58 protein-coding genes and 2 tRNA genes (1 of these 60 cut by a window edge) are annotated in these 52806 nt (G+C 22.0%); 54 read left to right on the top strand and 6 right to left on the bottom strand.

Going from position 1 to position 52806, the window contains the following annotated elements; genetic code table 11:
- Nucleotides 1-847: hypothetical protein (locus DH96_RS01620; RefSeq protein ID WP_146735085.1), on the bottom strand; the 847-nt coding region annotated here is incomplete at its 3' end.
- A 597-nt stretch (nt 848-1444) separates the two neighbouring features.
- Here DH96_RS01620 and DH96_RS01615 point away from each other — a divergent pair.
- The 6 genes from DH96_RS01615 to truB all read left to right on the top strand — a co-directional run bounded on the left by DH96_RS01615 (nt 1445) and on the right by truB (nt 6404).
- The gene (locus DH96_RS01615) at nt 1445-2047 is read left to right on the top strand and encodes a nitroreductase family protein (protein WP_066540606.1); all 603 of its coding nucleotides are present in this window, start codon (nt 1445-1447) and stop codon (nt 2045-2047) included.
- Nucleotides 2048-2229: 182 nt separating this feature from the next.
- Complete coding sequence (locus DH96_RS01610) at nt 2230-3102, top strand: DegV family protein (protein ID WP_235590207.1); 873 nt, start codon at nt 2230-2232, stop codon at nt 3100-3102.
- 23 nt (nt 3103-3125) lie between these two features.
- Nucleotides 3126-3878 carry a tRNA nucleotidyltransferase/poly(A) polymerase-related protein gene (locus DH96_RS01605; RefSeq protein ID WP_066540607.1) on the top strand — a complete coding sequence of 251 codons (753 nt, stop codon included), beginning with the start codon at nt 3126-3128 and terminating at the stop codon, nt 3876-3878.
- 76 nt (nt 3879-3954) lie between these two features.
- Nucleotides 3955-4902: an HD domain-containing protein gene (locus DH96_RS01600; protein WP_066540608.1), complete on the top strand. Its 948-nt coding sequence runs from the start codon at nt 3955-3957 to the stop codon at nt 4900-4902.
- A 280-nt stretch (nt 4903-5182) separates the two neighbouring features.
- Nucleotides 5183-5479, top strand: a complete 297-nt coding sequence (gene trxA, locus DH96_RS01595; protein ID WP_066540610.1) for a thioredoxin — start codon at nt 5183-5185, stop codon at nt 5477-5479.
- Nucleotides 5480-5543: 64 nt separating this feature from the next.
- Nucleotides 5544-6404 carry a tRNA pseudouridine(55) synthase TruB gene (gene truB / locus DH96_RS01590; RefSeq protein ID WP_066540613.1) on the top strand — a complete coding sequence of 287 codons (861 nt, stop codon included), beginning with the start codon at nt 5544-5546 and terminating at the stop codon, nt 6402-6404.
- Nucleotides 6405-6449: 45 nt separating this feature from the next.
- On the opposite strand, the gene DH96_RS01585 is transcribed toward truB, so the two are convergent.
- The 4 genes from DH96_RS01585 to DH96_RS01570 all read right to left on the bottom strand — a co-directional run bounded on the left by DH96_RS01585 (nt 6450) and on the right by DH96_RS01570 (nt 9964).
- Entirely contained in the window at nt 6450-7334 is an 885-nt protein-coding gene (locus DH96_RS01585) for a deoxyribonuclease IV (protein ID WP_066540616.1), read from the bottom strand.
- A gap of 4 nt (nt 7335-7338) precedes the next feature.
- A complete protein-coding gene (locus DH96_RS01580) occupies nt 7339-8532 on the bottom strand; it encodes a DEAD/DEAH box helicase (RefSeq protein WP_066540619.1) in 1194 nt (397 codons plus the stop codon).
- A 247-nt stretch (nt 8533-8779) separates the two neighbouring features.
- Nucleotides 8780-9205 (bottom strand): transcription antitermination factor NusB, encoded by a 426-nt coding sequence (locus DH96_RS01575; protein WP_066540624.1) that lies wholly within the window; start codon nt 9203-9205, stop codon nt 8780-8782.
- Between the two features lie 138 nt (nt 9206-9343).
- Entirely contained in the window at nt 9344-9964 is a 621-nt protein-coding gene (locus DH96_RS01570) for a superoxide dismutase (protein ID WP_066540633.1), read from the bottom strand.
- Between the two features lie 513 nt (nt 9965-10477).
- Between DH96_RS01570 and DH96_RS01565 the strand changes: the two genes are divergently transcribed.
- The 22 genes from DH96_RS01565 to tuf all read left to right on the top strand — a co-directional run bounded on the left by DH96_RS01565 (nt 10478) and on the right by tuf (nt 36106).
- Nucleotides 10478-10553, top strand: a tRNA-Glu gene (locus tag DH96_RS01565).
- Between the two features lie 962 nt (nt 10554-11515).
- Nucleotides 11516-11656 (top strand): hypothetical protein, encoded by a 141-nt coding sequence (locus DH96_RS02170; RefSeq protein WP_181451612.1) that lies wholly within the window; start codon nt 11516-11518, stop codon nt 11654-11656.
- A 2-nt stretch (nt 11657-11658) separates the two neighbouring features.
- Nucleotides 11659-11733, top strand: a tRNA-Gly gene (locus DH96_RS01560).
- A 494-nt stretch (nt 11734-12227) separates the two neighbouring features.
- Nucleotides 12228-12701, top strand: coding sequence for a 50S ribosomal protein L13 (gene rplM, locus DH96_RS01555; protein ID WP_111961332.1), 474 nt, complete (start codon nt 12228-12230; stop codon nt 12699-12701).
- A gap of 3 nt (nt 12702-12704) precedes the next feature.
- On the top strand, nt 12705-13097 hold the full coding sequence (gene rpsI, locus DH96_RS01550) for a 30S ribosomal protein S9 (RefSeq protein ID WP_111961331.1): 393 nt from the start codon (nt 12705-12707) through the stop codon (nt 13095-13097).
- A 134-nt stretch (nt 13098-13231) separates the two neighbouring features.
- Nucleotides 13232-14560, top strand: a complete 1329-nt coding sequence (gene gltX, locus DH96_RS01545; RefSeq protein ID WP_420885379.1) for a glutamate--tRNA ligase — start codon at nt 13232-13234, stop codon at nt 14558-14560.
- 62 nt (nt 14561-14622) lie between these two features.
- Nucleotides 14623-15942, top strand: a complete 1320-nt coding sequence (gene cysS, locus DH96_RS01540; protein ID WP_066540748.1) for a cysteine--tRNA ligase — start codon at nt 14623-14625, stop codon at nt 15940-15942.
- Nucleotides 15943-15992: 50 nt separating this feature from the next.
- Nucleotides 15993-18449 (top strand): HAD-IC family P-type ATPase, encoded by a 2457-nt coding sequence (locus tag DH96_RS01535; RefSeq protein WP_083515920.1) that lies wholly within the window; start codon nt 15993-15995, stop codon nt 18447-18449.
- A gap of 6 nt (nt 18450-18455) precedes the next feature.
- Nucleotides 18456-19154: a 23S rRNA (guanosine(2251)-2'-O)-methyltransferase RlmB gene (rlmB, locus tag DH96_RS01530; protein ID WP_066540745.1), complete on the top strand. Its 699-nt coding sequence runs from the start codon at nt 18456-18458 to the stop codon at nt 19152-19154.
- A gap of 114 nt (nt 19155-19268) precedes the next feature.
- Nucleotides 19269-19412, top strand: a complete 144-nt coding sequence (gene rpmG, locus DH96_RS01525; protein WP_066540742.1) for a 50S ribosomal protein L33 — start codon at nt 19269-19271, stop codon at nt 19410-19412.
- 24 nt (nt 19413-19436) lie between these two features.
- Nucleotides 19437-19817, top strand: a complete 381-nt coding sequence (gene secE, locus DH96_RS01520; RefSeq protein WP_066540739.1) for a preprotein translocase subunit SecE — start codon at nt 19437-19439, stop codon at nt 19815-19817.
- 106 nt (nt 19818-19923) lie between these two features.
- Nucleotides 19924-20553 (top strand): transcription termination/antitermination protein NusG, encoded by a 630-nt coding sequence (gene nusG / locus DH96_RS01515; RefSeq protein WP_066540736.1) that lies wholly within the window; start codon nt 19924-19926, stop codon nt 20551-20553.
- Between the two features lie 33 nt (nt 20554-20586).
- Complete coding sequence (gene rplK, locus DH96_RS01510) at nt 20587-21012, top strand: 50S ribosomal protein L11 (protein WP_066540733.1); 426 nt, start codon at nt 20587-20589, stop codon at nt 21010-21012.
- 93 nt (nt 21013-21105) lie between these two features.
- Complete coding sequence (gene rplA / locus DH96_RS01505; RefSeq protein ID WP_111961330.1) at nt 21106-21810, top strand: 50S ribosomal protein L1; 705 nt, start codon at nt 21106-21108, stop codon at nt 21808-21810.
- 107 nt (nt 21811-21917) lie between these two features.
- Complete coding sequence (rplJ, locus tag DH96_RS01500) at nt 21918-22430, top strand: 50S ribosomal protein L10 (RefSeq protein ID WP_111961329.1); 513 nt, start codon at nt 21918-21920, stop codon at nt 22428-22430.
- A gap of 84 nt (nt 22431-22514) precedes the next feature.
- Nucleotides 22515-22907 (top strand): 50S ribosomal protein L7/L12, encoded by a 393-nt coding sequence (gene rplL, locus DH96_RS01495; RefSeq protein ID WP_111961328.1) that lies wholly within the window; start codon nt 22515-22517, stop codon nt 22905-22907.
- A 175-nt stretch (nt 22908-23082) separates the two neighbouring features.
- The gene (gene rpoB / locus DH96_RS01490) at nt 23083-26817 is read left to right on the top strand and encodes a DNA-directed RNA polymerase subunit beta (RefSeq protein WP_111961327.1); all 3735 of its coding nucleotides are present in this window, start codon (nt 23083-23085) and stop codon (nt 26815-26817) included.
- 708 nt (nt 26818-27525) lie between these two features.
- Complete coding sequence (gene rpoC / locus DH96_RS01485) at nt 27526-31632, top strand: DNA-directed RNA polymerase subunit beta' (RefSeq protein ID WP_181451611.1); 4107 nt, start codon at nt 27526-27528, stop codon at nt 31630-31632.
- A gap of 113 nt (nt 31633-31745) precedes the next feature.
- Nucleotides 31746-32171, top strand: a complete 426-nt coding sequence (gene rpsL, locus DH96_RS01480) for a 30S ribosomal protein S12 (protein ID WP_111961339.1) — start codon at nt 31746-31748, stop codon at nt 32169-32171.
- Between the two features lie 58 nt (nt 32172-32229).
- Entirely contained in the window at nt 32230-32700 is a 471-nt protein-coding gene (rpsG, locus tag DH96_RS01475; protein WP_111961325.1) for a 30S ribosomal protein S7, read from the top strand.
- Between the two features lie 44 nt (nt 32701-32744).
- The gene (fusA, locus tag DH96_RS01470; protein ID WP_111961324.1) at nt 32745-34844 is read left to right on the top strand and encodes an elongation factor G; all 2100 of its coding nucleotides are present in this window, start codon (nt 32745-32747) and stop codon (nt 34842-34844) included.
- Nucleotides 34845-34897: 53 nt separating this feature from the next.
- Nucleotides 34898-36106, top strand: coding sequence for an elongation factor Tu (gene tuf, locus DH96_RS01465; RefSeq protein WP_111961323.1), 1209 nt, complete (start codon nt 34898-34900; stop codon nt 36104-36106).
- A 91-nt stretch (nt 36107-36197) separates the two neighbouring features.
- Here the strand turns inward: tuf and DH96_RS01460 are convergent, their stop codons facing one another.
- Entirely contained in the window at nt 36198-37007 is an 810-nt protein-coding gene (locus DH96_RS01460; protein ID WP_111961322.1) for a Bax inhibitor-1/YccA family membrane protein, read from the bottom strand.
- A gap of 628 nt (nt 37008-37635) precedes the next feature.
- Between DH96_RS01460 and leuS the strand changes: the two genes are divergently transcribed.
- The 26 genes from leuS to secY form a co-directional block, all read left to right on the top strand.
- Nucleotides 37636-40188 carry a leucine--tRNA ligase gene (gene leuS / locus DH96_RS01455; protein WP_111961321.1) on the top strand — a complete coding sequence of 851 codons (2553 nt, stop codon included), beginning with the start codon at nt 37636-37638 and terminating at the stop codon, nt 40186-40188.
- Between the two features lie 5 nt (nt 40189-40193).
- Nucleotides 40194-40826: a guanylate kinase gene (gmk, locus tag DH96_RS01450; protein ID WP_111961320.1), complete on the top strand. Its 633-nt coding sequence runs from the start codon at nt 40194-40196 to the stop codon at nt 40824-40826.
- Nucleotides 40827-40841: 15 nt separating this feature from the next.
- Nucleotides 40842-41060 (top strand): DNA-directed RNA polymerase subunit omega, encoded by a 219-nt coding sequence (rpoZ, locus tag DH96_RS01445; protein ID WP_111961319.1) that lies wholly within the window; start codon nt 40842-40844, stop codon nt 41058-41060.
- A gap of 38 nt (nt 41061-41098) precedes the next feature.
- On the top strand, nt 41099-42028 hold the full coding sequence (rsmH, locus tag DH96_RS01440) for a 16S rRNA (cytosine(1402)-N(4))-methyltransferase RsmH (protein ID WP_111961318.1): 930 nt from the start codon (nt 41099-41101) through the stop codon (nt 42026-42028).
- A 590-nt stretch (nt 42029-42618) separates the two neighbouring features.
- Complete coding sequence (gene rpsJ, locus DH96_RS01435) at nt 42619-42933, top strand: 30S ribosomal protein S10 (protein ID WP_111961338.1); 315 nt, start codon at nt 42619-42621, stop codon at nt 42931-42933.
- Between the two features lie 79 nt (nt 42934-43012).
- Entirely contained in the window at nt 43013-43672 is a 660-nt protein-coding gene (gene rplC / locus DH96_RS01430; protein ID WP_111961317.1) for a 50S ribosomal protein L3, read from the top strand.
- Nucleotides 43665-44294: a 50S ribosomal protein L4 gene (gene rplD, locus DH96_RS01425; protein ID WP_111961316.1), complete on the top strand. Its 630-nt coding sequence runs from the start codon at nt 43665-43667 to the stop codon at nt 44292-44294. Before rplC ends, rplD begins: the two co-directional genes overlap by 8 nt.
- Nucleotides 44294-44581: a 50S ribosomal protein L23 gene (gene rplW, locus DH96_RS01420; RefSeq protein ID WP_111961315.1), complete on the top strand. Its 288-nt coding sequence runs from the start codon at nt 44294-44296 to the stop codon at nt 44579-44581. Before rplD ends, rplW begins: the two co-directional genes overlap by 1 nt.
- 147 nt (nt 44582-44728) lie before the next feature.
- Nucleotides 44729-45559, top strand: a complete 831-nt coding sequence (gene rplB, locus DH96_RS01415; RefSeq protein ID WP_111961314.1) for a 50S ribosomal protein L2 — start codon at nt 44729-44731, stop codon at nt 45557-45559.
- 30 nt (nt 45560-45589) lie between these two features.
- Nucleotides 45590-45871, top strand: a complete 282-nt coding sequence (rpsS, locus tag DH96_RS01410; RefSeq protein WP_111961313.1) for a 30S ribosomal protein S19 — start codon at nt 45590-45592, stop codon at nt 45869-45871.
- 26 nt (nt 45872-45897) lie between these two features.
- Nucleotides 45898-46278 carry a 50S ribosomal protein L22 gene (gene rplV / locus DH96_RS01405; RefSeq protein ID WP_111961312.1) on the top strand — a complete coding sequence of 127 codons (381 nt, stop codon included), beginning with the start codon at nt 45898-45900 and terminating at the stop codon, nt 46276-46278.
- Complete coding sequence (gene rpsC, locus DH96_RS01400) at nt 46262-46969, top strand: 30S ribosomal protein S3 (protein ID WP_111961311.1); 708 nt, start codon at nt 46262-46264, stop codon at nt 46967-46969. The genes rplV and rpsC overlap by 17 nt, the downstream gene beginning before the upstream one ends.
- 39 nt (nt 46970-47008) lie before the next feature.
- Complete coding sequence (rplP, locus tag DH96_RS01395) at nt 47009-47431, top strand: 50S ribosomal protein L16 (protein WP_111961310.1); 423 nt, start codon at nt 47009-47011, stop codon at nt 47429-47431.
- Nucleotides 47428-47640 (top strand): 50S ribosomal protein L29, encoded by a 213-nt coding sequence (gene rpmC / locus DH96_RS01390; protein ID WP_220084268.1) that lies wholly within the window; start codon nt 47428-47430, stop codon nt 47638-47640. Before rplP ends, rpmC begins: the two co-directional genes overlap by 4 nt.
- A gap of 31 nt (nt 47641-47671) precedes the next feature.
- On the top strand, nt 47672-47959 hold the full coding sequence (gene rpsQ / locus DH96_RS01385; protein WP_111961309.1) for a 30S ribosomal protein S17: 288 nt from the start codon (nt 47672-47674) through the stop codon (nt 47957-47959).
- Nucleotides 47943-48323, top strand: a complete 381-nt coding sequence (gene rplN / locus DH96_RS01380) for a 50S ribosomal protein L14 (RefSeq protein ID WP_111961308.1) — start codon at nt 47943-47945, stop codon at nt 48321-48323. Before rpsQ ends, rplN begins: the two co-directional genes overlap by 17 nt.
- A gap of 23 nt (nt 48324-48346) precedes the next feature.
- The gene (gene rplX, locus DH96_RS01375; protein WP_111961307.1) at nt 48347-48694 is read left to right on the top strand and encodes a 50S ribosomal protein L24; all 348 of its coding nucleotides are present in this window, start codon (nt 48347-48349) and stop codon (nt 48692-48694) included.
- Nucleotides 48695-48710: 16 nt separating this feature from the next.
- Nucleotides 48711-49250 carry a 50S ribosomal protein L5 gene (gene rplE, locus DH96_RS01370; RefSeq protein ID WP_111961306.1) on the top strand — a complete coding sequence of 180 codons (540 nt, stop codon included), beginning with the start codon at nt 48711-48713 and terminating at the stop codon, nt 49248-49250.
- 29 nt (nt 49251-49279) lie between these two features.
- Nucleotides 49280-49549 (top strand): 30S ribosomal protein S14, encoded by a 270-nt coding sequence (gene rpsN, locus DH96_RS01365; RefSeq protein WP_111961305.1) that lies wholly within the window; start codon nt 49280-49282, stop codon nt 49547-49549.
- Between the two features lie 30 nt (nt 49550-49579).
- Nucleotides 49580-49954 carry a 30S ribosomal protein S8 gene (gene rpsH / locus DH96_RS01360; RefSeq protein ID WP_111961304.1) on the top strand — a complete coding sequence of 125 codons (375 nt, stop codon included), beginning with the start codon at nt 49580-49582 and terminating at the stop codon, nt 49952-49954.
- Between the two features lie 21 nt (nt 49955-49975).
- The gene (rplF, locus tag DH96_RS01355; RefSeq protein ID WP_111961303.1) at nt 49976-50518 is read left to right on the top strand and encodes a 50S ribosomal protein L6; all 543 of its coding nucleotides are present in this window, start codon (nt 49976-49978) and stop codon (nt 50516-50518) included.
- Nucleotides 50519-50543: 25 nt separating this feature from the next.
- Nucleotides 50544-50897, top strand: a complete 354-nt coding sequence (gene rplR, locus DH96_RS01350; protein WP_111961302.1) for a 50S ribosomal protein L18 — start codon at nt 50544-50546, stop codon at nt 50895-50897.
- Nucleotides 50894-51445: a 30S ribosomal protein S5 gene (gene rpsE / locus DH96_RS01345; RefSeq protein WP_420885378.1), complete on the top strand. Its 552-nt coding sequence runs from the start codon at nt 50894-50896 to the stop codon at nt 51443-51445. The genes rplR and rpsE overlap by 4 nt, the downstream gene beginning before the upstream one ends.
- Nucleotides 51442-51639 carry a 50S ribosomal protein L30 gene (gene rpmD, locus DH96_RS01340; protein ID WP_111961301.1) on the top strand — a complete coding sequence of 66 codons (198 nt, stop codon included), beginning with the start codon at nt 51442-51444 and terminating at the stop codon, nt 51637-51639. Before rpsE ends, rpmD begins: the two co-directional genes overlap by 4 nt.
- 9 nt (nt 51640-51648) lie before the next feature.
- Nucleotides 51649-52095 carry a 50S ribosomal protein L15 gene (gene rplO, locus DH96_RS01335; RefSeq protein ID WP_111961300.1) on the top strand — a complete coding sequence of 149 codons (447 nt, stop codon included), beginning with the start codon at nt 51649-51651 and terminating at the stop codon, nt 52093-52095.
- 8 nt (nt 52096-52103) lie between these two features.
- Nucleotides 52104-52806: the 5' portion of a preprotein translocase subunit SecY gene (gene secY / locus DH96_RS01330; RefSeq protein WP_111961299.1), read on the top strand. 560 nt of this gene lie beyond the right edge of the window; the window shows 703 of its 1263 coding nt (coding positions 1-703); the start codon lies at nt 52104-52106; its stop codon lies off the right edge, out of view.

Here is a 52806-nt window from a genome sequence, read left to right as displayed (position 1 = left end):
TTTGTGCAATTTGTTTTTCATAATCTTTTTTTGTTTCAGTTAATTTATTAATTTGAGCTTGTATGTTTTCTATTTGTTTTTTTCTTGATATTTCTAAAATATCCTCTTTGGTTGTATCTTCATTAAAAAAAATAAAAAAATAAAAAGCACTTTCTATTAAACTATTATAAACAAATTCAATTTCTTCTAATTGAAAATCATTTTTTGCTACCCAAGGATTTATTTCTAAATATTCTTCAGGAGAAATATTTTCTTTTATTTTATAAGTTGTTTCATAATAATTATTTGCATTCAATAAATCTAATTGTCTTAAAAAATGATAAAAATTCTTTTTTTGCTTAAAAAAAGCTGCTAAAGGTCTTTTTGTTAGTGATTCCTTTGGCAATTTTATCATATAAGCAAAATTTAAAATATTAAATTCATCCCAAAAATTTATCATATATTCCAAATCATTTATTTTGCTCATATCAAAATTATAAAAATTATATTTTGTAAATATTTTTAGAGATAAATAGTATAGACAATTTTTGATTATATTTTTTTTTTTCAACATTTTTTCATCAATATTATGCATTTGGAAAAAAAGTGATTGTTTTAAATGAATTATTATTTTTTTTATAATGCTTTTTTTAAGCAAATGTTCTTCTAAAAAAGGACTTTTATCTGATTCTTGGATATATTTTATTATGTTTTCTTCATTTAAAACTTTTTTTTTTAATAATTGAGAATATGAAATTTTATTTTTTAAATAAAAGTTTTTTTTATTTTTATTAAAAAATATTAATAATAAAAAGAATGTTATTGTTAAAAAAGATAAAAAAATAGAATAATTACGTATTTTTTTCATATTAAAAAAAATTTTAATAAAATAACTTTCTAATGAGAATATAACAATAAAACAATATTGTTTTAAATAAAATTTCAATAATTAAATATAATTTTCTATATTTTTTTTAATTAATTTTTTTTCTTATTAATTAAAAAAATTTATATAATTATTAATTATAATTAAATTATTATTAGTAATTATAACATTTTTTTGATTATTTTAACATATTAATAATAATAATTAAAATTATCAATAATTAATAATAATATTTATCTAATTTTATTTTTTCGTAAATTAATTTAAAAAACAAACTATTTTCATATATAGTTTTAATAAGTATTTTAGTAAGTATAATAATTTATGATATTTTAATTATATATATCGGGATGAATGTTTTTTTATTTCAATATTTATAATAAAAAATATACAATAATAAAAAACTTAATTTATTTTATATTTATTTTTCTTATTTTATTTTTTGCAATAATACATATATAATTATAATTAGTATTTTTATTTAATTATTATATCTTATGTTTTTTATTAAAATTAATCTATTAATTTTATTAATTTTTTTGTGAAAAAAGTGGAAAATATGAGGAAAAATTTTATTATATGAAAATTAGAACAATAAGATCTTTTCAAAAAGGACATAAAATACCTGAATATATTTGGGATAAGATTTTTGAAGAAGTTAGATTTACACCTTCCTCTTTTGATTTACAACCTTGGTTTTTTTTTGTTTTTGAAAGTGAATTTAATAAACAAAAATTAAAAAAATGTTTAATAGGTAATCAAGAACAATTAGAGACTAGTTCAGCAATGGTTTTACTTTGTGGCAAGTTGAATAAAGTAGATTTTAGTTCTAAGATTTATAAAAATAAATTAAAAAACAATGAAATAACAATGCAACAAAAAAAAAATATTTTAAATCAAATCCAAAAATATTATAATTCTTTAGATAAAAATATTTTTAAAAATGAACTTTTTTTAGAAATAGGTATTATTTCTCTACATTTTGTTTTAGTTTCACAAAAATTTGGTTATAATTGTTGTTATATCGGAGGTTGTTATTTTAATAAATTAAATAGTTTATTTCAAATTCCTTCAGAATATCAACCTATTATTTTAATAGCGATAGGTAAAAAAAAAAAAGCGAAAGAAGATATAAAAAAAAAAATTAAATTAAAACCTGAAGAATTTGTAAAATTTTTATAATATTATTTTTGTTAATTATCAAATATAAGAAATAATATAGTTATTTTATTTTTTTATTTTAAATTTTTTTTTAGTTTATGATTTAATAACTTTTTTTTATAAAATTTATATATGTTTGACATTAATAAATTCATTAGACAAAAAAACATATTATGATAAATTTATAGATAGGTAAAATAGAAATGAATAAATTTGATAAAAAAATGATAAAAGTAACAGCTATATCCACAAGTTGCTTAGATTATTATCATGATAAACCTAAAAATATTGATTTAATAAGAATTAAAATTTTAATCGATAATAAAGAATATATCGATGGACAAGATATAACAGCTTTAGATTTTTATAATAAATTAAATAATAATTCTAAAATATCAGTTAAAACTTCCCAACCTTCTCTTGGAGATTTAGTTAATTATTTTGAGAAAATATCCCAAAAATATGAAAAAGTTTTTATTCCTACTCTTTCAAAAAAACTAAGTGGTACTTATAATACTATTATTCAAGCTCAAAAAATGGTTAAAGAAAAAATTAAAGTTATTCCTTATGATACTAATACTATTTCATTTTCAGAAGGTTTTTTCGCTTTAGAATCAGAGCGTTTGTTTTCAAAAGGAAATTCTGTAGAAGAAGTTACAAAATATTTAGATTTTTTTAAAAAAAATAATACTATTTTTTTTATGGTTGGTTGTTTAAAAAGATTAATAAAAAGTGGTCGTTTAAATAAAACTAAAGGTTTTTTAGGTCGTTTATTTAGAATTAAGCCTATTTTACAATTAGATAATCAAGGTCAAATTAAGATTATAGATAAAAAAATTAAATTAGATAATGCTTTTTATTCTATTATTAACAATATTCGTAATTATACTAAAGATAAAAAATTTTTAATTCATATTTTATTTACTAATCATGATGATGGATTAAAAAATAAATTTCAATTAATTTTGAAAAAAGAATTACAAATTAATGATATTATCGAAATACCTATCTCTCCCTCGATCGGAGTTCATTTAGGAGCTAATGTTATTGGAGTAGGGATAATTTTGAAAAATTAATTTTTTTTAACCAGGAGTTTTATATGATTATTAATAAAAATATAATAAAAAAAAATGAAAAAATAGAAAAAGGTAAAAAAATAATTAAAATATTACAAAAAAATGGTTTTGAAGCTTTTTTAGTAGGAGGCGCTGTAAGAGATTTTTTTTTAGATATTCCTTTTTATGATGTTGATATTACAACTAATGCAAAAGTAGAGGAAGTGAAAAATATTTTTGAATGTCAATTAATAGAATCTAATAGTATAAAATTTGGTTCAATTAAAGTTTTTTTTGAAAATAATTTGTTTGAAATTACTTCTTATAGAAAAGAAGGCCCTTATTTAAATTATAGATATCCTTCTTATGTTATTTTTATTTCTGATATAAAAAAAGATATTTTAAGAAGAGATTTTACTATTAATGGTCTTTTGATGAATGAAAAATCAGAATTAATAGATTTTATTGGTGGTTATCATGATTTAATAGAAAAAAAAATCCAAACTATTGGTGATCCTTATGTTAAATTAACTGAAGATGTTGTAAGAATGATAAGAATTTTTTATTTGCAAGCTAAATTAAATTTTGAAATTGAATTTAATACAAAAAGAATTTTAAAAGAAAATATTTATTTATTAAAAAAAATTCACAATAATAGAATGATAAAAGAATTAAAAAAAGTTTTTTCTCAAAAGTATTTAGAAAAAACTTTTATTTCTTTAAAAGAAACAAATGCTATATTTTTTTTAAAAAAATTTAGTAATTATTTTCCTATTTTATTAGAAAATTTTAATTAAAATTTGCTAATAAAATTAATAAAATAAAAAGATAATAAAATTAATAAAATAAAAAACAAAATAAAAGAGTGTAATAATGTGTAAAATAAAAAAAAATTTTTTAGAAAAAAAAAAAATTGGAAAAAAATATTCCTTAATAGGTAAAATTTTTCATATCAATAAAGGTGATAATTTTTATAATATTGATCTTTTATTACCTGAACAATTTACTATTAATATTAAAATAGAAGATTTTTCAGAAGTTATTTTAAAAGAAAGAATTTATTTTTTTGAAGTAATTTGTTCTATAGAAAAAGAAAAAAAATTCTTCATATCTAAAAAAAATATTTTAATTGAAGATATTTTAAGTTTAGAAAAAGTTTTTAAATTTTATTCTTATTTTTTTACTTGTTCTCCTATTTCTTTTGCTTTGATAGGGAAAAAAATTGAAATTTTTCTATCTTTTATCAAAAATAAGATTTTATTTAAACTGACTGCTAATTTATATAATAAAAATAAGATTAAGTTTTTAATTTCACCTGCTGCTTTTAAAATGCATCATGCTTATTATGGAGGATTAAGTTATCATACTTTAAGTATGTTAGAAATAGCTCAATTTTTTTTAAAAAAATATTCTTATTTAAATCCTGATTTATTATATGCTGGTATTATATTACATGATATGGCAAAGGTACAGGAGTTTAATTTTGAACAAAAAATATATAATAAAGAAGGTATATTATTAGGTCATTTGATTTTAGGAGTTAATAATATTCATGAAGAAGCTTTGAATTTAGGTTATCACAATAAAGAAGAGATTTTACTTTTAAAACATTTATTAATTTCTCATCATGGTTTGTTAGAATATGGTTCTGCTAAAAAACCTCAAATTGCTGAAGCTCTTTTATTATGGTTTTTGGATGATATTGATTCTAAAATTAATTCTTTAGGAGAAATGTTAGATGTTACACAAAAAGGATGTTTTACAGAACCTTTAAATGTTTTATTAAAAAAATGTTTTTATAAACCTAATTTATTTAAATAAAATTTTTTAAAATGTTTAAATTAAGTATAAAAAAATATTATTTTATATAAATCGAAATTAATTATAAGGTTTTTGGAGAGAAAATATTTTTTTATTTTTTATAATATAAAATAATTTTTAATTTTAAAATAATATATTTAATTTAATTAATATAAATTAAGATATTAAAAAAATTTTTATTAATTTTAAAATAATTTTTTATATTTTATTTTTTTTTAAAATATAATATTTATATAATAGTATAAAAAAATACAAAGGAGTTTTAAAATTATAATAAATTATGATTATAAGTAAAATTGATTTACAAAATATTATTAATAAGGAAGAAAATGTTTTAGTTGATTTTTTTGCTAATTGGTGTGCTCCTTGTCAAAGATTAATGCCTATTTTAGAAAAATTAAAAAAAGAAAGAAAAGATATTAAAATAGTGAAAATTGATATTGATTTAAATCAAGATTTACTTTTAGATAATAATATAAAAAGTTTTCCAACTTTGATATTGTATAAAAAAGGCAAAGAAATTAAAAGAAAAATAGGTTTTTGTTCTTTTGAAGAATTATTAATTTTTATTCAATAGGATAACTATTTTTTTGTAAATTTATTATTATATGATAATAAAACTGAATAAGGAATTTAATTAAATGGAAGGTTTTTTTTTAATCTATAAAAAAAAAGGTATATCATCGCATGATGTTGTGCAACAAATTAAAAAGAAATTTAATTTAACAAAAGCTGGTCATACAGGAACTTTAGATCCTTTTGCAGAAGGACTTTTGATTGTTTTGGTTAATAATTTTACTAAATTATCTTTTTTATTTGAGAATTTAGACAAAACATATGAAGGAATAATACTTTTTCACAAAAAATATGATACTTTAGATATTACTGGTAGATTAATAGATCAAAAAAATAAAAATGATATTTATTTAAATTCAGAAATAATTCAAAAAATTTTTAATGATTTTCGTAAAAAAGAATATTGGCAAGTTCCTCCTCTTTTTTCTGCTATCAAAATTAAAGGTCAAAAAATGTATCAATTAGCTAGAAAAAAAATTCAAATTAGTATTCCTTCTCGAAAAGTTAATATTTATGATTTAAAAATGATTTCTTTTTTAAAACCGGATCAAGTTAAATTTTTTGTAAGAGTTTCTAAAGGCACTTATATAAGAAGTTTAGCGAGAGATATAGCTGAAAAATTAAATACTTACGGATGTTTAAAAAAATTAGTTCGTATTTCTATAGGTCCTTATTCTTTAAAAAGATCTCAAACTCTAGAATTAATTTCTAGGGAAAATTTAATAAATATAAATATTTTTTTCAATCATTGTCAAAAGATTATTTTAAATGAATATTTAGTTAAATTAGTTAAAAATGGTATTTATTTAGATAAAAGACAAATTATAACAAATAATCCTTTTATTGTATTAGATAAAAATAAAAAATGGATTGCTTATTATGAACCTATTTCTCCTCATAAGTATTGTCCTAAATATTTTTTTTAATTTATTAATTTATTATTTTTTTATTTAAATTTAAAAATATTTATTTTAAATATCGAAGTATTTTTTTAAATTATTGTTTATTTTTTGTTTCTTAATCATTTTAATTTCTTCTTTATATGGAGGATAACCATTTATAAATGGTGTTTCAAGTATTTTAGGTAAACTTAAAAATTGAGGATAAAATATTATTTTTATTAATGCATTAAAACCTATTTCTCCGAAACCAATATTTTCATGACGGTCCTTTTTACTTCCTAAGTTATATTTAGAATCATTTATATGAAAGGAGTTCAAATATTTTAGACCAATAATAGAATCAAATTGATTTATAACCGATTCAAAATTATTTTTTATATCGTATCCTGCATTGAAAACATGACAAGTATCTAAACAAACAGAAATTCTTTGTTTGTTTTCTATTAAGTTAATAATATCTTTAATTTCTTGAAAATAGCATCCAATTTCATTTCCTTTACCGGACATTGTTTCTAAAGCTATTTTGGTATCTAATGAATAAGTATTTTTGAAAATTTCATTTATACCTTCTGATATCCATTTTATTGATTCTTTTCTATTTTTATTAGTTGCGTTACCAGGATGTAGAACCATTGTCTTAATTTTCATTTTTGAGAATCTGTATATTTCTTGAGTTAAAAAACTAATAGAAAATTTTCTTTTCAAAAGTACATGACTTGCTAAGTTTACTATATAAGGAGCATGACCTATTAAATCATTTATGTTTATGTTATATTTTTTTATTTTAATTATTGTTTCTTCAATATTATTTTTATTTATATCCATTCTCTTGGTATTTTGTGGGGCTCCTGTATAAATCATAAAAGTATTTGATCCGTAAGATAATGCTTCTTCTAGAGAACCTAAAAACATCAATGGTTTGCGAAAGGATACATGACTACCAATTTTTATCATTTTTTTATTTTTTTTTAAATTTATTCTTTTTAGTGAATAATTTTTCTTTCTCTTTTTTTATTTTTTTAAAATTGAATATTTTTTTATTTTTTGTTTTTATTTTTTTTGAAAATTTTTCTTTATTGGATAATATAATTTTATTAAATTTAATATTATTTTTTTGTTTTATTTTTAATAAAGCATTTTCATCTTCATTATCATAAAATAATAATATATTACCTTGTTTATTCATTCTTCCTGTTCTTCCGTTACGATGTTGAAAAAATTTTAAGTTTCTTTTTGGTAAATCATAATGTATGATCCATGAAATATCTTCTATATCTAAACCTCTTGAAGCTAAATCACTAGTTATTACGTATTGATATTTATTTTTTTTAATTTCTATCATTTTTCTTTTTCTTTCTTTTACTGAAAAATTAGAAGAAAAATTTAAAATATTAAATTTTTTTTTTAAAATTTCATAAATATTTAATTGTTCTTTTTTGTTTGAAACAAAAATAAAAGCAAAAAATGGATTTTTTTGATTAAGAAACTGAATTAAATCTTTTATACGATTATTTTTTGGACTTTTTGAAATATAATAATTTAAATTTAATTTTTGTTTTTCATTAATATTAATAAAAATTGATTTTCCAAAATGTTTATCAATAAAAGGTTTTGTTTTTTTATCAATAGAAGCAGAAAAAAATAAAATTTTTGGTTTCCATTTAGATAATAAAGTCTTTAATAAAGATAAATAATTTGATTCTAAAAACATATCGGCTTCATCTAAAATTAAAAAAGAAGATTTATAAATGTTAATTTTTTTTAAATTATAAGCATATTCGAATAATTTCTCTAAAGTTGATATAATAATAGAAGGTTGTTTCTTTTCTAATTTTTTATACGTTTTTATTCTATTCATACCACCAAAAAAAATTTTTATTTGAGATTTTTTATTTTCTATTTTATTTAAATTTTCTAATGTTTGAAAGACTAATTCATTTGTAGGAACAACTATAACAGCTTGGATTATGTTTTTATCCCAAATAATTTTACTTAAGACAGGTAGTAAATAAGCATATGTTTTTCCAGTTCCTGTAGGTGCAACGCATATCAAATTAGATTTTTCTTCGAATTTTTCAAATACTTTTTGTTGTATAGGGGTTATTTTAATTAAATTAAGATGTTTTAATTTATTTTGTATATATTTTTCCATTTTTTAAATTCCTTTTCATTTAATTTTTGATGTGATTCATTTTATTTTTTCAAAAGAAATTATTTTTTGATCTACGGTATTATTTTTTATTAATAAAGTTATATTAATATTATTAACTTTTTCATTATTTTTTTAACTTATCACTGTATTTAATCTTGTTTTGTATCAAAAAGCTTATTTAAAAAATAGAGTATATGTAAACTTATTATTTAGTAAAATTAAATTTATTTTTGGTTTTTTAAATTGATTAAACGGAATTTAATTTTTTTAAATTTTTTTTATTTATATATTCATATATTAAATGAAGTAACTTATTATTAAATTTACATTGTTTTTTGTCTTCTAAAGAAGAATATTCTTTCGTTAATTCTATTGCTTCGTTAATGATTTTTTTATAAGATTTTTTTTTTGCTAATAATTCCATAGTAGCTAAACGAATAATTGCTTTATCTACTTTATTTAACCTTTTTAGTTCATAGTTATATAAATTTTTTTTAATAATAAAATCTATTATTCCGATATTTTTAATAATATTTTTCAGTATAGAAACATTAAGTAAAATATTTTCATTTAATGTTTTTATTTCATTTTGATAAAAATCATATTGATATAAGCTTTCAATAATATTTATTTTTATTTTTCTTATATTTTTTAGGTAAATATACATTTTCATGAATGTCTTTCTTAATAATGTTTTTCTTAATCAACTTAAAAAAATAGATTATTTTGATAATAATAAAATAAAGAAAGTTTAAATATTTAAACTTTCTTTATTTTTAGTTAATGTTATAAAAATACTTTATTTTTTAAATCAATTTAATAAACTTTCTTCTAAATTTTTTGAAACTTGGTTCCAATTAATTATATTATAAAAAGCCTCTATGTAATCTAAACGACGGTTTTGGTAAGAAAGATAATAAGCATGTTCCCATACATCCAAACCTATTAATGGATAACCAATATTTAATGTAGTATTTTGATTTGCTGTAGGAATAATTCTTAATTTTTTTTCAAAATCTAGAATTAGCCATAACCAACCACTTCCGAATATTTTTACGGCTTTATCAGAAAATTCATTTTTAAAATTTTCTAAGTTACCAAAAAAAATATTAATAAAATCTTTTAATTTTGCTGATATTTGTTTTTCGTTATTATTTTGTTTTTGTAATATTTTCCAAAAAAATGAATGATTTATATGACCTCCTCCGTTATTTTGGACAGATAATCTTATATCATCTGGAATAAGGTTAGGATTTTTTAATAAAAAATTTAAATCTTCTTTTATATTAGGATATTTAGAAAGAGATAAATTCAAATTAACTAAATAATTTTTATGATGCTTTAAATAATGTAATTTCATAGTTTTTTCATCTATAAAAGGTTCTAAATCTTCAAAATTATATTTTAATTTTGGTAAATTATATATTTTCATTTCAATATTCTCCGATTTTTAATTCTCAAAAATACATAAATAATATTTTTCAAAAAATTTTCATTTTTTTAAATTTTTAATTTCTTTATTCATCTTTCTAAATTTTACATTTATTTTAATTATTTATTTAATAATTATTTTTACTTAATTTTCAACTCTAATGTAATTATATCATTTTAGTTTATTTATAACAAGTTTGTAATAATGAAATAAATTTTAATTAAAATAAAAATAAATATTATTTTTTTATTTTGAAAAATTTTTCAAGTAATTATATTTAAATTAAAATAAGTATATTCACAAAAATATAATTAATGATTATGAATTTCTATTCAGATTATTCTTTTTATGATAAAATAAATTATGTTATAAAATTATATAAATATTATAAAACGAAATTTTAATAATTTAATATTTATTCTATTAGATCATTTTCTTAATATTTAAATTATTCTCTTAAAATGAGTTAAAATATTTTTTAATTATTGTGTGTTAATAATTTTCATTAATAATGGCCCGTTGGAGAAAAGGTTAACTCACATGCCTTTCACGCATGCATTCACGGGTTCGAATCCCGTACGGGTCACCAAAATAATTAATGCAAGAATATATTTTTTTGATTTTGATAATAAGAAATATTTTTTATAATTTAAATTTTAATAATTAGTATAAAAAAATATACTAATTATAATTATTAAATAAAATTGTTTGCACCCATAGCTTAATTGGATAGAGCATCTGACTACGGAGGGCGAAGTGCGAAAAAGATGCCTAAATATCTAATAATTTAGCCAATTATACATGTTGTGATAATGCATGACAATAGATGACCGGTTATTTTAACGAAAGACAAAATAATTAGAGCAGGACATCAAAGTGAAGAACGGACAATAATTTAGTCTAAGCGGCTTTGCGAATTGAATATAACTAATGGATAACCTCTACAATGAGGCTAAGAGAATCAAACGGAGTAATTTAATAACTAGCAGATCAAAACTATATTACTGCTATACTAGGACGTTTATAAACTTTTTTCGCTAGTTTATAAAATTATCATTTATAAAACCTAGAACCTACCAAACTAAAAAAATTTAACTTATTTATAATAAATGAACAATAGTTATAAATTAAAATATTGGTTATCTCACCTAATAGTTATAAAGGCAGATATTTAGAGTAACTTTCATCTTCCTAAACCTCTTAAGTAGAGGCAAGGAAAAAGCAGAATCATAGTAGTCGAAGGAAATTGAAAGCTAACGTTGGAATATGCTAGTGGACTGACCTTCCAAGGAAAAGGGAAAAACCCTTTACAAGGCGAAAGAGGAAGTATAAACGTTTTTTCCACATAGAAAAGGTGAAAAGATATTTTTTTATTATCTAGTAAATACGAATATCTGATCTTTTCAATGATGAGAAAAGAATTATGAAAGCAAAAAAGAAGGTTTTTTAGTTTAACAGTCATTTTACTAGAAGGTATAATAAAAAACTTTCTGTGACAGTTAATCAAATCATTTTTTATGTTTAATTAATTTTAGTTTATGCAACCGCCGGATGCTTGGAAACTTGCTTGTCCGGTGGTGTGGGAGGCTTATGATAATAAATCCGTCTTGTACGGTTAAACGTCATAATTCTATCCCGATTTTGGGACCAGGAGGTCGCAGGTTCAAATCCTGTCTTCCCGACCATTTATAAAAGCGAGTGTCGTATAATGGTTAATACCTTAGCCTTCCAAGCTAGAGATGTGGGTTCGATTCCCATCATTCGCTCCATATTTATTATTTATTTTATATTTTTTATTTTTTATTTTTTTAAATTAATTGATATTTTAACTATATTTTAGTATAATTTATATTACTTTTAAGTTGTCAAATATAAAGTTAAATTTTCTATATTTTTAGATTTTAATGTTTTAATATTTTTTGATCTTTATTTATAATAATGAGTTATTTATTTTTAATCTTATCTTTATTTATAGTTTATATTTTAAAATATGTTTATATTCTATAATATTCTCTATTTAGTTTAAGGATAAAAATAGGATAATTTGTATTGTAACTAAAAGTATAATAATTTTTTATTATAAATAAATATTTAAGATAAATTATTTTTTATGTTTTTTTTAACTATTATTTGAATGTACATATTTATTAACTTAATTTTAAATTAATAAAAAAATATTTTAATTTGTTTTATTTTTAATTTGCTGTTTTTTTGTTTAATAAAATAAGTTTTAGTAAAATTTAAAAAAGGAAATTTTTTATAAATGAGTGAAAAAAAAATTAATAAAAATAGAAATATAGAAATAAACAATAATACTTTATCTATAAATAAACAGGCAGTTAATAGAAAATGGTATATAGTTGATGTTAAAGATAAAACATTAGGAAGAATTTCTACTAAGATTTCTTCTGTTTTAAAAGGAAAATTTAAAACTTCTTATACTCCTAATATAGATAACGGTGATTATGTTGTTGTTATAAACGCTTCCAAGATTAAACTAACAGGCCAAAAATGGCAACAAAAAATTTATTATAGACATTCAGGATATCCTGGAGGATTAAGCCAAATTAAAGCTTTAGATTTAAAGAAAAAATTTCCAACAAAAATGGTTGAAAGATCTATTTTTGGTATGTTACCACATACTAAATTAGGTAGACAAATACGTAAAAAATTATTTGTTTATTCTGATGAAATTTATAATCAAAAATCACAAAAAATGATAGCTTTAGAGGTATAAAAAATGAGCAAAATTCAATATTTCGGAACAGGTAGAAGAAAAACTTCTATAGCTAGGGTTATTTTAACTTTAGGTTCAGGTAATATAAAAGTTAATAAAAGAGATTTAGAAAAATATATTCTTTCTTATGAAACGAGACTTGAAACTATTAAACCTTTAAAGTTAACTCAAAGTTCTGAAAAATATGATATTACAGTTAATGTTTTTGGAGGCGGAATAACATCTCAAGCAGGCGCTATTCGTTTAGGCATTTCTAGATCATTAATTAAAATTGAACCACAATTAAGAACTATTTTAAAAAAAGCTGGTTTATTAACAAGAGATTCTCGTTGTGTAGAACGTAAAAAATATGGTTTAAAGAAAGCTCGTTGTGCTCCTCAATTTTCTAAACGTTAATTTTTATTTTATATTTTAAAAATTTTTTTATGTTAATTTTTATTTCATTATAATATTAATTTAAAAAAATTCAATTCAATAATAGAAAAAATTTTAATTTTTTTAAAGGAGTATTTTTTTATTTAATGATTAATATGATAAGAGTACGTTATGCTCCTAGTCCTACTGGTTTTTTACATGTTGGAAATGCTAGAACAGCTTTATTTAATTATTTATTTGCTTGTCATTATAATGGCAGTTTTATTATTAGAATAGAAGATACAGATTTAAATAGAAATATCGAAAATAGCGAAAAAGAACAATTAGAACAACTTCGATGGTTAGGAATTAAATGGTCAGAAGGTCCTGATTGTGGCGGAAAATTTGGTCCTTATAGACAATCTGAAAGATTACATATTTATAAGAAATATGCCCAATTATTGATAGATAAAAAAATAGCTTATAAAGAATATTGTAAAAATAACTTAAATCATTTTGTTATACGTTTCCGTGTTCCTTTGAACAAACAGTATGAGTTTAATGATTTAATTAGAGGTTATTTATCATTTAATAGTAAAGAAATTGAAGATTGGATTTTGATTAAAGAAAACGGTTTCCCTACTTATAATTATGCCGTTGCTATTGATGATCATTTAATGAACATTTCTCATGTTTTAAGAGGCGAAGAACATATTACTAATACTCCTAAACAGATTATGATTTATCAATCTTTTAATTGGACTATTCCTTCTTTTGGTCATATTTCTTTAATTTTAAATCAAAATAAAAAAAAATTAAGTAAAAGAGATTCTAATGTTATACAATTTATAAAGAGTTATATAGATATGGGTTATTTACCTGAAGCTTTGTTTAATTTTTTATCTTTTTTAGGATTTTCGCCAGATAGCCCAAATACAATTTTAAAACCTAACGAATTAGTTCATTTATTTGATTTAAAAAGGTTAATTAAGTCTCCGGCTGTATTTGATGAAAAAAAATTATCTTTTATTAATAGCCAATATATCAAAAAAATTTCAATTCCAGAATTAATTGATAAAGTTAACTTTTTTTTTCAAAAAGAAAATATTTTTTTAAAAATAAATTTTTTAAAAAAATTAGTTTTTCTTTTTAGAAATAGAATAAGTTATCTCAAGGAAATTGTTTTTTTATACAAAAAATTTTTTTTAACAGAACAAAATTTAAGTAAAGAAGAAATTATTTTTATTAAACAGGAGCAAAGAATTAATAATATCAAGATTTTATATGATATGCTATCTAATGTAGATGACTTTAGTATAGATAAATTAAATTTATTAATAAAATCTTTTAGTCAAAAAACTAAATTAATCGGAAAAGAGTTATTTTTAACTATTAGAATATCTTGTACTTTAAAATCAGAAGGACCTAATTTATTAGATTATTTAGATTTATTGGGAAAACCAAAAGTATTGAATAATATAGAAAAAATTTTGTCTTTAAATTGAAATTTAATCATTATTTTTTTGTTATAAAATTCATTTGAATAAGGTTTAGGAAAGATAATTTTATGTTGATTATTTATAATTCTTTAACTGAAAAAAAAGAAATTTTTATACCTATTAAAAAAGATATAATTAATATTTATGTTTGCGGACCTACTGTTTATGATCATTTACATATAGGTAATATAAGATCTTTGATTTTTTTCGATATGTTTAAGCGATATTTAAAATTTTTAAATTTAAAAGTAAATTTAATTGTTAATATTACAGATATAGATGATAAAATTATTAATAAATCAGTGGAAAAACAAAAAACAGAAAAAGAGATATCTTCAAAATATATTAATCATTTTTTTTCTTTATTAACAAGATTTAGTATTAATACTATAAATTATTTTCCTTTAGTAACTAACCATATAAGTGATATTATTTTATATATTCAAAAGTTAATTAAAACAGGATATGCTTATTTTACAGATTATGGTATTTATTTTAGAGTTCATTTAATTTCTAATTACGGAATTTTAAGTAAACAAAAAATAAATAAATTAAAAAAAAATGTAAGAAAAGAGTTAGATAATCAAAAGGAAAATTATGAAGATTTTATTTTGTGGAAAAAAACTGATGTTGGTGTTCAATATTCAAGCCCTTGGTTTCCAGGAAGACCAGGTTGGCATACTGAATGTGTTGTTATGATTAAGAATTTTTTTCGCACAACTATTGATATACATGGAGGAGGAAATGATTTAAAATTCCCTCATCATGAAAATGAACAAGCGCAGTTTTGGGCTACTGATAAAAAAAAATTAGCTAATTTTTTTATTCATATAGGTAATGTAGAATATAATAATCAAAAAATGAGTAAGTCTTTAGGTAATGTTATTTTAGTTAAAGATTTAATAAAAAAAATAGAACCTAATGTTTTAAAATTGTTGTTTTTATCTTATCATTTTTTACAACCTATTAATTATAATGATGATTTAATTAATAATTTTATAAAAAAATATGATAAAATAGTTTCTATTTTAAATAAAAATAATTTTCAACTTTTATTAAATAATATTATTAATTCAGAAAAAAAATATTTTTATATTAAAAAATTCCATTCTATTATGGAAAACAATTTAAATACTCCTAATATTATTACTTTAATAGAAGAGTTATTGAAAGAAATTAATAAAAATAAAAAAGATTTTTTTTGTTTGTCCAAATTACAGAATACTTTGATATATATACTTGACAATTTAGGAATAAAAATTCATTTAAAAAAAATTAGTAAAAAACAAATAAAAATTTATTTTTTATGGCAACAATCTAAAAAAAAAAAAAAATTTCAAAAAGCAGATTTTTTGAGAAATATTTTGAAGAAAGATAATATTATTTAAAATAGTTTTTGTTATTAGATATTTTTAAATAAATATGGTAGATTTAAATTATGGTAGATAAAAATTTTAATAATTCATCATTATCCGATGTTAAAGAAGAGGAAAATATTTTTTTTTCTGAAATTAAAGGTTTAGATGAAGATGAGATAATAAAAAAAAAAAAAGAAAAAAAAGATAATTATCAGATAAAAAGTGTTAATAAGAATTTAAAAGATATTATTTTTTCTAATTTATTTAATTTTTTAAATTTATTAGTGTTAATAATAACTATTATTATTTGTATGACTAAACGTTATGAACAGTTGTTTTTTTTATTGATAAATTGTATTAATATCTCTATAAGTATTTTTCAAGAAATAAGAGCTAAAAAAGCTTTAGATAAAATTTCTTTGTTAATTTTAAAAAATACTAAAGTTATAAGGAATAATAAAATTATTTCTATACCTATTAACGATATTTTATTAGAAGATATTCTGTTTTTAGAAATAGGTTCTCAGATAGTTGCTGATGCAAAATTAAAAAAAGGTATTTTAGAAGTTAATGAATCTCTTTTAACAGGAGAATCTAAGACAGTTTTTAAAAAAAAAGGAGATTTATTATATTCAGGTAGTTTTGTTATTTCAGGTAATGCTTGTGCTGAAGTTATTTCTGTAGGCACTAATACTTATATTTCAAAATTAACTCAAGAAGCTAAAAAATATAAAAAAATTAAAACTCCTTTGACTAAAATTTTTTCTTCTCTGACTTTTTATATTATTTTCTTATTAGTACCTACTGCTTTTATTTTATTTTTATCATCTCAAAAGATTTATATATTACAAAAAAATCAATTTTTTTTAGGATTATGCGGTTTTATGTTAGGTATGTTACCTTCTGGCTTATTTCTTTTAACTAGTATAACTTTAGCTATAGGTTTTGTCAAATTAGCACATAAAAATGCTTATATTAAAGATCTTTTTGGTATTGAAATGTTAGCTAGAGTAAATGTTTTATGTTTAGATAAAACAGGAACTATTACAGATGGCAGTATGTTAGTGAAAAAAGTTATATCATTTAAAGATAGTAATTTATTTTCAAAAGAGTTAATATCTGAATTGATATCTGCTTTTCCTAATAATAATCCAACACAAAATGCTTTATATAAAAAATTTGTTTTCAAAAAAGAAAAAAAATATAAAATAAAAAAAGTACAATATTTTTCTAGTTCTAAAAAATATAGCGCTGTTGAAATAGAAAATTTTGGAACGTTTTTATTAGGATCACCTGAATTTATATTAAAAAATAAAATTAAAGAAATTGAACAACATATTGAAGAGAATGCTAGTTTAGGTTACCGTGTTTTATTATTAGCTCAAACAGATAAAAAAATTTCTCAAATATCTAATTCAAAAAATAATATTGATTATAAAATAATATCTTTGATTATTATAGAAGATCAAATTAAGTCTGATATTATAAAGAGTATTGATTATTTTCAAAAAAATAATGTTAAAATTAAAATCATTTCAGGAGATAATCCTTTAACTATCGGTTATATAGCTAATCGTATCGGAATTATTAAAAATAATAAAAAAGTAGTTGATTTATTTAATGTAAAAAATGAAGAAATAGATAATATATCATTAAAATATGATGTTTTTGGACGTTCTTCGCCAGAGCAAAAAAAAAGAATTATCAATAATTTAAAAAAAAAAAATTATAAAGTAGCTATGATAGGAGATGGTGTTAATGATATTTTAGCTTTTAAAGAAGCAGATATTTCCATTGCTATGTCTTCTGGTAGCGAAGCTGCGCAAAATGTTGCAAATTTAGTTTTGATTGATTCTCAATTTAGTTCTTTACCTGATGTGGTTTTAGAAGGTAGAAGAGTTATTAATAATTTAAATAAAATTTCGGTTTTGTTTTTCACTAAAACTATTTTATCTTTTTTTATAGGTATTATAACAATATTAAATAATTTGTTAACATTTCGTTATGTTATTTATCCTTTTAGTCCTTTACAGATGAACTTAATAGATACTTTTTTTATCGGTATTCCTTCCTTTTTTTTAGCTTTAGAACCTAATACGAAGGAGATAGATAAAAATTTTTTAACAAAAATTTTTAAAGATTCTTTACCTTATTCTATTCTTATTGCTTTTAACTATTTTTTGTTATTATTTTTTACTAATAATTCTAAAGATGTTTATTTATCTTTTTTTTTAACTTTGATTACTTCTTTTTGTTTTTTGATTATTTTAATTAAAAATTGTATTCCTTTTAATAAATTTAAATTTTTTTTAGTTTTTTTAATGTTTTTAGGATTTATTATTTCTAGTTATTTTTTATTTATGAGAAAAATTTTACAAAAAGAAAATTTAATTGATTTTTTATATTTAAATTATAAAAAATTTTTGTTTTTATTATTTATAAATATTATTTTTTGGTTTTTGAAATTTTTCAAATGGAGAAAAATAAATTTTAAAAATTTTTTTAATTTTTTTAAAAAAATAAACAAAAAAGAGTAGTTTTTAATGATAATTTATGGAAAAAACGTAATTAAAGAAGCTATTAAAGCTAAAAGAAACATTTATAATTTATATATTGATTTGAAATTTAAAGATTTTCATTTTTTAAATTTTGTCAAAAATTTTAATATTAATTATCAATTATTGAATAAGCATCAATTAAACGAAAAAGCTAAAAATAATAATCATCAAGGAATAGTAGCAGAAGTTGAAGATTATATTTATAAAAAATTAAATTGTTTTTTCAATAATAATGATTTAAGTTTAAAAAAAATTTTGATTTTAGATTCTATACAAGACCCTCATAATTTAGGAGCTATATTGAGAACTGTTGAAGCAGCAAATTTTAATGGTGTTATTTTAGGAAAAAAACATCAAGTTTTTTTAAATGGAACTGTAGCAAAATCTTCTAGCGGTGCTTTAGAGTATGTTGATATTTTTTTAGTTGATAATTTATTAAATACTATTATAAAATTAAAACAAAATGGTTTTTTAATTATTGGTACTGATATAAAATCTCAAAATAATTTTTCTCAAATTCCTAAACAAAAATCTTTAGCAATTATATTAGGAAATGAAGGTAAAGGTATAAGATTAGTATTAAAACAAAAATGCGATTTATTAATTAAAATACCTATGAAAGGAAAAATAAATTCTTTAAATGTTAGTGTAGCAGCAGCTTTAATGATGTATTTTGCTATTTAGTTTTTATAAATATTATTTTTTGTTTTTATAAAGGAAAATATGTTAAAATTACTATAATGTATTTTTTAAAATATAAATTTTTAGATTAAAAGGTTTTTTTGAGTTTTGTTTATTATGGTTAAAAAAAATATTTTAATATGTAGTTATTGTTTAAATCGTAATTATAATATTTCTACACATAAAAAAAATCATCGTTTAAATCTAAAAAAATATTGCTCTAAATGTAAAAAACATATTTTACATGAAGAATCGAAATAAAATCATAAAAAAAGGAGTTTTTAAGTGGTATTTCAAAACAAAGAGAAAAAAAATATTCCAGTATTGCAAGTTTTAAGAAAAGAATATAGTTTATTTAATATTTTTTTAGTAGTTTTTTCTATGTTGTTTATGGGACTATGTCGAACTTTAGAACAACATTTTTTTAATATTAATACTAGATTAAAAAATACTTTTTATTATTTTTTTATTATATTTTTTTGTTTTTTTATGTATGGAATTTTTTATTTTATTAAAAAAATAATTAAAGAAATTTATTTAGTTTCTTGGCCTTCTTATGGAAAAATTTTTTTAAAAGTTATACAAGTTTTTTGTTTTACTTTAGTTTTAGAGTTTTTTATTTATTTTTTCTCTTTTTTATATGAAAAAATAGATCCGTTATTATAGTTTTTAAAAAAAGATGTTTATTCTAACATATTCAAGTATTAAAGTAAATTATAATATTTAAATAAAATTAAATCACTTCAATGATAATTATAAAAAGGTTATATTTATGAGTAAAGAGAAAAAAAAAAATGATCAAGATCAAAATGAAACAAATGAAGTTAATTTTAAAAAAAAAGAAGAAATAGAAGAACCAAAATGGTATATTATTCAAACTTATTCTGGATATGAAAATTCTGTACAAGAAGATTTACTCAAATTAACTCATAGTAAAACTAAAATTTCTAAATTAATTTTTGAAGTTATTTGTCCTAAAGAAAAATATTTTAAAATAAGAGCAGATGGCACAAAACAAGAAAAAGAAAAAAAAATGTTTTCAGGGTATGTTTTTGTTAAAATGATTGTTAATGATTATTCTTGGTTTGTTGTTAAGAATATTCCTAAAGTTACTAATTTTTTAGGTTCTATCAGAGGAAATAATAATGATTCTCGAAGACCTGTTCCTTTAAGTAATAACGAAATTCAACCTATTTTAATTAAAATAGGATTAGAAACTAAAAAAAATTATGATTATTTAATTAATAAAAAAGTGGAAATTATTAATGGTTCTTTTTCGGGCCAAGTAGGAAACGTTTCTTATTTAGATTATAATCAAAATAAACTGATAGTAGAAATTGACTTATTTGGTAGAACAACTCCTATTGAAATTTCTTTTTCTGATTTTAAAGAAATTATTTAATTTAATATAATTAAAAGAAGTGGTAATATCAAAATGGAAAAAAAAAATATAAAAGTTATAAAATTGCAAATTATGGCAGGAAAAGCTAATCCAGCACCACCAGTAGGACCTGCTTTAGGTCAAGCAAAAGTTAATATTCCGTTGTTTTGTTCTCAATTTAATAATGCTACAAAAGATAAGATTGGTTTTATGGTTCCTGTAGTTATTTCTGTTTATGATGATAAAACTTTTAGTTTTATTATAAAAACTCCTCCAGCTAGTGATCTTTTAAAAAAAGCAGCTAATATAGAAAAAGGTTCTTCTAATTCTATCAAAAATAAAATAGCTACTATTAAATATGAACAAATACGAGAAATAGCTAAGTTAAAAATGCCTGATTTAAATGCTTATTCTTTAGAAAGTGCTTGTAAAATTATTGAAGGCACAGCTATTAATATGGGTATTATTATAGAAAAATGATTTATATTTTAAAAGAAATTTTTTGTTTTATTTTTTTTTAATTAAAATTATTATTTAAATTCATCGAAAGGTTTTATTTTTTTAAAAAAATATATGAAAAGATCTAAAAAATATTTATCTGTTGTTCAACAAATAGAGTTGCAGAAATTGTATGAAGTTTCAGAAGCTATAACTTTAATGAAAAAAACTAAAATAGCTAATTTTGATGCTACTGTAGAGTGTAATTTTTCTTTAAATTTAGACCCTAAAAAAATAGAACAAAATATTCGCGGACATTTAGTTTTACCTAAAGGTATTGGTAAAAAATGGAAAATAGCTGTAATTGCTAAAGGATCAAAATTAAAAGAGGCGGAGGAAAATGGTGCAGATTTTGTAGGAGTAGAAGAATTAATACAAAAAATATCTCAAAATTGGACAGATTTTGATATATTAATTGTCACTCCTGAAATGATGCCTATGATTACTAAACTTGGGAAAATTTTAGGTCCTAAAGGATTAATGCCTAATCCTAAATTAGGTACTGTTACGGATAAAATATCGTCAATTATAAAAGATATCAAGAAAGGAAGAATTGAATATAAAGTAGATAAAACAGGTAATCTTCATATCATTATAGGTAAATGTTCTTTTGATAATGAAAAAATATTAGAAAATTTAGTTTTCTTTTATAAACATTTAATCTCTATTAAACCTAAAACAGTTAAAGGTAACTTTATTAAATCTATTAATATTTCTTCTACTATGTCTCCGGGTATCAAAATTAATCATACTACTATTGATTCTAAATTTAATTTTTGAAAAAAATTTTTTAAAATAAGTTTTTTTTATAAAAAAATACGTTTTTTTTCTTTATTTTAACTAAAAAATGAATTATAAAATTTTCGATAGAAGGGATTTTAGTTTCTATGTTAAGAAATATTATTAAAAAAAAAAGCGAAGATGTAAGTCAATTAGTGAATGATATTCAACGTTCGAAAATAGTTTTATTGTTTGATTATCAAAAACTTACAGTTAAAGATTTTACTGAATTAAGAGTTCAATTAAGAAAATTTAATAGTAGAATAAAATTGTATGCAAATAATATTATAAAAAGAGCTTTTTTACAAATTAATTTGAAAGAATTAGCTGATATAATAAATTATCCTAAAGCTTTATTATTGAGCAATGAAGAAATAACCGAACCTTTAAAAATTTTATTTTATTTTTCTCAGAAAAATAAATTTTTAAAAATCATTTCAGGTCTTATAGAACAACAAATATATTCAAAAGATATGATAAATACTTTAGCAGTTTTACCTTCTAAAAAAGAATTAATTTCTATTTTGGTTTTTAATCTTTTAATGCCTATTAGAGAATTAGTTATTATTTTAGAAATGTGTTTGTCACAAAAATTAAAAATAGAAAAAAAAGATAATTAACTAACTATATTGTGATTATCTATTTTTATTATTAGTTATTTTTTATTATGAATTATTTTTAGAAAAAGAAAAGAGGAAATTTTAATGTCTAAACTAGATAAAAAAGATTTTATAGAGAATTTGAAAAAAATGAATGTATTAGAAATTAAAGAATTAGTTGATGAATTAAAAAAAGAATTTGGCGTAGATACTTCTCATTTTGTTAATCCATCTAATGCTGCTGAAGTAAAAACAACTAAAGAAGAAGAAAAATTTTTTAATGTTATTTATAAAGGTACAAATTCTAATGAGGGAACTTTATCCATTATTAAATTAGTACGAGAAATAACTCAAGGTAGTTTATTGGATTCCAAAAAAATAGTTGATAAAATAGGTTCTTATATTAAAAAAGAAATATCAAAAAAAGAAGCAGAAGATATTAAAAAAAGATTTCAAGAAATTGGAGTTGATATAGATTTGGAAGAAGTTAAAAAATAAGATTATTTAAAATTATAAACATAATATTAATATTAGATTAATATTGTTTAAAGAATTAATATTTATTATGATATCAACCTAAGAAAAAAATTATTTTGTATCTTAGGTTTTTATTGTTTATTTTAAAATGATTTTATTAATTTGGGATTCAAAAAAATGATCAGGAGTCAAAAAAATGAAAAAATATCAAAATATTAAATATGGTACAAAAACAGAACGTAGAAATTATTCAAAAATTAATTATGATATTGAATTACCTAATCTAATTCAAACACAAACTAAATCTTTTGAATTATTTTTAAAAAAAGGCATTCAAGATTCTTTAGAAGATATTTCACCTATTGAAAGTTATAATGGCGATTTGAAACTATATTTTGACGACTTTTTTTTAGAAAAACCAAGATTAAATTTTAAAGAAGCAAAAAAAAGAGATTTTAGTTATTGTTGTGAATTATTTGTTAATGTTCGATTAGAAAATGTTTTTACAGGAGAAATTAAAAAAAGCCGTATTTTGATGACTGATTTACCTTTGATGACTCCTTCTGGTACTTTTATTATTAACGGCACAGAAAGAGTAGTTATATCACAAATTATACGTTCATCAGGTGCATATTTTACTGAAAAATTTGATGTTAAATTTAATAAAATACGTTTTGAAGCTCAAATTATTCCAACTAGGGGAGCTTGGATTGAATATGAACAAAGTAATAAAGATATTTTATATGCTAAATTAGATAGATCTAAAAAAATACCTCTTACTAAATTTATTCATGCACTAGGTTTTAATAATCGTCAAGATATTGAAAATTTTTTTGGAAAACATGATTTATTAAATTTAAGTTTTGATAAAAATAATGATTCTAATTCTAATGATGCTGTTATAGAATTATATTCTAAATTACATCAAGGTGAGAAAGTTTCTGCGAATACTGCAAGAGAGTTTATTAGGAATAGATTATTTGATCGTAAAAAATATGATCTTTCTTCTGTGGGGAGATATAAATTAAATAAAAAACTTGATGTTTTAGAAAGAGTTGAAAATACTTTTTTAGCACAAGATTTAGTAGATAAAACTACTAAAAAGATTTTATTTCCTAAAGATACTTTTTTAACTAAGAATATTATTGATGAACTAAAAAATAAACGTGATTTATTTAAAATAGAATTTATTAATTCAGATACTAATTTGGAAAGTAAAATAAATTTAGATAATAACTTTGTTCTGACTTATATCAAAAATGATGATAAAGATAAAAATGTTTATGTTAAAGAAAATATTTTTGATCTTAAAACAGGTGAAATATTAATAGAAAAAGATTCTTTATTTAATGATGAAACTATAAAAATTATTGATAAAAATAAAGATAATATAGAAGAAAGAATAATTCGATATTTTACAAATCAAAAAAATAATAAAAATAATCAACATTATGAACAAAAAAAAATTTTAAATGAAGTTTTAGATGTTTATTTTTTGGATGAAAAAGAAAATAAGATTTTTATTAAAGTAATTGGTAACAATCAAAATGAGAATAAAGAAAATATTGTTTTATCAGATATTATCGCTAGTATTAGTTATTTTCTAAATCTTTATCAAAATATTGGCAAAATTGATGATATTGATTATTTAGGTAATAGAAGATTAAGATTAGTAGGGGAATTATTGAAAAATCAATTTCGTATAGGTTTAATAAGAGCGGAAAAAAATATTAAAGACAGAATGACTATTAGTAAATTTGATTCTATAACTCCTGGTGGTTTGGTTAATTTTTCTTCTTTATCTGTAGTAATTAAAACTTTTTTCGGAAGTTCTCGTTTATCTCATTTTATGGATCAAGTTAATCCTTTAGCTGAATTAACTCAAAAAAGAAGAATTTCTGCTTTAGGTAATGGAGGTATTGATCGTGATAGAGCTGGGGTAGAAGTGAGAGATGTACATAATTCTTATTATGGAAGATTATGCCCAATAGAAACTCCAGAAGGTCCTTCCATTGGTTTAATTTCTTCTTTAGCGACTTATGCACAAGTAGATAAATATGGTTTTATTAAAACTCCATTTTTAAAAGTTAAACAAATAAATGGCATTACTAAAGTTTTAAATGAATTTGAATATTTAACCTCTTCTCAAGAAGAAGAAAAAATTATTGCTTCTGCTGATTCTATTTTGGATAAAAATAATATTTTTTTGGAAAATAAAGTTATTGCTAGAAAAAACGGAGAAACAGGATTATTTAATATAGATAAGTTAGATTATATTGATGTTTCTCCAAAACAAATAGTATCAATCGCTACTTCTTCTATTCCTTTTTTAGAACATAATGACGCTTCTAGAGCATTAATGGGGACTAATATGCAACGTCAAGCACTTCCTCTTTTAATTCCTGAAGCTCCTGTAGTAGGTACAGGAGTAGAACACAGAATAGCTAAAGATTCTGGTTGTTTAGTCATAGCAGAACAAGATGGTATTGTATCTTATGTTGATGCTCAAAAAATAATTATTGAAGAAGAAAATGGTTATGAACGGATTTATGAATTAACTAATTTTCTGAAATCTAACCAAAATACTCTTCTTTTACATAAACCTATTGTATTAAAAAAAGAATTTGTAAAAAAAGGTGATATTATCGCTGATGGTCCTGCTACTTCTAATGGAGAATTATCTTTAGGTAGAAATTTAACTGTTGCTTTCATGACTTGGCATGGATATAATTACGAAGATGCTATTATTATGTCAGAAAAATTAGTACAAAATGATGCATACACTTCTATTCATATTAATAAATATGAAATTAACACAAGAGAATTAAAAAAAGGTGCTGGTAAGGAAGAAATTACAAGACAAGTTCCGAATGTGAGTGCAGAAGCTATTAAAAATTTAGATCATAGAGGTATTATTATTCCTGGTTCAGAAGTTAAGGAAGGGGATATTTTAGTAGGAAAGATTGTGCCACAAGGAATTTTTGAACCTACTCCACATGAAAAATTAATTCAAACTATTATTGGTGAAAAAGCACGTGATTATAAAGACAGTTCTTTAAGAGTTCCTTTTGGAGAAAGTGGTATTGTTCAAAATGTTGAATATTTTTCTGTTAAAAACGGTGATATTTTAGCAACTCCTGGTATTAATGAAAGTGTTAGAGTTTATATTGCTAAAAAAAGAAAAATAAAAGAAGGGGATAAAATAGCAGGGAGACATGGTAATAAAGGAGTTATTTCTCGTATTTTACCACAAGAAGATTTACCTTATATGGCTGATGGCACTATAATTGATATTATGTTAAATCCTTTAGGTGTTCCGAGTAGAATGAATATTGGACAAATTTTAGAAATGCATTTAGGTATTGCAGCTAAAAAAATAGGTATAAAAATTGCTACTCCTGTATTTGATGGAGTTAATAACGAAGATTTGAATGATATTTTAAAAGAGGCTAATTTACCTTTAGATGGAAAAAGTATTTTGTATGATGGTAGAACAGGTGAACAATATGATCATCCGGTTTCTATAGGAGTGATATATATGATTAAATTATCTCATATGGTAGATGATAAATTGCATGCTAGAAATGTTGGCCCTTATACTTTGATTACTAATCAAGCTACTCGTGGTCAAGGTCATAGTGGTCCTGGTGGTCAAAGAACAGGCGAGATGGAAGTTTGGAGTTTATATGGTTATGGTGCTGCCCATACTTTACAAGAACTTTTAACTGTTAAAAGCGATGATATAATTGGTCGTAATAAGACTTATAATGCTATTGTGAATGGTTTACCTTTGCCGAAACCGTCTATTCCTGAAAGTTTTAGAGTTTTTGCTAAAGAATTACAATCTTTAGGTCTTCATGTAGAATTAATTAAGTCAGATACTAAAGAAAATAAAGTTCATTATTCTTTAGTAAGTAAAAAAGAAAATTGATTATTAATTTTTAAAATTAACTAATAATTTTTAACTTAAACTTAACAAAATTTAAATATAAATAATAAGAATAAAGATTTATTATTCATAAATAATGTTAATAAAATTATTAATTTTAATACTTATTTTTTTATAAAATAGATATTATATTATTATTATCTATAAAAAAATATGTCATTATTACTATAAATAAGTCTTCATTTTTCTTTCTTACAAAAAAAATATAATTATAACTAATTAAAATAGAATAATTTTGTTTACCTAATAATTATTAAAGGAAGAATAAATAAGATATTTAAATTAAGTAATATATCTGATTAACAAAATTAATTTATTAAATTTAATTATTTTAAATAATATTTTAATAATAAATTATTTTTAAATCAAATAAGTAAAAAAATTTAAATTAAAATATTTTCCAGAATTTTTTATCTAATATTTTTTGAAATAAATATTTTTTCGTAAAAAATTCTTTTTTATATTCAAAAAAAAATACTATACAAGTATTTATCAAACATTATTATTTATAATAAATTAAATTCTTTCTTTATATTATTTTAAACATAAATTTTAGATTTAATATAACTTATTTTTAATTTAGATCAATAATAGTGAGAAAATTTTTTCAGAACTTATATGAATAAATCTTTCTTTAAAGGTAAAAAAAATTTTATTTTTATGAATAATAAGGAGTAAATAATTTTAATTATGAATTTAAATATAAAAATTGAAGACTTTTTTTCATCTCCAAAAATATTAGAAGGATTAAAATCTATTGGTATTAATTATTTAATAGATTTTAATTCTTATAGTTTATCAAATTTAAAGTATTTATTAGGACAAGAAATTATATATGAAATTATTTTTGTTTTGAAAAAATTTTTTTTACCTTCTGATTTAAAAAATTTGGATTTATCAGCAAATTTAATAAATATTTTACAAAAAAACAAAATTATTAATTTACGTTCTTTATTAGAAGCTAATAACATTTTGTTATTAGAAATATTAAAAGAAAATAAAATTTTTTTGGAAGAAATTAATAATATTTTTACTTTATATAATCATAATCAATTATTCATTATTAAAGAAAATTTAGTAAAAAAAGATTTTTTAATAAAAAATAAAAAAAATAAAGAATATGGTAGTCGCGAATATGAATATTTTAAAATTCGTTTAGCTTCTCCACATGAAATAAGACAATGGTCTTATGGTGAAATAGTTAATTATGAAACTATTAATTATCGTACTGCTAAACCAGAAATGGGAGGTCTTTTTTGTCCAAAAATTTTTGGACCTATAAAAGATTTACAATGTTTTTGTACTAAAAAAGTAACTTTGAGAAAAGGTCAAATTTGTTCTAAATGTGGAGTGGAAATTACAGAACAAAAAGTTAGAAGAGAAAGAATGGGGCATATCGAATTAGCTGCTCCTATAGTACATACTTGGTATTTGAATAGTTCACCTAGTAGATTAGCTATTTTATTAGGTATAAAAGCTAAAGAATTATCTGAAATAGTTTATTATGCCTCCTATATTGTGTTTTATCCAGGTAAAACTAATTTAGAAAAGAATCAAATAATAAGCGAAATTCAATATGGCCACTATTTAGAACATTATGGTAATAGTTTCATTGCTTTAAGCGGAGCAGAAGCTATTAAAAAAATGTTAGAAGAATTAAATTTAACTGAAATAATTCAAGAATTAAGGTTTTTTTTACCAAAAGTTTCTAAACAAAAAAGAGATAATATTATTAAAAGATTAGAGATAATTGAATCTTTTAATAATTCAGATAATAAACCTGAATGGATGGTTATGGAGGTTATTCCTGTATTACCAGCTGATTTAAGGCCTATAGTTCCTTTGGATGGTGGACGTTTTGCTACTACTGATATTAATGATTTATACAGAAGAATTTTAAATCGTAATAATCGTTTGAAAAAACAAATTAAACAAAAAGCTCCTAGATTAATTATAAAAAATGAAAAAAGAATGTTACAAGAAGCTGTTGATGCTCTATTTGACAATGTTAAAACCAATAAAAAAAATAGTACTAATATAGAAAGAAATAAAAATTTAAAGTCTTTATCTGAAATGTTAAGAGGTAAACAAGGTCGTTTTAGACAGAATCTTTTAGGAAAAAGAGTTGATTATTCTGCTCGTTCTGTAATTATAGTAGGACCAGATTTAAAAATTCATCAATGTGGTATACCTAGACAAATGGCATTAATTTTATTTAAACCTTTTATTTTAAATAAATTACAAGAAGTTAAGGGTATCGATAGAAAGAATGCTACTATTTTATATGAACAAATGAATGAATATGTTTTAAGTATTTTAGAAGATGTAGTTAAAGAACATCCTGTTTTATTAAATAGAGCTCCTACATTGCATCGTCTAGGGATACAAGCTTTTGAACCAAAATTAATAGATGGAAAAGCTATTAGATTACATCCTTTAGTCACTCCAGCTTTTAATGCTGATTTTGATGGTGATCAAATGGCTGTTTATTTACCATTATCTATTGAATCACAAGCTGAAGCACGTTTATTGATGTTAGTTTCTAATAATATTTTAGATCCTAAAAATGGTAGTCCTGTTTTATCTCCTTCACAAGATATGGTTTTAGGGAATTATTATTTAACTATGGAAAAAAGTAAATATTTTATATCGCAAGATTATCAAAATATCATCAATTATAAAAAGGCAGAAGAGTATAAACATAGAAATGAAGGTAAAATATTCTGTGATTTAAAAGAAGCTGAGTTATCATTTTATAATAAAGAAATTGAAATTCATACAAGAATTTTAGTGAAAGCTTCTAATATTGATTCTTGTTTTACTGAAGAACAAAAAGAAAAATATTTAGTTACTACATTAGGCAAGTTGATTTTTAATGAAATTTTACCATCTAATTTTAATTATATACAAGAACCAACAATATATAATTTAGAAATAAAAACTCCTGATCTTTATTTTGTACCTAAAAACGTAAATCCAAAAGATATTTTACCTAATATTAATATTACACAACCTTTTAAAAAGAAATTTTTATCTATGATTATTGATTATGTTTTTAAAAAAAGTAATATTACAGAAACTTCAAGAATGTTAGATAATATTAAAGATTTAGGATTTAAATATTCAACTATAGCAGGTATTACTATTTCTCATTCTGATATTAATGTTTACTCAAAAAAAAAAGAATTACTAACAGAAGTAGAAAACAAAATATTAAAAATAGAAAAATGGTATGATCATGGTTTATTAACTATTTCTGAAAAAAAGAATTTAGTTATTCAAGAATGGAAAAATGTTCGTGATAAGATTCAAGAAGGTTTAATGAAAGAATTTAAATCTAATAATCATTTGTTTATGATAAGTGACAGTGGTGCTCGTGGTAATGCTTCCAATTTTTCTCAATTATCTGGTATGAGGGGTTTAATGAATAGTCCTAAAGGAGAAATTTTAGAAATTCCGGTAAAAAGTTCTTTTAAAGAAGGTCTTACTGTATCTGAATTTTTTATTTCTACACATGGAGCTAGAAAAGTTTCTACCGATACGGCTTTAAAAACAGCAGAATCAGGTTATTTAACACGTAGATTAGTAGATGTTGCTCAAGATAATATAATTATGAAAGAAGATTGTGGTTCAGATAAAGGTATTTTTATAGAACCTATGAACAGAGATGAAAAAGAAATTATTTCATTATCTCAACGTATTTTTGGTCGTTTTTCGGCAGAAAATATTATTAATTCTAAAAATAAAGAAATTATTTTAAACAAAAATGAACTAATTACTAAGGAAATTATTGATAAAATAGTTAAATTAAATATTAAAAAAGTTAAAATAAGAAATATTTTAAATTGTAATTGTGAACATGGTATTTGTTCTAAATGTTATGGTTTGAATTTAGCTACAAATAAAATTGTTGAAATAGGAGAAGCTGTTGGTGTTATAGCAGCTCAATCTATTGGTGAACCCGGCACTCAATTAACTATGAGAACTTTTCATACTGGCGGTGTTTTAGCTGTTTCTGATATTACTCAAGGATTACCAAGAATTCAAGAATTATTTGAAGCTAGAAAACCTAAAGGAAAAGCAATAATTAGTGAATGTAGTGGTTTTGTTAAAGATATTAAAAATATTAATTCTAATTTTTATGAAATTAAAATTATTTCAGATTCTGATCAAAAAACAGAATTTATTTATAATGCTCTTTTTAATTCTGAAATATTAGTAAGCAAAAATATGTATATTAAAGCGGGTCAAAAATTAACAAATGGTTCTATAGAATTAAGAGAATTATTAAGAGTGACTAATGTCGAAGAAACACAAAAATATATTTTAGAAGAAGTACAAAAAGTTTATCAATCTCAAAGTGTTACTATTAGTGATAAGCATATTGAAATTATTATTCGTCAAATGTTTAAACAAGTTTTAGTTATTTTTGAAGGAGATACCAACTTATTGCCAGGTTTAGAAGTATCTTTCAAAGATTTTAAACATGCTAATATGGAAATGATTCAAAATAATAAAAATCTTGCTGTAGGACGTCCTATTTTATTAGGAATAACAAGAGCTTCTTTAAAAAGTGATTCTTTATTATCTGCTGCTTCTTTTCAAGAAACAACTAAAATTTTAATTGATGCTGCTATCAAAGGACAAACAGATTATTTATATGGTTTAAAAGAAAATGTTATTGTAGGAGGTCTTATTCCTGCAGGTACAGGTATCTTAGAAACTTTATCTTTTAAATATCCGAAAATAGATAATAAAATAACAATATATAAAGATAAAAATGAAGATATTGTTTAATTTATTATTTAAATAGATAAATAAATTAAAAATAAACAATATTGATTTTTTTTGAAAAAAAAGATATAATTAATTATCTAATTTTTTCTAAAAAAAAAGAAAGGTTAAAGAAAATGCCGACTATTTCCCAATTAATCAGAAAAAAAAGAGTATCAAAAACTTATAAAGTTAAATCTCCATCTTTAAGATATAGTTTTAATAGTTTAAAGAAGAAAAATATATATTATAATTCTCCACAAAAATCAGGAGTTTGTATTAAAGTTTTAACTTTAACTCCGAAAAAACCTAATTCGGCTTTGAGAAAAGTAGCTAGAGTTCGTTTAAGTAACGGAAATGAGGTTACTGCTTATATTCCAGGAGTTGGTCATTCTTTGCAAGAACATAGTGTAGTTTTAGTTCGTGGTGGCAGAGTTAAAGATTTACCAGGTGTTAGATATCATATTATAAGAGGGAGTTTAGATACAACAGGAGTTAATAATAGACAACAAGCTCGTTCAAAGTATGGTGCTAAAAAAACAGTTACAAAAGAAAAAAAATAAAGTTCAAATAAAGTTTAAAATAAATAAAAAAATATTAAAAAAGAAAGTGAATTAAACTATGTCTCGTAAGAAACGTATTTATAAAAGAGATATCTCTCCTGATCCAATTTATAATTCTAAGTTAGTAACTAAAATAATTAATACTATCATGAAAGATGGTAAAAAAAGTATTGCTCAAAATATTTTATATAAAGCTTTAGATAAAATAAAAAAAATTACTAAAAAAGAATCTATAGATGTTTTTAATCAAGCTTTAGCAAATGTTATGCCTATTTTAGAAGTACGTACGCGTACTATAGGTAGCCAAACTTATCAAGTTCCTTCAGAAGTTCGTCCAGAAAGACGTCAATCTTTAGGATTAAGATGGTTGATACAATATGCTCAAAAACGTAATGAAAATAGTATGGAAGAAAAATTAGCTAAAGAAATTATTGATGCTTCAAATGGTATAGGATCTACTATAAAAAAAAAAGAAGATACTTATCGAATGGCTGAAGCTAATAAAGCTTTCGCTCATCATCGTTGGTGATTTAGATATAACGAAAATTAAAAATATAAGGGAGAGACCACAATATGGGACGTCAATTTAGTTTAGAAAAAACACGAAATATTGGCATTATGGCTCATATAGATGCTGGTAAAACAACCACAACAGAAAGAATTTTGTTTCATGCTGGAAAAATTCATAAGATAGGAGAAACTCACGATGGAGCTTCTCAAATGGATTGGATGGAACAAGAAAAAAAAAGAGGTATAACAATAACTTCTGCAGCTACAAAAGTTTTTTGGAAAAAACATCAAATTCAAATTATTGATACTCCTGGACATGTTGATTTTACAGTAGAAGTTTCTCGTTCTTTAAGAGTTTTAGATGGAGCAATTGCTATTATTGATGCTCAAGCTGGAGTAGAATCTCAAACAGAAACAGTTTGGCGTCAAGCTACTGAATATAAAGTACCAAGAATTATATTTGTTAATAAAATGGATAAAATAGGAGCTAATTTTGAATATGCTATTAATACTTTAAAAGAAAGATTAGGAATTAAAGTAGCTGCTATTCAATGGCCGATAGGACAAGAAAATAATTTTAGGGGTATTATTGATTTAGTCGAAATGACAGCTTTTGAATATGATGGTTCTCCTAATGAAACAGGTAAAGTTATAGATATTCCTAATAATTTAAAAGATTTGGTTATTTTAAAAAGAGAAGAATTAATTGAAGTATTATCGGATTTTGATGATAATTTAATGAATCTTTTTATAGAGAATAAATTTATAAATTCTGATATTTTAAAAAAAGTAATTAGAAAAGCTACTTTAAGTATTAATTTTTTCCCTATTTTATGTGGTTCTTCTTTTAAAAATAAAGGAGTTTTAAAGATTTTAGATTCTATAATTGATTATCTTCCTTCTCCTATCGATGTTCCTGCTTTAGTTGGATTTGATTCTGATGAAAATCCAATAGTTGTTAAAGCTTCTGATGAAGAACCTTTTGTTGCTTTAGCTTTCAAAATTATGACAGATCCTTTTGTTGGTCGTTTAACTTTTTTAAGAATATATTCTGGTTATCTTCAATTAGGATCTTATGTCCAAAATACATCTAAAAAAGTTAAAGAACGTATTGCACGTTTGTTACAAATGCATGCTAATACAAGAGAGGAAATTAAAGAAGCATATACTGGAGATATTGTAGCTGTAGTAGGATTGAAAAATACAACTACAGGGGATACTTTAACTTTAGATAATAATTTTATAATTTTAGAATCAATGAATTTTCCGGATCCAGTAATAGAAATTGCTGTGGAACCTAAAACTAAAAATGATCAAGATAAAATTTCTTTAGCTTTAAGTAAACTAGCAGAAGAAGATCCAACTTTTAGAGTTTATATTAATCATGAGACAGGACAAACTATTATTGCTGGTATGGGTGAATTACATCTTGAAATTATTATGGATCGTTTAAGAAAAGAGTTTTCAATACAAGCTAATGTAGCAAAACCACAAGTTTCTTATAGAGAAACTTTTATTAAATCAGTGGAAATAGAAAGTAAATATATACGTCAGTCTGGCGGTCGAGGCCAATATGGTCATGTTAAAATTCTTTTCGAACCTAATGAAGGAAAGGGTTTTGAATTTATTGATAAAATTGTAGGCGGTATTATTCCTAAAGAATATGTTACAGCCGTGAAGAAAGGTTTAGAAGAATCTCTACATAGAGGTGTTTTAGCTGGTTATCCTTTAATTGATATGAAAGCTACTTTGTTTGATGGTTCTTATCATGATGTAGATTCGTCTGAAATTGCTTTTAAAGTTGCTACTTCTAGAGCTTTAACCGAAACTGGTAAAAAAAATGTTTTAGCAATTTTAGAACCTATAATGAAAGTAGAGGTTATAACACCTGATGAATATTTAGGAAATGTTATCGGAGATTTAACTTCTAGAAGAGGAAGATTAGAAAAACAAGAAAATAGAGGGAATAATGCTGTTTCTATTCAAGCTTTAGTACCTTTATCTGAAATGTTTGGATATGCTACAAGTTTACGTTCTAATAGCCAAGGAAGAGCTAGTTTTACTATGCAATTGCATAGATACGAAAAAACTCCTAAAAATATTACTGAGAATATAATTAAAGAAAGAAATATTAATAAAGAAATCAGTAATATAGTTGAATAATAATATTTATTTTTATTTAAAAAAATTTTTCTATATAAAAAAGGAGGCTTAAAATGGCTAATGAAAAATTTATAAGAGATAAAGTTCATGTAAATGTAGGTACTATTGGTCATGTAGATCATGGTAAAACTACTTTAACATCTGCAATTACTCATTTTTTATCTTTAAAAGGTTTAGCTCAGAATAAAAAATATGATGAAATAGATGGAACACCTGAGGAAAAAGAACGTGGGATTACAATTAATACAGCTCATATTGAATATCAAACTTTAAAAAGACATTATGCTCATGTAGATTGTCCTGGACATGCTGATTATATTAAAAATATGATTACAGGCGCTGCTCAAATGGATGCAGCTATTTTAGTTGTTTCAGCAAAAGATGGTATTATGCCACAAACATCAGAACATGTTTTATTAGCTAAGCAAGTAGGAATTCCACAATTATTAATTTTTTTAAATAAATGTGATATTTCAGATGTCGAACCAGAGCTTATAGAAATAATAGAATTAGAGTTGAAAGATTTGTTGAAAAAACATGGTTTTGATCATGAAAATGTTCCTATTATCAGAGGTTCAGCTCTAAAATCTTTAGAGGGAGATGAACATTATTTCAATAAAACAGGAGAATTAATTGATTATTTAGATAGTTATGTTAAAGATCCTGTAAGAATAATGAATAAACCTTTTTTAATGCCTATAGAAGATGTTTTTGTAATTACAGGAAGAGGAACAATAGCTACAGGACGTGTTGAACGTGGTCAAATTAATACTGGTGATAAAGTTGAAATAGTTGGTTTAAAAGACAAAGTTCAAGAATCTGTTGTTACTAGTATTGAAATGTTTAGAAAAAATTTAGATAATGCTATGGCAGGTGAAAATGTGGGGGTTTTATTACGTGGTATTAATCGTGATGATATTGAACGTGGTCAAGTTATTTGTGCTCCGAATTCAATTAAATCATATTCTCAATTTTTAGCAAAAATTTATCTTCTTAAATCGAATGAAGGTGGTCGTAAAACTGCTATATGTACTAATTATAGACCTCAGTTTTATGTGAGAACTACTGATGTGACTGGAAAAATTGAAGAAATAATAGATCCAAAGGATAATATCAAAAAGGAAATAGCAATGCCTGGTGATTTAGTACATATAAAGGTAAAGTTGATTCAATCAATAGCAATTGAAGAAGAAACTAAATTTTCTGTTCGTGAAGGCGGGAAGACTATTGGTGCTGGAGTTGTTTTAAAGATTATTAAATAATATTTTGTATTTTTTTAATCAAATAAAAAAAGATCTTTTTAGTTTAAAAAGATCTTTTTTATTTCAAAAAATATAATTTTTATTATTTTTTTTAACTTTCTCTTTCTTTTAAAAAACCTGTTGCCATTAACAGTCTAATAATGTTTATAAATATATAAATAATATTCAAATAAAAACCTAGAGCTATTATCCATTCATGATCTTTATGAATTTGATAAGATACAAGAGTATTCATATCATCAAAATCCCTTAATAATGTTATAGAAGCAAAAAATAAACTACCACCAATTAAAAATAAATATAGTGGGTGTTTATAACTTATTTTTAATACCCACGAAGCTATTAATTCTGTTAGTATTAAAGTGAAAGCACATGCGAATAATATCATTCTCCATTTATATCTATTTACTTTAATAATATTTAATTTATATATTAAATGAACAGACATAAATAATATTGCAGTAGCTACAATAGCAAGACAACAAGCTTGCCCCACATTATAAAAATGGTAGTTTAGTAAATAAAAGAAGAAATAAATACTTATACCATCTATGATAGACATACTAATACTAATTTTTTTCTGATGTTTTAAAGAAGAGAAAAAAGTTGCTATTGATATAGCTATTTGAGCAACAATACAACACACCATTATTCTTTTTATATAATATAATTTTGTTATTTTACTAATTACCGTTTTGTTTATCCAATAATTAAATATTAAATGCGTAAATATACAGCTTAAAAATGATAAACAAAATAATAAAAAAGTTTTAAATGCAATTGATTTAACAGAACATGTTGATGATTGATCAGAATCTTTTACACTTCTAATTTTCCAACCATTTTTAAAACGTTCTATAATAAAATTATTTTTATTTTTAAAATTATTTTTATTGTACATATTTTTATTCAAAACCTCCTTATTTTTTAAATAAAAAAATTTAATTTATTTTTTATTAAAATTTTTTCTAAAAAAAAATATATTTAATATATTTTCTTCATTCTTTTATTACTATTATAAATTTTATATAATTAATTATTTCTTTATTTTTTATATTTTACATTTCAACATATCACTATTATAGCAAAATTATATTTAAACCCAAATAAACTAATACTATTTTATATATTTTTTTTAAGATAAAAAATATTTTATGTTTTATTTTTTATTTAAGAAAAATAAAAAGTATTATTTTATTTTTTCCCTTAATTATAATATTTCTATTAATTTTGCAATTTTATAGTTTAAAAAAATGTTTATCGTTATTATATATAATATATTATGATATTTGAATATAATATAATATAAATTTATAATATGAATATATTATAATTTAAAACTAAATTTTTATTTATTTTTTATAAACATAATTTTCATTTATTAATTTAAATAATTTATAAATTATTATTAATAATAACCTAAAAAAGTTAAATAAACAACAAGATATTATTTTAAATAATATAAAATATAAAATATAAGAAAAATGTTAGTTAGTTTTGTTATATTAAACTAAAAAGTGGGTATTTTTATGTTAATTTATAATTTTAAAAAAATAGAATCTAAATGGCAAGAATATTGGAAAAAAAAAAAAACTTTTCAAACTAATGATGATTTTAGTAAAAAAAAGTTTTATTGTCTAGATATGTTTCCTTATCCTTCTTCTGAAGGTTTACATGTAGGACATATTAAAGGTTATACAGCAAGTGATATTATTAGTAGATTTAAAAGGATGCAAGGATATAATGTATTACATCCTTTTGGTTGGGATTCTTTTGGTTTACCGGCTGAACAATATGCTTTAACAACAGGAAAAAATCCTCAAAAATTTACTTATGAAAATATTTATAAATTCAAAAAACAAATAGAATCATTAGGCAAGGGTATTGATTGGAGTAAAGAATTAGCAACATCAGATGAATATTTTTATCAATGGACACAATGGATTTTTAAAAAACTTTATGAAAAAGGTTTAGCTTTTATACAAGATGTAGAAGTTAATTTTTGTAAAAAATTAGGAACTGTTTTAGCTAATGAAGAAATTATACAAAATGATGAAGGAATTTTTTCAGAGAGAGGTCATTTTCCTGTTGTTAAAAAGAAAATGAAACAATGGGTTTTAAAAATTACTGATTATGCTGATAGACTTTTAGACGATTTAAATATTTTAGATTGGAAAAGCGAAATCAAAGAAATTCAAAGAAAATGGATAGGTAAAAAAGAAGGTTTTATTTTTGAATTTCCTATTTTATTAGATAAATATGAAAAAAAAAATGATAATAATAATTATAATAAATTTATTAAAGTTTTCACAACTAAACCTAGTACTATTTTCGGAATTAACGCTGTAATTTTATCTCCCGAACACCCTTTAGTTTTGTTTGTAACTTCTCAAGAAAATAAAATTCAGGTCAAAAACTATTTAAAGAAAACAGTTAGAAAAAGTGTTTTAGAAAGACAAATTAATAAAGAAAAAACAGGTGTTTTTACAGGAAGTTATGTTTTGCATCCTTTTAATAACGAAAAAATTCCAATTTGGATTTCTGATTATGTTTTAATGCATTTCGGGACAGGAGCAGTTATGTGCGTGCCTTCTTGTGATATGAGAGATTTCGATTTTTCAATCAAAATGAATTTAAAATTAGTTAATATTTTAAAAAATGATAATTTGATTCATTTTTTAAAAAAAGAAAAAAAAGATTATTTTAATAAAGCGAATGATTTTCGAAATAGTATTCTTATTAATAGTTCTTTTTTAAATGGATTAACATTAGCAGAAGCAGAACGTAAAATAATAAAATTTTCAAAAATAAAAAAAAATGGTTATATTTATTCTACTTATCAAATGCATGATTGGGTTTTTTCTCGTCAAAGATATTGGGGAGAGCCTTTTCCTGTTTTTTATGATGAAAATGATAATGTTTATTTAGAAAAAGATGAAGATTTACCTTTAAAATTACCTTTTTTAGATAAAATTGAAATTTCAGGTGATGGAAAATCTCCTTTATCAAAAGCTTTTTTTTGGTTATATTTCGAAAAAGATGGTAAAAAGTATAAAAGAGATTCAAATACTATGCCTCAAGTAGCTGGAAGTTCTTGGTATTATATTGGTTATATTTTAAAAAATTATTTAGGTATCATTCCTTTAAATACTGAAGAAGCTAAAAAAAAGTTAGATTATTTTTTACCTGTAGATATTTATATTGGTGGAAAAGAACATACAGTTGGCCATTTATTATATTCTCGTTTTTGGCATAAGTTCTTATATGATTTAGGATTAGTTTCTACTAAAGAACCTTTTAAAAAATTAGTTAATCAAGGGATGATTTTAGGTAAAGATAATTTAAAAATGAGTAAATCTAAAAAAAATAGTATAAATGCAAGTTTAGTTTTAGATAAATATGGTGCTGATGTTTTAAGAATGTATATTATGTTTTTAGGACCACTAGAAGATGATAAAATTTGGACAGAAAACGGATTAAAAGGAATTCAAAGATTTTTAAACAGAATATATAAAATTTTTTCTTTATCTTATATTTCGGAAGTAGATTTTTTACCATTAAATTCTATTTTATATCAGACTGTTCAGAAAGTTACAAATTATTATGATATTTTAAAATTTAATAAAGTAATTAGTGAACTTATGATTTTTGTTAATAAAGTTTATAAATGGAAAAAAATAAGTAATAAACAAATGAAAATATTTTTGCAATTATTAAATCCTATATCTCCTCATATAACTGAAGAATTAAATTTTTATTTTCTTGCTAATAAAGAAGTTTTAGTAAATTCTCGATGGCCATATAATTCTACTTATGAATTATCTAATCTAAATTCTAATAAAACAAAAATTATTGTGCAAGTTGACGGAAAGTTTAAAATTAATTTGTTTATAGATAAAAATGAAAAAAAAAGTGTTCTTTTAAAAAAAATATTAGATAATGACAAAATTAATTTATTAATGAAAGATAGAGAGATTATTAAGGTTATTTATGTTCAAAATAAATTATTCAATTTAGTTACTAAATTAAAAAATGATTTAGTTGAATATGAAAAAGATAAATTTAAAAAAGGAAATACCTAATAATTATGAAACTACATAAAAAAGGTTTAATGATAGTAATTTCAGGGCCATCGGGAGCAGGTAAAGGAACTATTTTAAAATCTTTATTTCAGAGAAAAGGACATAATTTTTCTTATTCTGTTTCAATGACTAGTAGACCTCCTCGTTCATATGAACGAAATCAAAAAGATTATTTTTTCGTAACTAAAGAACAATTTAAAAAAAAAATTAAAGAAAATTATTTTTTGGAATATAAAAAATTTGTCCATAATTATTACGGAACTCCTTATAAAAAGTTGTTAGAAAAATTAAAAAAAGGCAAAGAAGTTATTTTAGAATTAGATATTCAAGGAGCTTTGGAAATTAGAAAACATGAGTTAAATAAAAATAGTGTTTTGATTTTTATTACTCCTCCTTCTAAACAACATTTATATAAACGTTTGATAAAAAGAAATACAGAAATTGAAGAAGTTTTGAAAAAAAGATTAAAAAAAGCTGACGAAGAATTTAAATTAGCGTATAAGTATGATTATATAGTAGTTAATGATGAAGTAGAAAATGCTGTAGATAAGATTATATCTATAATTGTAGCTGAACATTCTAAAACAAAAAATAGTATTTCTTATTATTTGGAAAAAATTTTAAAAGAAAAAAGGTAGGTTTTGAAAAAAATTATGTTAAAAGAAATAAATGAAGGTCTTAATTTTCCTTCAATTGATGAATTATTAAATAGAATAGATTCAAAGTATAAATTAGCTTATTTATCTAGTAAAATTGCTCATATTATCGAAGAATCTAAAATATATATTTCCAATAAAAATGATGAAAAAAAAGTTTTAAGCCAAGCTTTGTTAGAAATTATTAATAATAATTTTGAAATAATTTTTAAATGATTTGTGTACAAAATATATTCGAAAAGGTTTAGATATTAATGTTATTAAATCATGTTTCTGTTATGACTAAAGAAGTTATTAAATATTTAAACATTAATTCTCAAGGAATTTATGTAGATGCTACTTTAGGCGGTGGAGGGCATAGTTTCGCTATTGTTCAAAATTTATTAAATGGTTTTTTATATTCATTTGATCAAGATAGTTTCGCTATTGAATATTGTTTAGATAAATTTAAAAGTAATCAAAATATCCAACTTATTAATTCTAATTTTACTTATTTAAAAAGAGAATTATATAAAAAAAATGTTTTTTTTATAGATGGTATTATTTTTGATCTTGGTTTATCTTCTTTTCAAATTGATAATAAAAATAGAGGATTTAGTTATTTACAAAATGGATTTTTAGATATGAGAATGAACCAGAAACAAAATAAAACAGCTTTTTATGTTATTAATCATTATAGTTTTGAAAAATTAAAAGATGTTTTTTGGTTTTACGGTGAAGAACCTAAATCTTATCTTATAGCTAAGGAAATAATTAAAAAAAGACCTCTTAATTATGCTTCTGAATTAGTTTCTATTACTGATAAATTTTATCGTTTTAATTATAAAAAAAAAAAATTAAGAAAAGGCCATAGTGCTAAAAGGATTTTTCAAGCTTTAAGAATTGAAGTTAATCAAGAATTAAAGTGTTTAAAAGATGCTTTAAATCAAACTCTTCCATTATTAAAAAAAAAAGGAAGAATTATAGTTATTTCTTTTAATTCTTTGGAGGATCGTTTAGTTAAACATTTTTTTAAAAAAAATAGTAAGTATAATTTTTATCCAAAAGTACCTATAAAAGAAAAAGATATACCTAAACCTAAATTATCTATTATTACTAAAAAACCTATTTATCCTAGTGAAGAAGAAATAAAAAAAAATTCTCGTAGTTCTTCAGCTAAATTAAGAGTAGCTGAAAAAATATAAAATAATATTATTTTCTTTAAAATTTTTTGGATTATTTTTTTGTAAATCAAATAATTCTTATTATATTTATTTATTTTTTATATATAATGTTTAGTATAGTTAGTAGTTTAAAATTAAGATTTTTTTGAAATTTATTTTAATATTTTGAACTCTAGTATAAAAACTTTATTTGCAATAGTTTAATTTTTAGGATATAATAAAATTGTTCGTTTTTTTTGAAAATTATAATGATAATCGTATTTTTTCATTTAAACTAAAGTTTTAATTATTCTGAAAATATTAAATACATTATATTTAGTTTTTTATTTTGTTTTTTATCAAAAAAATTAAATTTTTTATTAAATTAAATTATAATAATTCTCAATTAAAGTTTTAATTATCTAATTTTTTTTAAATATTAATTCAAATATTTTTTTTAAATTTTTTGAATTTGTTTATTGTTTAAATTAATTTTAATTTATTAATATTTATTAAAGTGTAAAAATGTTAAATTAAAAATAAATTTTATTTATATTTTTTATATATAGTTTTTTATTATTTTAATGAAAAAATATTTTTTTCTATTTTTAACTAAAATGAAAGGTATTAAAATGGCGCAAGAGCAGGAGATTTTTAAAATTCTTTTAAAAACATATGATTATCATTTAATTGATCAAGCTGCAAAAAAAATTATTTATATAGTTTCGCAGACAGGAGTTAAAGTGAAAGGTCCTATTCCACTTCCGACACGAAGAGAAGTTTTTACTGTTTTACGTTCTCCTTTTGTTAATAAAGATAGTAGAGAACAATTTGGTCGTTTTACTCATAAGCGTTTAATTCAAATTATCAATCCTAATTTCCAAACAATCGAAGCTTTGAAACATATTAACTTACCTTCTGCTGTTAATATTTTTTTAAAAAAATAGAAACTGTTTTTTTAAATATTGTAATAATAAAATTTAAAAATTAATTTTATATATAATTTGAATTAAGAGGATATAAAAAGTGACAAAAAAAGGAATTTTAGGTAAAAAAATTGGTATGACTCAAATATTTGATGATAAAGGTTTTGCTATTCCTGTAACTGTTATTGATGTTGCTGATAATATTGTTTTACAACAAAAAACAATTGAAAAAGATGGTTATTTAGCTACTCAATTAGGTTTTGGTTATAAAAAAAAAAAATCTACCACAAAACCTCTTTTAGGTCATTTTAACAAAGTCAAATCAATTCCAAAATATTTTATTAAAGAAATTTTTTTTCATAAATATAATAAATTATCAGAATTTCAAGAAGGTCAAAAATTAGAATTTAATGATTTTTTTAAATCTGGTGATATTGTAGATGTAATAGGTTTTAGTAAAGGTAAAGGTTTTTCTGGCTGTATTAAAAGACATAATCAAAAAAGAGGTCCTGAAACACATGGTTCTAGATATCATAGAAGACCTGGTTCTATGGGTCCTATAAAGGGAAATATTAAAGGAAAAAAATTACCAGGTCAAATGGGTAATAATCAAGTAACTTTGCAAAATTTACAAATTATTGATATTGATAATATTAAAAAAATATTTTTAATTAAAGGTAGTGTACCAGGACCTAATAAGAGTTGTGTTATTATTAAATCTGCTTTTAAACAAAATATCAGGGAGTTAGAAAATGCTTAAATATAATGTCTTTAATCAAGAGGGTGAATCTATATCTGAAATAAACTTATTAGAAAATATATTCGGTATAAAACCTAATAAACAAGTTTTGTATGATGTTATAAATAAACAAAGAGCAGCAATGCGTCAAGGTACACATTCTACTAAAAATAGAGCTTCTGTTTCTGGTGGTGGAAGAAAACCATGGAAACAAAAAGGAACAGGTAATGCTCGTCATGGTTCTATCCGTTCTCCTATATGGAGAGGTGGTGGAGTAGCTTTTGGACCAAAACCCAGAAATTATGATTTTAAAATTAATAATAAAGTTAAAAAAATAGCATTTAATTCTGCTTTATCTATGCAAATTAGACAAAAATCTTTAACTATTATCGATAATTTACAAATAAAAAGTTTTAAAACTAAAGAATTTCAAAATTTTTTAAAAAAAATTAAAATAAATGATAATAAAAAAATATTAATTATAGTTAAAGAATTAATTAATAATTTGATTTATGCTACCAATAATTTACCAAATGTATTTTTAGAAAGTGTTAATCACGTAAGTGTTTATCAAATAATGAATACGAAACATCTTTTAATGACCAAAGAAGTTGTTTTATATTTTGAAGAGGTTTTAAAATAATGTTTAATTATCATGCTTTAATTAAATCTCCTGTTATTACAGAATCTACAAATAGAAAAATAGAATTACAAAATGAATATACTTTTCAAGTGGACAAAAAAACTAATGTATTAGAAATTAAAAAAGCTATAGAAAAAATTTTTTCTGTTAAGGTTAAAAAAGTTCGTATTATAAATGTTTTACCTAAATTTAAAAGAAAAGGAAAATATCAAGGATATACTTCTGCATATAAAAAGGCAATGGTTCAACTTTTTCCAGGACAAAAAATTGATATTTTTAATGAATAGTAATAAAAAAAAATACAAAACAATTTTAATTTAAATTATTTTTTTTGATTTAATTTCAATAAAATATTTATTTAGAAAATAAATAAATATTTTTTGTATCAAAAAATTTTTTTTATTTTTTAAATAAAGAAAGGTATTATAATCACAATGTCTATAAAAAAGTATAAACCTACATCAAACGGACATCGTAATATGCGATTACAAAGTTTTAACGACATTACTACTTCTAAACCAGAAAAAAAACTTTTAGTTTTTCAAAAAAATACTGGAGGAAGAAATAATCAAGGAAAAATTACAGTTAGACATCGCGGAGGAGGAGTAAAACAAAGATATCGTATTATTGATTTTAAAAGAAATAAAGATAATATTCCAGGCAAAGTAGTTTCGATAGAATATGATCCAAATCGAAATTGTTATATTTCTTTGATTCATTATGTAGACGGAGAAAAAAGATATATTTTATCTCCTAAAGAATTAATAGTTGGTAATGAAATTATTTCTGGTTCTCAAGTAGATATTAGAGTAGGCAATACTTTGCCTTTGAAAGATATTCCTTTAGGTACTTTGGTTCATAATATTGAATTAAAACCGGGTAGAGGCGGTCAATTGGCTCGTAGTGCCGGCGTTTCTGTTCAAATTGTCAAAAAAGAAGATAAATATGTTGTTTTAAATTTACCTTCCGGAGAAATTAGAAAAGTATTAAGCGTGTGTAAAGCAACTATAGGAACTATAGGTAATGAATCATATAAATTAATAAGACATGGAAAAGCAGGAAGAAAACGCTATTTATCTTTTCGTCCTACAGTTCGAGGTTCCGCAATGAATCCGAATGATCATCCTCATGGTGGTGGTGAAGGTCGTGCACCTATTGGACGTAAATCGCCTATGACTCCGTGGGGTAAAAAAGCTAGGGGTATAAAAACACGTAAAAAAAATAAAATTTGCAGTCATTTAATTATTAAACATCGTAATAAATAAATAAGATAAAGGAGTTTTAATATATAAAATATGTCTCGTTCTATAAAAAAAGGACCTTTTTGTGATCAAAATTTACTATCAAAAATTCTTAAACAAAATGAAAAAAAAAAAAAAAAAATTATTAAAACACGTTCTCGTAGAAGTACGATTTTACCCGAGTTTATCGGACATAAAATATCTGTATATAATGGAAAAGATTATATTTCTACTTCTATAACAGAAGACATGGTAGGACATAAATTATCAGAATTTTCTTCAACTCGTATTTTTCGTGGTCATGCTAAAGAAGATAAGAAAAAAACAAAAAAATAATTTAAAGAAGGTAATAATATAATAATATGAATGTAAAAGCTAGCGCAAATCAAATACCTATTACACCTCGTAAAGCTCGTTTAGTGGTAGATTTAATTAGAGGAAAAAAAATAAAAGAAGCACAATCAATTTTAATGTTTACTTCGAAAGCAGCATCACCTATTATTTTAAAACTTTTAAAGAGTGTAGTTGCTAATGCGATTAATAATCATAATTTAAATGAAGATGATTTATATGTTGATCAAATTTTTGTTAATGAAGGAATTCGTTTGACTCGTTTTTCTCCTAGAGCTAAAGGTAAAACTAACAAAATTAAAAAAAGAACTAGTCATATCACTATAATTGTTTCTTATCAAAAAAATAAAAATGAATTAAAGGAGATGCATAAAAATGGGTCAAAAAAGTAATCCTAATGGATTAAGATTGGGAATTATTAAAAATTGGGAATCTCAGTGGTATGCTGATGATAAAAAAGTTCCTTTTTTAATTTATGAAGATTTTCGTATCAGAAATTTAATTAAAAAATTTTATTCTAAAGGAACTATTGCTAAAGTTGAAATAAAACGTTTAAAAAAAGCTGATAATGAACAAATCGAAATTAACCTATATACTTCTAGAATAGGTATTGTTCAAGGTTCTGATAATAAAACTAAACAAAATTTAATTAACAAGATAGAAGAATTGATTAAAAAAAAAATCGAAATTAATGTATTTGAAGTTAAAATATGCGAAAAAAACGCTTCTTTAGCTGTTCAAAATATGGCTATGCAAATAGAAAATAGGTCTTTTTTTAAAATGGTTCAAAAAATAGCAGCTCAAAAAGCTTTAAAAAAAGGCGCTAAAGGAGTAAAAATTACTATTTCAGGTCGTTTAGGTGGAGCTGAAATAGCTAGAAGAGAAACTATTTCATTAGGTTTAGTTCCTTTGAATACATTAAGAGCTGATATAGATTATGCTTTTGATGAAGCACATACTATTTATGGTGTGATTGGCATTCAAATGTGGATTTTTCATGATGAAATTTTACCTAATAAAAAAAGAAATAAAATTAATAATCAAAAAGATAATAATATAGATATGAATAAAAAAAATTTATAAAAAAATCTATTTTTTTATTAATCAAAAGAGGTTAAAAATATGTTAATGCCCAAAAAAACTAAATTTCGTCGTCCTCATCGTTTAAGTTATGAAGGAAAATCTAAAGGAAAAAATAAGATTTTTAATGGTAATTATGGCCTTATTGCTAAAAAAGGAGCTTGGATTTCTAATAAACAAATTGAAGCTGCCAGAATCGCTATGACTCGTCATATGAAGAGAGAAGGAAAGGTATGGATTAATATTTTTCCGCATTTATCTTTAACAAGAAAACCTTTAGAAGTTCGTATGGGTTCTGGTAAAGGTTCTCCTGAATTATGGGTAGCGGTAGTAAAAAAAGGCAAGGTTCTTTTTGAGGTTAGTGATTCAAATAATTCTGATAAATTAGAAGTCGAAGCTTTAAGACTTGCTTCTCATAAATTGCCTATTAAAACTAAAATTGTGAAAAAAGGCCAGGAAAAATGATAAAAATAAAAAAAATTCGTAATTTATCCGAAACAGAACTGAAAGAAAAAATTGTTTTTTTGCAAAAAGAATTATTTAATAAAAAGTTACAATTAAATCTAGCGAAACTTAAAGATACATCTATTATTAAAAAAATTAAAAAAGAAATAGCTAAAATCAAAACAGTTATAAGAGAAAAGGAATTATTAGAAAAAAGAAAGCTAAAATAATTATAAATATTAAAAAAGAAAGGAATGATTTATGCGCCATTTAAGAAAGATTATGAAAGGTTTAGTTATTTCAGATAAAATGGATAAGACAATTACTGTTGCTGTAGATTATTATAAGAAAGATTTAACTTATGGTAAAAGTATTAAAAGAACTAGTAAGTTTCATATTCATGATGAAAAAGAAATAGCAAAAGTAGGAGATTTAGTACAATTTATAGAAACTAGACCTTTATCTAAAACTAAAAAATTTAGGTTATTAAGTATTTTGAAAAAAAATGAATCAGAAGAAAAGGAGAAAAAAAATGATCCAAAGAAATAGTCGCCTTGTTATAACTGATAATAGCGGAGCTAAAGAAGTTTTAGTTATTGATATTCCTGGATCTAGTAAAAGACGTTATGCTGATATAGGAGATATTGTGATTGTTTCCGTTAAAAAAGCTTTTCCTTCTGGTATGATAAGAAAAGGAGAAAAAGCTAAGGCTTTAATTTTAAGAACTAAAAAAGGTTTTAGTGGAATAGATGGATCATATATTAAGTTTAGTGATAATGCAGCTATTATTATTAAAGATGATTTAACACCAAGAGGCACAAGAATTTTCGGCCCAGTTGTAAAAAATAATAAATTAAAAAATATTAATTTTTCTAAATTTCTTTCTTTAGCAGAAAAAGTATTTATAATATAAATAATAAACAATGAGGAATAATAATGTATATTAAAGTTGGTGATCAAGTTATTATCATTTCAGGAAAAGATCGTTTTTTTATTGATTCAAATGGTAAAAAAAGACATAAAATAGGTAAAGTTTTAAAAATTTTTTTTAAAGAAAAAAAAGTTTTAGTAGAAGGTGTTAATATTTTAACTAAACACCAAAGACCTCTGGATAACGATTCTAAAGGAAATATTATAAAACAGGAAGCTCCAATTCATTCTTCTAATGTTGCTTTAATAGATCCAGAAAAAAAAATTCCTACAAGAATTGGTTTTCGTTTAGAATTAAATAAAAAAATACGTTATAGTAAAAAAACAGGAGCTATTTTAGATATTTCTAATTAAAAGAAGGTTTAAATCGATGATAAAAAATAAGAATACAATTAACGAAAGTTCAGTTTTAACTTTAAAAGAAATTTTTAATTATAAGTCTATAATGCAATTACCTAAGGTTGATAAAATAGTAATAAATATGGGTATTAGTGAAGCTGTTTCGAATATTAAAATTTTAGATGATTTTTCAGAACAAATGACTTTAATATGTGGTCAAAGACCTGTTATTACTAAGGCAAAAAAATCTATTTCTAATTTTAAGGTAAGAGAAGGTATGCCTATTGGTTTAAAAGTGACTTTAAGAAGATTAAAAAAAGATTTTTTTTTAAATAAACTAATTAAAATTGTTTTACCAAGAATTAGAGATTTTAGAGGATTATCTAATAAGTCTTTTGATGGTAACGGTAACTATTCTTTTGGTATAAAAGAACAAATTGTTTTTCCTGAAATTGATCTTGATAAAGTTAAAAAAATTAATGGAATGGATATTTGTATTGTTACTACAGCTAAAAATGATTTAGAATGTAAAAAATTATTGAAATTTTATGGGATGCCATTTAAAAGATAAAAAAGAAGAAGAGGAGGTATTTTAAAAGTATGGCTAAAAAATCTAAAATTGTAAAAAATATTAAACAAAGACAATTATATCTTGTATATAAAGAAAAGCGTTTAGAATTGAAAAAGAAAAAAGATTATAAAGGATTATCTAAATTACCGATTCAATCTTCTCCTGTTCGTCTTAAAAATATAGATCAAATTGATGGAAGATCAAGAGGTTATATGAGAAAATTTGGTTTGTCTCGTACTAAATTTCGTTTTTTAGCAAATAAAGGAGAAATAGCTGGTGTTAAAAAAATCAGTTGGTAATTTCTATAAAAGGAGAATAAAATATTAATTATGATAGACCCTATTGCTGATTTGTTAACTAGAATTCGTAATGCTAACCAAATGTATTATGAAAAAGTTTCTGTTCCTCACTCTAAATTAAAAGTTAAAATTTTAGAAGTTATAAAAAGAGAAGGTTTTATAAAAGATTTTATTATTGATAATAATAAGAAAAAAAATATTATTATTCAGTTAAAATATAGTTTATCCAAAGAAAGAACTTTTTTAGGTTTAAAAAAAGTTGATAAATATGTTTCTGTTAAAAAAATACCTAGAGTTTTAAATGGATTAGGTATTGCTATAATTTCTACTTCTCAAGGTATTTTGACTGATTACGAAGCCTTAACAAAAAAAACTGGAGGACAAGTTTTAGCTTATATTTGGTAATAACGAAGGAGAAAAAATTGAATGTCAAGAATAGGCAAAAAAGCAATTGTAATTCCTGAAGGAATAACAGTTGAAATTGAAGATAAAAATTTAGTAAATGTTAAATCATCTCAAAATCAGTTAAAATATCAATTTAATACTTTATTAAATATTAATTTAAAAGGTAATTTAATAACTATTTCCAGACCCAATGATGATGTTTTTATGAAAAAAATTCATGGTACTACTAGAGCTTTATTAGCAAATATGATTTTTGGTTTAAATAAATTATTTATAAAAAAAATGGAAATTGTTGGAATAGGATTTGATGTTAAACAAGAAAATTCTAATTTAATTTTTAATTTAGGTTTTTCTCATAAGATTAAAATACCTATTATTGACAATATAAAAGTAGAAATTATTAAAAATAAAGAAATTATTGTTAAAGGAATAGATAAACAACTTGTAGGAGAATTCGTTGGCAAAATTTTAAAATTAAAAAAACCAGAACCTTATAAAGGAAAAGGTATTCGTTTAGTTGGACAATATATTCATAGAAAAGCTGGTAAAAGTAGTAAAAAATAGAAAGGATATTTAGTTATTAAAAAATATGATAAATAAAAAATCATCTTTTATTTTAAGAAAAAAACGTCATATACGTTTAAGAAAAAAAGTTATCGGCACTAAGGAAAGACCTCGTTTAAGTGTTTTTTATTCTAATAGATATTTTTATGTTCAAATTATTGACGATCAAAATAAAGTGACTCTGTGTAGTGCTCATAGTAAAGAAATTAAAGCGAATGTTGTTAATATAAAAGTAGCTACTGATATAGGTAGAGTTATAGCTAAAAAAGCTTTACAAAAAGGTATTATTCATATAGTTTTTGATCGTGGTGGTTATTTATTTCATGGTCGTATAAAAGCTTTAGCTGACATCGTAAGGAAAGAAGGTCTCAAATTTTGAATATTCCAAAAAAATCGTTTAATAAAAAAGATTTTTATAATCTAAAGAAAAATATTTTTGAAGAAAAAGTTATTAATATTAATAGAATTACTAAAGTAGTTAAAGGCGGTCGTCGTTTTCGTTTTTCTGTTTTAGTTGTTGTTGGAGATAAAAAGGGAAAAATAGGCTTTGCAACAGCAAAAGCTCAAGAAATTGTAGATGCTATAAGAAAAGCTTTAGAGAAAGCTAAGAAAAAATTAGTTGTTATCTCTATTGTTAATAATACTATTCCACATGAAATTATTGGAAAATTCGGAGCATCGAAAACTTTTTTAAAACCAGCTTCTAAAGGTACAGGTATTATTGCTGGCGGTAAAGCAGCTAGAACAGTTCTTGAATTAGTAGGAGTAAAAGATATTTTAACGAAATCTTTTGGTTCAAGAACTCCTATTAATGTGATTAGAGCTATAATGAATGGTTTAGAAAATTTAAAAACTGTTAAAGATATTGAAAGAATTAGAGAAATTTCTTTAAATTATAGATTTAAAAGGTTAAGTACTAATATATGAATAAACTAAAAATTATTTTAAAAAAAAGTTTAATTGGTAGAAATAAAAGACAAATTAGAAATATTTATTCTTTAGGTTTAAAAAAAATAAATCAAAAAGTTATTAAAGATGATAATTTTATTAATAGAGGAATTTTAGCAAAAATTCATCATTTAGTATCAATACAAAAAATAATTGTTTCTAAGGAGGATTAATTAATAATTATGCTATTACATTTATTAAAACCAGTTAAAGGATCTCGTAAAACTGTGAAACGTTTAGGTAGAGGACCAGGAAGCGGTAATGGAAAAACTTCTGGAAAAGGTCATAAAGGACAATTGGCTCGTTCTGGAGGCGGAACTAGAATAGGTTTTGAAGGTGGTCAAACACCTTTTTTTCAAAGAATACCAAAAAGAGGGTTTTTTAATTTAGGAAAAAAAAAATATTTTTTAGTTAATTTAGAACAATTAGAAAAATTTGATAATAATACAATTGTAACTAAAAATTTATTGTTAAATAAAAAAAGTATCGATAAACAAAAAAAAATATTAATTAAGATTTTAGCTAAAGGTAATTTAACTAAAAAATTAATTGTTCAAGCTAATAAGTTTTCTTCTAAATCTAAAAACATAATAGAAAAAAACGGCGGAAATATTGAATTAATAGGGTAAAAATTGATATGAAAAAGATATTAAATTTTTTTTTTAGTAAAAAAAGTATAATTAGAAAAATTTTTTTTACTTTATTCGTTATTTTAATATATATAATAGGTACTAGAATTTATATTCCTTCTTTAAGTAGAGAACAATATTTTTCTTTAAAAATTTACCAAATTTTTCGTGATATATTAAAAATTGATATTTTTGGAGAAAATTCTCGTCCTTTATGTCTTCTTTCATTAGGAATTATGCCTTATGTTACTTCTTCTATTATTATGCAATTTGCAGTTAAATTTATTCCTTTTTTAAAAGAACTAGAAGAACAAGGAGAAAAAGGAAAACAAAAAATTAATTTAATGACTCGATTTTTAACTATTCTTTTTGCTTTAATTCAAGGTTTTTCTGTTATTTTAAGAACAAAAATTTTTAATATTAAAGAAGATAAACAAATTATTTTAAAAGTTCTTTTTTTCTTAATCGCAGGAGTTTTTATTTGTATATGGTTATCTGATTTAGCTACTTCAAGAGGGTTAGGAAACGGAGTTTCTCTTTTAATAGTTATTGGGATAAGCAAAGAAATATTTAATACTTTTAAAAAAATAATATATTTAGATAATAATGAATTATCTATTTATTTAAAATTATTTATTGTTTTTTTATTCTTATTTTTATTAATATTAACAGTTATTTTATGTTCTGCTTATTTAAAAATACCTATAAAAT

This window comes from Candidatus Phytoplasma oryzae, assembly GCF_003263355.1.
Classification (GTDB): domain Bacteria; phylum Bacillota_I; class Bacilli_A; order Acholeplasmatales; family Acholeplasmataceae; genus Phytoplasma; species Phytoplasma oryzae_B.
The sequence above is the reverse complement of the archived record's forward strand: the minus strand, read 5'-3'. Positions and strand labels throughout refer to the sequence as shown.

Coding starts and splice junctions, on each gene's coding strand:
- DH96_RS01615 (WP_066540606.1), top strand. CDS start 1,445: ATGAAAATTAGAACAATAAGATCTTTTCAAAAAGGACATAAAATACCT.
- DH96_RS01605 (WP_066540607.1), top strand. CDS start 3,126: ATGATTATTAATAAAAATATAATAAAAAAAAATGAAAAAATAGAAAAA.
- truB (WP_066540613.1), top strand. CDS start 5,544: ATGGAAGGTTTTTTTTTAATCTATAAAAAAAAAGGTATATCATCGCAT.
- rpoC (WP_181451611.1), top strand. CDS start 27,526: ATGAATTTAAATATAAAAATTGAAGACTTTTTTTCATCTCCAAAAATA.
- gmk (WP_111961320.1), top strand. CDS start 40,194: ATGAAACTACATAAAAAAGGTTTAATGATAGTAATTTCAGGGCCATCG.
- rpsS (WP_111961313.1), top strand. CDS start 45,590: ATGTCTCGTTCTATAAAAAAAGGACCTTTTTGTGATCAAAATTTACTA.
- rpsL (WP_111961339.1), top strand. CDS start 31,746: ATGCCGACTATTTCCCAATTAATCAGAAAAAAAAGAGTATCAAAAACT.
- rplR (WP_111961302.1), top strand. CDS start 50,544: ATGATAAATAAAAAATCATCTTTTATTTTAAGAAAAAAACGTCATATA.
- rplF (WP_111961303.1), top strand. CDS start 49,976: ATGTCAAGAATAGGCAAAAAAGCAATTGTAATTCCTGAAGGAATAACA.
- fusA (WP_111961324.1), top strand. CDS start 32,745: ATGGGACGTCAATTTAGTTTAGAAAAAACACGAAATATTGGCATTATG.
- DH96_RS01460 (WP_111961322.1), bottom strand. CDS start 37,007: ATGTACAATAAAAATAATTTTAAAAATAAAAATAATTTTATTATAGAA.
- rpoZ (WP_111961319.1), top strand. CDS start 40,842: ATGTTAAAAGAAATAAATGAAGGTCTTAATTTTCCTTCAATTGATGAA.
- rpsN (WP_111961305.1), top strand. CDS start 49,280: ATGGCTAAAAAATCTAAAATTGTAAAAAATATTAAACAAAGACAATTA.
- rpmG (WP_066540742.1), top strand. CDS start 19,269: ATGGTTAAAAAAAATATTTTAATATGTAGTTATTGTTTAAATCGTAAT.
- rplA (WP_111961330.1), top strand. CDS start 21,106: ATGAAAAGATCTAAAAAATATTTATCTGTTGTTCAACAAATAGAGTTG.
- rplW (WP_111961315.1), top strand. CDS start 44,294: ATGTTTAATTATCATGCTTTAATTAAATCTCCTGTTATTACAGAATCT.
- DH96_RS01580 (WP_066540619.1), bottom strand. CDS start 8,532: ATGGAAAAATATATACAAAATAAATTAAAACATCTTAATTTAATTAAA.
- rpmD (WP_111961301.1), top strand. CDS start 51,442: ATGAATAAACTAAAAATTATTTTAAAAAAAAGTTTAATTGGTAGAAAT.
- nusG (WP_066540736.1), top strand. CDS start 19,924: ATGAGTAAAGAGAAAAAAAAAAATGATCAAGATCAAAATGAAACAAAT.
- rpoB (WP_111961327.1), top strand. CDS start 23,083: ATGAAAAAATATCAAAATATTAAATATGGTACAAAAACAGAACGTAGA.
- DH96_RS01535 (WP_083515920.1), top strand. CDS start 15,993: ATGGTAGATAAAAATTTTAATAATTCATCATTATCCGATGTTAAAGAA.
- rplL (WP_111961328.1), top strand. CDS start 22,515: ATGTCTAAACTAGATAAAAAAGATTTTATAGAGAATTTGAAAAAAATG.
- rplX (WP_111961307.1), top strand. CDS start 48,347: ATGTATATTAAAGTTGGTGATCAAGTTATTATCATTTCAGGAAAAGAT.
- rsmH (WP_111961318.1), top strand. CDS start 41,099: ATGTTATTAAATCATGTTTCTGTTATGACTAAAGAAGTTATTAAATAT.
- rplK (WP_066540733.1), top strand. CDS start 20,587: ATGGAAAAAAAAAATATAAAAGTTATAAAATTGCAAATTATGGCAGGA.
- rplP (WP_111961310.1), top strand. CDS start 47,009: ATGTTAATGCCCAAAAAAACTAAATTTCGTCGTCCTCATCGTTTAAGT.
- rplO (WP_111961300.1), top strand. CDS start 51,649: ATGCTATTACATTTATTAAAACCAGTTAAAGGATCTCGTAAAACTGTG.
- rplV (WP_111961312.1), top strand. CDS start 45,898: ATGAATGTAAAAGCTAGCGCAAATCAAATACCTATTACACCTCGTAAA.
- trxA (WP_066540610.1), top strand. CDS start 5,183: ATGATTATAAGTAAAATTGATTTACAAAATATTATTAATAAGGAAGAA.
- rplE (WP_111961306.1), top strand. CDS start 48,711: ATGATAAAAAATAAGAATACAATTAACGAAAGTTCAGTTTTAACTTTA.
- rplD (WP_111961316.1), top strand. CDS start 43,665: ATGCTTAAATATAATGTCTTTAATCAAGAGGGTGAATCTATATCTGAA.
- rpsJ (WP_111961338.1), top strand. CDS start 42,619: ATGGCGCAAGAGCAGGAGATTTTTAAAATTCTTTTAAAAACATATGAT.
- rpsH (WP_111961304.1), top strand. CDS start 49,580: ATGATAGACCCTATTGCTGATTTGTTAACTAGAATTCGTAATGCTAAC.
- rlmB (WP_066540745.1), top strand. CDS start 18,456: ATGATAATTTATGGAAAAAACGTAATTAAAGAAGCTATTAAAGCTAAA.
- rplB (WP_111961314.1), top strand. CDS start 44,729: ATGTCTATAAAAAAGTATAAACCTACATCAAACGGACATCGTAATATG.
- DH96_RS01585 (WP_066540616.1), bottom strand. CDS start 7,334: ATGATAAAAATTGGTAGTCATGTATCCTTTCGCAAACCATTGATGTTT.
- rpsQ (WP_111961309.1), top strand. CDS start 47,672: ATGCGCCATTTAAGAAAGATTATGAAAGGTTTAGTTATTTCAGATAAA.
- tuf (WP_111961323.1), top strand. CDS start 34,898: ATGGCTAATGAAAAATTTATAAGAGATAAAGTTCATGTAAATGTAGGT.
- cysS (WP_066540748.1), top strand. CDS start 14,623: ATGTTGATTATTTATAATTCTTTAACTGAAAAAAAAGAAATTTTTATA.
- rpmC (WP_220084268.1), top strand. CDS start 47,428: ATGATAAAAATAAAAAAAATTCGTAATTTATCCGAAACAGAACTGAAA.
- rpsI (WP_111961331.1), top strand. CDS start 12,705: ATGAGCAAAATTCAATATTTCGGAACAGGTAGAAGAAAAACTTCTATA.
- rplM (WP_111961332.1), top strand. CDS start 12,228: ATGAGTGAAAAAAAAATTAATAAAAATAGAAATATAGAAATAAACAAT.
- leuS (WP_111961321.1), top strand. CDS start 37,636: ATGTTAATTTATAATTTTAAAAAAATAGAATCTAAATGGCAAGAATAT.
- DH96_RS01570 (WP_066540633.1), bottom strand. CDS start 9,964: ATGAAAATATATAATTTACCAAAATTAAAATATAATTTTGAAGATTTA.
- rpsC (WP_111961311.1), top strand. CDS start 46,262: ATGGGTCAAAAAAGTAATCCTAATGGATTAAGATTGGGAATTATTAAA.
- DH96_RS01575 (WP_066540624.1), bottom strand. CDS start 9,205: ATGAAAATGTATATTTACCTAAAAAATATAAGAAAAATAAAAATAAAT.
- rpsG (WP_111961325.1), top strand. CDS start 32,230: ATGTCTCGTAAGAAACGTATTTATAAAAGAGATATCTCTCCTGATCCA.
- rplN (WP_111961308.1), top strand. CDS start 47,943: ATGATCCAAAGAAATAGTCGCCTTGTTATAACTGATAATAGCGGAGCT.
- rplJ (WP_111961329.1), top strand. CDS start 21,918: ATGTTAAGAAATATTATTAAAAAAAAAAGCGAAGATGTAAGTCAATTA.
- gltX (WP_420885379.1), top strand. CDS start 13,232: ATGATAAGAGTACGTTATGCTCCTAGTCCTACTGGTTTTTTACATGTT.
- DH96_RS01610 (WP_235590207.1), top strand. CDS start 2,230: ATGAATAAATTTGATAAAAAAATGATAAAAGTAACAGCTATATCCACA.
- DH96_RS02170 (WP_181451612.1), top strand. CDS start 11,516: ATGCTTGGAAACTTGCTTGTCCGGTGGTGTGGGAGGCTTATGATAATA.
- DH96_RS01600 (WP_066540608.1), top strand. CDS start 3,955: ATGTGTAAAATAAAAAAAAATTTTTTAGAAAAAAAAAAAATTGGAAAA.